At 37.3% G+C, this 57671-nt stretch carries 37 protein-coding genes and 1 pseudogene; 36 read left to right on the top strand and 2 right to left on the bottom strand.

What is annotated here, in order from left to right:
• Positions 1 to 479 precede the first annotated feature (479 nt).
• On the bottom strand, positions 480 to 1829 hold the full coding sequence (locus HMPREF1477_RS06215) for a hemolysin family protein (protein ID WP_016476243.1): 1350 nt from the start codon (positions 1827 to 1829) through the stop codon (positions 480 to 482).
• Between the two features lie 685 nt (positions 1830 to 2514).
• On the opposite strand from HMPREF1477_RS06215, the gene HMPREF1477_RS06210 reads away from it, so the two are divergent.
• The 33 genes from HMPREF1477_RS06210 to HMPREF1477_RS06050 all read left to right on the top strand — a co-directional run bounded on the left by HMPREF1477_RS06210 (position 2515) and on the right by HMPREF1477_RS06050 (position 47222).
• Positions 2515 to 3114, top strand: a complete 600-nt coding sequence (locus HMPREF1477_RS06210) for a class I SAM-dependent methyltransferase (RefSeq protein ID WP_038148217.1) — start codon at positions 2515 to 2517, stop codon at positions 3112 to 3114.
• Between the two features lie 286 nt (positions 3115 to 3400).
• Positions 3401 to 4366 carry a hypothetical protein gene (locus tag HMPREF1477_RS06205; protein WP_016476241.1) on the top strand — a complete coding sequence of 322 codons (966 nt, stop codon included), beginning with the start codon at positions 3401 to 3403 and terminating at the stop codon, positions 4364 to 4366.
• 115 nt (positions 4367 to 4481) lie between these two features.
• A complete protein-coding gene (locus tag HMPREF1477_RS06200) occupies positions 4482 to 6416 on the top strand; it encodes an LTA synthase family protein (protein ID WP_016476240.1) in 1935 nt (644 codons plus the stop codon).
• Positions 6417 to 6504: 88 nt separating this feature from the next.
• Positions 6505 to 8502: an LTA synthase family protein gene (locus HMPREF1477_RS06195; protein ID WP_016476239.1), complete on the top strand. Its 1998-nt coding sequence runs from the start codon at positions 6505 to 6507 to the stop codon at positions 8500 to 8502.
• Positions 8503 to 8513: 11 nt separating this feature from the next.
• Complete coding sequence (locus HMPREF1477_RS06190) at positions 8514 to 9272, top strand: glycosyltransferase family 2 protein (protein WP_016476238.1); 759 nt, start codon at positions 8514 to 8516, stop codon at positions 9270 to 9272.
• A gap of 46 nt (positions 9273 to 9318) precedes the next feature.
• Positions 9319 to 10446 carry a glycosyltransferase family 1 protein gene (locus HMPREF1477_RS06185; RefSeq protein ID WP_016476237.1) on the top strand — a complete coding sequence of 376 codons (1128 nt, stop codon included), beginning with the start codon at positions 9319 to 9321 and terminating at the stop codon, positions 10444 to 10446.
• A gap of 18 nt (positions 10447 to 10464) precedes the next feature.
• On the top strand, positions 10465 to 11394 hold the full coding sequence (locus tag HMPREF1477_RS06180) for a DUF535 family protein (protein WP_016476236.1): 930 nt from the start codon (positions 10465 to 10467) through the stop codon (positions 11392 to 11394).
• A 12-nt stretch (positions 11395 to 11406) separates the two neighbouring features.
• Entirely contained in the window at positions 11407 to 12582 is a 1176-nt protein-coding gene (locus tag HMPREF1477_RS06175; RefSeq protein ID WP_148529040.1) for a glycosyltransferase family 4 protein, read from the top strand.
• A 25-nt stretch (positions 12583 to 12607) separates the two neighbouring features.
• Positions 12608 to 13708 (top strand): hypothetical protein, encoded by a 1101-nt coding sequence (locus HMPREF1477_RS06170; RefSeq protein ID WP_016476234.1) that lies wholly within the window; start codon positions 12608 to 12610, stop codon positions 13706 to 13708.
• Positions 13695 to 14732: an N-acetylneuraminate synthase family protein gene (locus tag HMPREF1477_RS06165; protein ID WP_016476233.1), complete on the top strand. Its 1038-nt coding sequence runs from the start codon at positions 13695 to 13697 to the stop codon at positions 14730 to 14732. Before HMPREF1477_RS06170 ends, HMPREF1477_RS06165 begins: the two co-directional genes overlap by 14 nt.
• A 10-nt stretch (positions 14733 to 14742) precedes the next feature.
• Positions 14743 to 15888: a UDP-N-acetylglucosamine 2-epimerase gene (neuC, locus tag HMPREF1477_RS06160; RefSeq protein ID WP_148529039.1), complete on the top strand. Its 1146-nt coding sequence runs from the start codon at positions 14743 to 14745 to the stop codon at positions 15886 to 15888.
• Positions 15889 to 15901: 13 nt separating this feature from the next.
• On the top strand, positions 15902 to 16591 hold the full coding sequence (locus HMPREF1477_RS06155) for a cytidylyltransferase domain-containing protein (RefSeq protein WP_016476231.1): 690 nt from the start codon (positions 15902 to 15904) through the stop codon (positions 16589 to 16591).
• A 30-nt stretch (positions 16592 to 16621) separates the two neighbouring features.
• Entirely contained in the window at positions 16622 to 17869 is a 1248-nt protein-coding gene (locus tag HMPREF1477_RS06150; RefSeq protein WP_016476230.1) for a PIG-L family deacetylase, read from the top strand.
• Between the two features lie 18 nt (positions 17870 to 17887).
• Positions 17888 to 19069, top strand: coding sequence for a glycosyltransferase family 4 protein (locus tag HMPREF1477_RS06145; RefSeq protein ID WP_016476229.1), 1182 nt, complete (start codon positions 17888 to 17890; stop codon positions 19067 to 19069).
• 517 nt (positions 19070 to 19586) lie between these two features.
• The gene (locus HMPREF1477_RS06140) at positions 19587 to 19811 is read left to right on the top strand and encodes a DUF2188 domain-containing protein (protein ID WP_005379731.1); all 225 of its coding nucleotides are present in this window, start codon (positions 19587 to 19589) and stop codon (positions 19809 to 19811) included.
• Positions 19812 to 19986: 175 nt separating this feature from the next.
• Positions 19987 to 21411 (top strand): ATP-binding protein, encoded by a 1425-nt coding sequence (locus HMPREF1477_RS09860; protein ID WP_016476228.1) that lies wholly within the window; start codon positions 19987 to 19989, stop codon positions 21409 to 21411.
• Positions 21412 to 21645: 234 nt separating this feature from the next.
• Entirely contained in the window at positions 21646 to 22821 is a 1176-nt protein-coding gene (locus HMPREF1477_RS06130; protein WP_038148100.1) for a glycosyltransferase, read from the top strand.
• A 314-nt stretch (positions 22822 to 23135) separates the two neighbouring features.
• Positions 23136 to 25313: a P-loop NTPase fold protein gene (locus tag HMPREF1477_RS06125; RefSeq protein WP_016476226.1), complete on the top strand. Its 2178-nt coding sequence runs from the start codon at positions 23136 to 23138 to the stop codon at positions 25311 to 25313.
• 42 nt (positions 25314 to 25355) lie between these two features.
• Complete coding sequence (locus HMPREF1477_RS06120) at positions 25356 to 26468, top strand: HNH endonuclease (RefSeq protein WP_016476225.1); 1113 nt, start codon at positions 25356 to 25358, stop codon at positions 26466 to 26468.
• Positions 26469 to 26643: 175 nt separating this feature from the next.
• A complete protein-coding gene (locus HMPREF1477_RS06115) occupies positions 26644 to 27840 on the top strand; it encodes an ATP/GTP-binding protein (protein WP_016476224.1) in 1197 nt (398 codons plus the stop codon).
• Between the two features lie 353 nt (positions 27841 to 28193).
• Entirely contained in the window at positions 28194 to 29513 is a 1320-nt protein-coding gene (locus HMPREF1477_RS06110) for a putative porin (protein ID WP_016476223.1), read from the top strand.
• Positions 29514 to 29792: 279 nt separating this feature from the next.
• Complete coding sequence (locus HMPREF1477_RS06105) at positions 29793 to 31118, top strand: S-layer homology domain-containing protein (protein ID WP_016476222.1); 1326 nt, start codon at positions 29793 to 29795, stop codon at positions 31116 to 31118.
• A 420-nt stretch (positions 31119 to 31538) separates the two neighbouring features.
• On the top strand, positions 31539 to 32747 hold the full coding sequence (locus tag HMPREF1477_RS06100; protein ID WP_016476221.1) for a helix-hairpin-helix domain-containing protein: 1209 nt from the start codon (positions 31539 to 31541) through the stop codon (positions 32745 to 32747).
• 383 nt (positions 32748 to 33130) lie between these two features.
• Positions 33131 to 35395: an autotransporter outer membrane beta-barrel domain-containing protein gene (locus tag HMPREF1477_RS06095; RefSeq protein WP_016476220.1), complete on the top strand. Its 2265-nt coding sequence runs from the start codon at positions 33131 to 33133 to the stop codon at positions 35393 to 35395.
• A 433-nt stretch (positions 35396 to 35828) separates the two neighbouring features.
• Positions 35829 to 36485, top strand: coding sequence for a hypothetical protein (locus tag HMPREF1477_RS06090; RefSeq protein ID WP_016476219.1), 657 nt, complete (start codon positions 35829 to 35831; stop codon positions 36483 to 36485).
• A 318-nt stretch (positions 36486 to 36803) separates the two neighbouring features.
• A complete protein-coding gene (locus HMPREF1477_RS06085) occupies positions 36804 to 37949 on the top strand; it encodes a glycoside hydrolase family 3 N-terminal domain-containing protein (protein ID WP_016476218.1) in 1146 nt (381 codons plus the stop codon).
• A 254-nt stretch (positions 37950 to 38203) separates the two neighbouring features.
• Positions 38204 to 39229 (top strand): AAA family ATPase, encoded by a 1026-nt coding sequence (locus HMPREF1477_RS06080; protein WP_016476217.1) that lies wholly within the window; start codon positions 38204 to 38206, stop codon positions 39227 to 39229.
• A 273-nt stretch (positions 39230 to 39502) separates the two neighbouring features.
• Positions 39503 to 40234, top strand: coding sequence for a sigma-70 family RNA polymerase sigma factor (locus tag HMPREF1477_RS06075; protein ID WP_016476216.1), 732 nt, complete (start codon positions 39503 to 39505; stop codon positions 40232 to 40234).
• Positions 40235 to 40415: 181 nt separating this feature from the next.
• On the top strand, positions 40416 to 41018 hold the full coding sequence (locus HMPREF1477_RS06070; protein WP_009661375.1) for a hypothetical protein: 603 nt from the start codon (positions 40416 to 40418) through the stop codon (positions 41016 to 41018).
• Positions 41019 to 41051: 33 nt separating this feature from the next.
• Positions 41052 to 42425, top strand: coding sequence for a YadA-like family protein (locus HMPREF1477_RS06065; protein ID WP_016476215.1), 1374 nt, complete (start codon positions 41052 to 41054; stop codon positions 42423 to 42425).
• Between the two features lie 266 nt (positions 42426 to 42691).
• A complete protein-coding gene (locus tag HMPREF1477_RS06060) occupies positions 42692 to 44923 on the top strand; it encodes an S-layer homology domain-containing protein (RefSeq protein ID WP_016476214.1) in 2232 nt (743 codons plus the stop codon).
• Between the two features lie 182 nt (positions 44924 to 45105).
• On the top strand, positions 45106 to 46557 hold the full coding sequence (locus tag HMPREF1477_RS06055; RefSeq protein ID WP_016476213.1) for an AAA family ATPase: 1452 nt from the start codon (positions 45106 to 45108) through the stop codon (positions 46555 to 46557).
• Complete coding sequence (locus HMPREF1477_RS06050; RefSeq protein WP_038148098.1) at positions 46539 to 47222, top strand: hypothetical protein; 684 nt, start codon at positions 46539 to 46541, stop codon at positions 47220 to 47222. Before HMPREF1477_RS06055 ends, HMPREF1477_RS06050 begins: the two co-directional genes overlap by 19 nt.
• Positions 47223 to 47285: 63 nt before the next feature.
• On the opposite strand, the gene HMPREF1477_RS06045 is transcribed toward HMPREF1477_RS06050, so the two are convergent.
• On the bottom strand, positions 47286 to 48950 hold the full coding sequence (locus HMPREF1477_RS06045; RefSeq protein ID WP_016476211.1) for a class I SAM-dependent methyltransferase: 1665 nt from the start codon (positions 48948 to 48950) through the stop codon (positions 47286 to 47288).
• Positions 48951 to 49716: 766 nt separating this feature from the next.
• On the opposite strand from HMPREF1477_RS06045, the gene HMPREF1477_RS09695 reads away from it, so the two are divergent.
• The 3 genes and pseudogenes from HMPREF1477_RS09695 to HMPREF1477_RS09775 form a co-directional block, all read left to right on the top strand.
• Positions 49717 to 49890, top strand: a complete 174-nt coding sequence (locus tag HMPREF1477_RS09695; RefSeq protein WP_016476210.1) for a hypothetical protein — start codon at positions 49717 to 49719, stop codon at positions 49888 to 49890.
• Positions 49891 to 50510: 620 nt separating this feature from the next.
• The gene (locus tag HMPREF1477_RS06040; protein WP_016476209.1) at positions 50511 to 55574 is read left to right on the top strand and encodes an ESPR-type extended signal peptide-containing protein; all 5064 of its coding nucleotides are present in this window, start codon (positions 50511 to 50513) and stop codon (positions 55572 to 55574) included.
• Positions 55555 to 57671, top strand: a pseudogene (locus HMPREF1477_RS09775) (hypothetical protein); the annotation flags it as partial. The gene HMPREF1477_RS06040 and the pseudogene HMPREF1477_RS09775, both read left to right, overlap by 20 nt.

Below are 57671 nucleotides of genomic sequence, written 5' to 3'. Positions count from 1 at the left end.
CGTTTTGGGACAAGGTACACCTTTTTTACTGTAGATATGAATTAGCTAATTCATTAACATATATATTTTCTAATATTAGGAGGAGGGGACCTTCGGGGAGAAATTTAGGTTATGTGAATACAGTAGAAATGAAAATTTGAGCACGTAGGATCATAGGATATTAGTAATAAAAAATAGACTTCCAAAAACGACTTTCCCAGATGCTGTGGATTTTCCGATGGAAAATCTTACGCCTCTGGATTAGCGATGTGTGGCTCCCATGCGTCGCTACGCTCCTCTGTTAGCTCACACCCTGCGTCGGCTCTACGGAGGCCGTAGGCCGGAGTCAGACCCGGCCTGTCTATCCGTAAAAGATTATGTTAACTAAGTTGTGCAACAAACGTAGAATAGAAGAAGAGAGAACCCCTCCTGAAAACGACTTCGGGCTCCGCGTAGCGCAGTAGCGTGTCGGCTTTCAGGAGGGGTTCTCTCTTCAATCCTTATTCTTCTGTTTGTTCCACAACTGGTTCAACATAACTAACCAAAATTTTGTCTATCCGTGTATTATCCATGTCCACGATTTCGAATGTGTATCCGTCCCAGGTGGTTTTGTCGCCTTCGCGTGGGATTCTACCGAATAGAAGGTTCATAAGGCCGCCCAGTGTTTTGTAGAGATCGTCTTCTTCGCGTGGTAGTTCTTTGACAATGTGGAAGAATTCTTTGAATTCGTCTACGTCGAGTAGACCGTCTACGAGCCATGTGCCGTCTTCGCGTTCGACGATGCGGTTTTCTTCTTCTTGGCGCTCTTCTTCGCCGGATGGCATGAGACCTACGATTTCTTCCATGATGTCGTGCAAGGTAACGAGGCCGCTAAAGCCACCATATTCGTCGAGGACGATGGTTTCGTGAACGCCTTCGTTACGCAATGTGTTGAGTAATTTCATAAGAGAAATGGACTCAGGTACGAGCAATGGTTCTTTCAAGCAAGAATGGATGACATGATGCAATGATTTTTCGCCTTGTAAGCATTGGACCATCACATCGGTTACATTGACTACGCCGCGCAATTCGTCGAGCGAGTCTTCACCTACTGGAATGCGGTATTGGTTCGCCGTTTTTAGGACCTCCATGATTTCTTCTTCGGACGAGTTTAAATCAATCCATTTGAGTTGCGTCCGCGGTGTCATGACGTCGCCTGCGTTCATATCTGCTAGGTGGAAAATATTTTCTACGAGGATTGGTTCCTCTTCTTCAAAGGCCCCCATGGCTACGCCTTCGGTGAGCATTTTGTTAATTTCCGACTCTGTTACAGGCGCTTCTTCTTTCACAGTGACGCCCAATATTTTCAATAGAAAATCGGTGGACACGCCGAGGAACAGTACGATTGGTTTTAATGCTTGTGAAAGCCAGTAAATTGGCTTGGAAACAACAACGGCAATGGCCTCAGGGCTGTTGATGGCTAGGCGTTTTGGCACTAATTCACCGATAACAAGGGATAAATAGGTGATGATAGAAACAATTAAGAAGGAACTGATAGAAGCCGCATAAGGAGCGATACTAGGGAAGGCTTTCACCAATACGTCAGCTAATGGTGCGGAAAAGGTGGCACCGGAATACAAACCGGTCAAAATGCCGACGAGAGTGATACCGATTTGGATGGTAGAGAACATCTCGTTAGGATTCTCCGCCAACTCAAAGGCCTTCTTGGCGCGCTCATTGCCAGACTCGGCCATCTCCTCGAGGCGACGCTTCTTGGCATTGACGATGGCGAGCTCGGTCATAGAAAAAATGCCGTTCGCGATGATTAAAATGACGATAATTATAAAATCTAAGGTCAGATCACTGTCCATGTAAGTAAATACTCCTTTTTAAATAATTCTACACATGAGAAAAATTGAAATATTACTCTTTAGTATATCATATTCGAATCATATATGGTAAATAGCACAATAGCACAAAAAAAGGAGGGTGGACACCCTCCTCTTTTGTTTTGCGTGCATTAAAATGTTTGCAAAATACTTATTTCCTTTAACTATTATTATATATTATCTACTATTTGTAAATAGTGTTGTATACTATAGGTGTTACTGCCCCATACTGGTAACAGAAAGGGGGTGAAAACGTGTTTGACGTATTGGTTTCTTTAATTGTATCCATCGTAGCAGGTGTAACTTGTCACTACATCTGCAAGTGGCTAGATGGATATTTCCGTCAGTAACTAGCACAAAAAAAGGAGGGTGGCACCCCTCCTTTTTTGTTTGCGTGAAAACGTGTCACACATTGGTTTCCTTTGTCACTTATTATATTACACAATTTACTATTATTTGTAAATGGTCAGTGATTGTTATAAAAAAGCAGGGCGGCAACCCTGCTTTTTCATTTTGCGTGCAACATATTGAACGCATTAACTTCCTTGCCATATACTACATGATTATCTAATGTTTGTAAATGATGCCATCTATGTATACAATGATTCATAAGAACATTAATAAAACTATAATATACATGTATATAAGCGATAGGGGATATTTTATGATGACAAGCGAACAGGAATGGGAACAAGTGTTACAGATTAAAACCACAGGCCGTGATGATAGCCGTTCGGATTCAGAGCATCATCCATATGAGCCAACGGATTATTGTGTTCTTGAACGCCTTGCTAATAGTGGTTATATTACGAAACAAAATACCCTTATTGATTATGGTAGTGGCAAGGGCCGGGTCAGCATATTTATGGCGAATCAGACGCGGTGCCATTCTATCGGTATCGAATACGATGAACGTTTGTATGAACGTGCAGTTATAAATGGTGAAAGTCCAGCTGCCAAAAATCGCGTATCCTTTGTCCTCGGCGATGCAGCCACCTTTACATTACCAGATAATGCAGATCGATGCTTTTTCTTTAACCCCTTTGCACTGCATACCATTAAACGTGTACTAGGTAATATATTTGATTCTCTATATCATCACCCAAGAGAAATTTTACTATTCTTCTACTATGTTAACGAAGAAGTAGAAAACTTCCTAAATAACCACGTGCGCCTCGAAGAAGAAGAAATAATACAATGCGGTGATTTATTTCAAGAAACTGATAAAAAAGAACGCATATTGGTATATAGGGTGAATATGTTTTAGTAAATTGATTCATCTAAAAAAATAGCAGGGCTGCCACCCTGCTATTTTTTCGTATGAAAACATTGCCTCATACTAATTTCCTTTGTTAATCAGAATAGCATGATATAAAAGGATAGTCAAATTTTGCGTACTTTCACCAAAACACGCAGAAAATCCGCATATTTTCTGATATAATAATAGATTAGAGAGTATAAAAATTTATTTTTCTATTCACCATGGTATGTATTGATTCGTAATGATTAATCGTAGTGATTAGGGCTGAGTATATACCATAAAGGAGGAACGTATGGAACGCGTGTCAGCAAGTCTTATTGAAGAAATTCGCAGTGCCTTAGTAGAGCGTTATAATCGCGATCAAGAGATTCAGCAAATGATTGAAGAAATCGGCGCAGAAGAAGGTCTTAATGAAAAAGAACTGTTTGTTATTCACCAAGCCTATTTAGAGGTTAAAGAACGCATGCAGTATACGGCGAATTTGATGGAATTGTGGAATCAAATTGAGGCCGTTCAGGATCGCATGAGCATGCTTAATTCTTATGAAAGCTTGGAACGCGATTTATTTGGCGATGTTCTTTCCTTTGATAAACCGATGGGCTATGGTGCGTCTAATCAAGATAATTTAGATTATGCAATGGAGCAAGTTAAGTTACACGATGTAGATCATGACCTCGAAGATATCGACCTTTCTAAGGAATATCCTATCGATGATCAAGATGCTGTTTATTTTAATGAGCATTTAGCCAATAAGAAAACAACATCGAGTCGTAATGACGTTAATGATGATGACTTTGATGACGAAGAGGACGATTCTGATGATGAAAGCTTATTAGACAGAGATATTCGTACGTCCTTAGATCCTTATGATATGGTAAATTCCTTGTTGTACTCCAAACAATCCACGGGCGATAAGGATAAAACTAAACAACAAAAGGAAATCGACAAGCTTATCAAAAAACAACTGAAACGCGTAGAAGAAGAATGGGCGAAGCTTTCAGGTAAAAAGAATAAAATAGATAAGAAAAAGAAAGACAAAGATAAAAAAAAGGATAAGAAAGACAAGCAGTCTAAGAAAGAATTCGAATTTGTAAAGGAATCTAAGAAGTCCAAGAAGGACAAAGAGTCCAAAAAGAGCAAGAAGGATAAGGATTCTAAAAAAGCTAAAAAAGACAAGGATGCTAAGAAGGATAAAAAGGCTAAGAAATTAGAAAAAGCCTTGAAGAAGGAGTTCAAAAAGTCCACAAAAAAGGACTAACCGTAGATTTCATAGATGACCACGGACAGAAAACTACGGATAAGGGCTGTGGAAAATGCAAGCGGTGCAAAGGACCGCGGTGTAGGAAGTATAGTATATAAAGTTGGGGAATGGTATGAATCGTTGGTTGAACTGGATAAAAGGCATTCAACAGGAATTAAAAGCATTTTTGTTCTTTTCTATCTTGTTTACGCTTTTTAGAATCGTATTTTTAATTATATTTCAATCTCAATTAGATACGACTACAATGGACAGTATTTTAATGTCTTTATGGCTCGGTTTTCGGTTGAGTTTGAAGACCGTTGGATCGATTGTCCTTGTAAGTTTGCTATTTGCTACATTGCCATCTATAGTGTGGCCGAAATGGAAGGCCCAAGGTGTACGCAAGGTTTGGTACGGATTTGTTACCATCATCTTTACAGTGCTCTTTATGGGGCGTATCCCGTTTTATACGATATTCAATTCTTCGTATAATGCGATGCTTATCAATGGTAAACATGACGATATTCATGCCATTATCAATACGGGTATCAATGAATACCATGCTATCCCATTTTTAATTGGTGGTATTGCGCTCAGCATAGGTTTGACTTGGCTGTTGGTGAAAGTCCTCAATACGAAAACCATTCAATGGTTACCTAGCACCAAGCGCAGTAAATGGATTACGGGGATTCTCAGCTTTGTCGGATTTGGTGTGCTATTCTTATTTTTCCGCTTTGGTGGCGCCTTTGGTTACACGAATTCTATTAACTGGGAAAGCGCAGCACGCCTTAATTCCAATTTATTAAATGAAACCATCTTGGACGATGCACAAGCATTATACCGTGTGAAATCCATTGCTAAACGGACTTCAGAATTAGAGGATATTCATTTAACGCCTGCTGAGTTACATGAAAAAATACAATCCATTGGCGGTAATCCTAATAGTACACGATTTGATGAAGCTTTCACAAAAACGATAACAACAGAGCGATTACAACAACAACCGCAATCTATTAATATCATTCTCGGTGAATCCTATGGTTTATGGCCATTCCTTGCTGAATTCAACGAACCTGGTGCTTATCTTGTAGAGCAAGGTCGTAAGTACGCAGCCAGCCCTCAGGCGATGAGTACGCAAATGGCCTTGGCCCAAGGAACGGGTACGATGCCTGCCATTATTGGTTTATTAACGGGCATGCCGGATACGGGGATGTATCCAAACTATAGCGTAGGAATGTTACAAGAACCGTATGGCCTCGGTATTGGACCGGTTATGAAAAAATTAGGTTATAAGACCGTATTTTGGTATGGCGGTTTTAGTACTTGGCAAAATGTTAAGAACTTTGCATTAGAACAAGGTTTTGATGAATTTCACGATGCATCTGAAATGCCGAGCAACGAAACAAATGCTTGGGGCGTAGCCGATGGAGATATGTTCAAGGCTATCAATGCATACATGGACAAACATCGTGGCGAAAAGATCATCAATGTTATCATGACTACGTCGAATCATCCTCCATATAGTGTGAATGTGGCGAAGGAAGGCTATGATGCGGATAAAGTTCGTAAGAACTTGCCAGATTCCATTGTCAATACGGATAAGCAAATTAACGAAATGGGCCACATATGGTATGCAGACCATGTGATGGGTGAATTTATTAGCAAAGAGGAACAATCTGATCCAACTTCATTATTTGTTATCACCGGTGACCATAGCGAACGCTTTACCTTTGCTCATGAGGAAGGTCCTAAGGTAGCATCCACGATTCCGATTATTTTCTACGGTCAAGGCATCAAAAAAGAATGGCTTTCACAAGATGCATTTGGCATGAGTATTCAAATCATTCCAACATTAGCTGAACTTGTAGGACGTACAGGGCAAACCTATGAGGCTATGGTACCGAGTTTATTTAATCAAGGGCCGTTCGTATTCAATCACCGTTTGTGGATGGATAAGACTGGCATATATGTAGAAGATGAGAAAATGCCGCAAGCATATGCTAACTCTATGAAAACCATGCGAGAATTAACGGCTTGGCGGTTAAAAAATGGGGACCTTATCCAATAGGGGAATATTTTAATTTATATCATTAATGGAATGAACTCGATATTGTCAGGGAGTATATAGGGTTTGTTTACTTACAAAAGGAACAATCATGGGTGAACAATTTTTCTTATCCCTCCAACAAAATATTAAACTATTCCTCTGGATGCCTATACTCTGTGCTATCTTTAGGGCCATCTTTATCGCTGTGTACCATCCGTACGAAACGCTAAAGGGCAAGGGAAAGATTATTCGTACCTGCTTTACCTTTGGATTTTGGTGGGGCATGGATATCAACGCGTATCAACTATTGATTTTGCTTGTGCTCGGTACATTGCCGTTCTTGGCCTTTCCAGATTACTACATGACGGCAGCCATCGTCCTCAATACGGTGTTGAGTTGCATTATCTATGTTGCCTTTGCTGGCAAGATGCAGTTCTATAAGCACTTTAATGACACCTACAACTACATGTTGCACTATGGTAAGCATGCGGATAAGAAAAACCTCATCGATATTTTCTTCAATCAAGACAAGGGTTGGTGGGTGCTCGCCGGATTCATTCCTGTGGCGGCCATTAGCTATGGGGCTAGCACGTTGTTATCTGCGATTCCGTCCATTCCGTATCCTCATTTTGAAAGTAATATCGCAGCCGGCGCGAGTGCCTTTGGATTTTTGGCGCTCTATGTGGTGATTTACTACTGGCTTCATTATGGTGGTACATTGAATCACCGCAATAAACCAGAATGGGACGTGATGCCAACTATCGTTAAGGAAGATGTCTTCTTTGCGAAGGCCACCATCGACGATTTAGAGGCTCTCAAATTGGTTCGTAAAACGCCGTTGACGGCGGCCCAAATGAAATCAGATGAGGAACTCGTAGCGGATGTGAACCATCTCATGCCACGCAGCGATTGGCAAACGTTGGACAACCCATTGCATGCCTTTAAACGCGTGGCGAAGGGTGCTCGCATTGCTAAACCTAAGCATATCTTTTTGATTGTTGGTGAAAGCATTCCTCAGTGGTCCATGGATCCGTTGTATATGGACTTTAATATTTGTCCAGGTTTGCGTCATTTTGCAGCTGATAAACATACGGCGTGTGTACCTAATTTCTTGCCAGCTGGTAATGTGTCGCGCCCTTCTATTTCAAGTCTTATGAGCGGTATCTACGATAGCGGCATGGAATTGAATGAAAAGGAAATGTTCTGGAACAATACATTGCCTACTGCTCTAGCAGCACAGATAAAACGATTAGGGTACCAAACCATTTACTGGTACGGTGGTAACTCATCGAGTGGTAACTTTACGAAATACGGCAAGGCCCAAGGCTTTGACCGCATAGAAAATGCTACCGAATTCTGTGGTCCTAATGCGCCACAAACATGGCTTGGCGTATACGATCACGTATTCCTCGAAGAGGCGGCAAAGCGCATTGTAAATATGGATGAACCAACATTCCATTTTGTGTATACTACGACTAATCATGGTCCGTATAAATTGGAAGATAAGTACCTTGATTTCGATGCCCATCGTGATTTGCCTGGCGTTGGCGATGATATTTTGAATCGCAAGGATGGCAATAAGGGCTTAGCAACCTACAAATATTGCGATAAGGCTATCTTTGATTTCGTAGATGCTATGAAAGCGAAGTTCCCAGATAGCTTGTTCATCGTAACGGGTGACCATTCTAATCTATTTGGTGAATTTAATAATACATCCTTCTTACACCGGGATTACACGATGAGTGAAATTCGCAATACCGTGTTTTACATGCAACATCCTGAGCTTTCACAAACATCACTATCCGCATCTATCGGTACGCATCTAAGCATTATGCCAACCATCATAGAGGCCATAGCGCCAAAAGGATTTGAATATTATGCAGCGGTGCCATCCGCATTCGATGAACAACCGGATGTGCACGTAACGCCATACCAATGGATCACAAGCGACATGGTAGGGGATGTGCACGGCGACTACGGACAATACCAAACATACACGGCGGAACCATCCGAATACATCCGCCCAATCGACAATCACGCACAGGACGCAGAATATTGGCGTTCCTTATCGGCGTGGATGATGAAATTTTATGCTAATGTACAATAGGGGAGACATACATGGCAACACTAACGGTCATTATTTTGGCTAAAAATGAAGAACAACATATGAAAGACTGCATCGCATCCGCACAATTTGCAGATGAGGTACTTCTGATCGACGATGGCAGTACGGATAAAACGGTAGAGATTGCTGAATCCATGGGGACTCGCGTCGTACATCACGCTATGAACGGCGACTGGTCCCAACAACGACGCTTTGCCGTTAAAGAGGCGCAATCCGAATGGATTTTTTTCCTCGATGCGGATGAACGCATTTCGCCAGAATTACAACGAGAAGTACAAGAGGTACTAGCTAAGGATGAGAAAAAAGCATACTGGATTGAACGGTCCAATGTGTTCCATCACAACAAGGCTACCCATGGCGTGTTGCGTCCCGATTACGTGTTGCGATTTATGCCAAAAGAAGGCACGAATATAGAAGGTTTTGTACATGAAACTATATCCAGTACCTATCCTGAGGCTAAACTACATGGCAAAATGTACCACTACACCTACGATAATTGGCACCAGTACTTCAATAAATTCAACAATTATACGACATTAGCGGCTAAGAAATATAAGGAAAATGGGAAATCCTGTTCCTTTGTAAAGGATATTCTTATCCGTCCAAGCTGGGCTTTTTTCAAGGTGTACATTTTAGATAGAGGCTTTTTAGATGGAAAAATGGGATTTATCCTATCTGTGAATCACTATTTCTACACCATGATTAAGTATGTAAAACTATACTATTTATTGAAATCTAATGGGAAACTATAATTTCTGAATAACAGACGAGTGTGAGTATGAGAAAGGAAGAACCACAATGCGCGTAGCCATTTTGGAAAGTATCATTATGCCTGCCGGTCATGAGGTGGAATTTGACCGCATGATTATCAATGAATTAAAACGCCAAGGTCATGAACCGGTATTGATGGTGCCGGAGAACTTTACTTTTAAGGTTGATTATGGCGTTGAGGTTATCTATCTTGAGGGCGGAGAGGTAGTGACCTATGCAGGTGCATCGAAATGGAAAAAACCATTCCTGTCTCTATTACGTGAACGACGTCGTCGTGCATGGTTTACTTCGGCTGCTAAGAAATTAGAGGAACATAATTGTGATGCGTTGATTATTCCAACCTCTACATATCGCTATATAAAGGCGCTATTGGATACGCCTCTCAAACATGCAAAGGTTCCTGTCCATTTTATTTTCCATGGCATTGGCAAGGGTGAAAACGTACGGTTCTTAAAACAAGCAGAACGTGCCAATCGATATCCAAATATTTACTTAGATGTTGTCACCTTGCGCGACGATATGCTGCGCAGTGATTTACCGCGCGTACGTCCTATCTTGCCTCCTGTATTTACGCCATCCACAGGCGAAACGCCAACCTTCTCTACACATACGCCGCTGCGTCTTGGCTTTTTCGGACAATTCCGCAAGGAAAAGAATATTATCCCCTTGTTGGATGCTTTCAAAACGGCTACCTTTACAGGTCCCGTAGAACTCTTGGTACAAGGGGCGACGGCAAAACCTGAGGACGGCGAACTATTTGATGCCATCGCTGACGAATACAAGGACGTGCCAGGGCTTTCATTTCTCCATGCGAACCTCATCGGTTCCGATTGGGATAAGACTTTACTAGACGTAGATGCCATCTTGATGCCATACGGTGCCGAGCGGTATCGCTATCACTGGAGCGCTATGCTCTACACGGCTATCGGGTTCTATAAACCGGCCTTGGTATCACCTGAAATCAATCCTGAGGTGCTGCGCGATTATCATGTTGGTGAAAGCTTAGATATATCTTCGGTGGATACAATTCGCGCTGGATTAGAACAATTCGTAAACAAAATGATTGAAAATCCAGACATATATGAGGCGGGTTTGGTACAAGCCAATGAAGACTTTGGACATAAACGGATGATGGATTCGATTATTAATGTATAGAACAACTAAGGAGAGTGTATGTTTCAATATATAAAGGACCAATGGGCTAATGGTCGAGCTATTTATGGGAAAAAATCATGGCGTGAAACACGTCGCGTAATCTTACATTTCTTGCGAACTGTAGGCCACAAGCAAGAGATGATGGAATACAAGGCTTTTTTTGAAAGCTATGCACCAGATCAACATATTTTAGATAAACAAGAAGGCCTGTATGAGTTGATGAGCCGTATTTTCTTGTTTAAAGAATCTACCTTGCGTGAACGCATTGATGCGGTAAAGAATCACTTTACAGCCTTAGAAGATGTATTTACGCCAGAGACTATCGAAATGCTATACAATCCGGATGAACTAAAACCAGAAGGATTAAAACAAGGCATTCTGCTATGGGAAGATACCGACTTAAACATGACGGCACACCTTAACTTTATGACCGGTCAACGTAAGGAAGGTTTATTTACCATTCTGTTACAACTAGGGGACCAAGGCGTATACCATGCGAATATCCGCCTCGGCAAAGGTCTAGAAGGGGAACCCGCATTGTGGATTGGTACCATCCAAGGGTATAAAGATGGCCTCGATAATGCGAAACATATTACAAAGAAAATGTTTGGCTATCGCCCAAAAAACTTTATCGTATTTTTGATTCGGGAACTCGCTAAATACTGTAAAGTGCAATCCATGTACGCCGTATCTGACGAAGGTTTCTACGCCAATACACATATGGTGCGTGGCCATAAGGCAAAAGTAGCTGAACTCGATCCATTGTGGGAAGACATTGGCGGTACAGTTACACAAGATCCACGGTTCTTTAAAATTCCATTGGAAGAATATAGAAAACCGATTGAAGAAATTAAATCACAAAAACGTAGTCAATATCGGAAGAGATATGAACTATTGGATCAGTACGAAGAACAAATTAAAGAGAATATAAAACAATATTTAAAATAAATGGGGTTAAAGATGGGGGCAGACGGTAAAAAGAAAATATGTCATATTCGATTTAATGCATCAGATACGCCTGCACGGGCATTTCAAGATTGTGGTATGTTTTTATATACTTTGGCTAAAGATTTTAATTGGGAATCAACCTATGTTTTTTATAAAACTAGACCTCAAGAAACTGAGTGGAATCAAACTTTTTTAAAATATGTAACACCAGTCTGTCTTGGGGAAACTGATGATTTAGATTATAAAAAACAGGTATCATTAGCAAAGCAATTTATTCGGGAACATATTCAAGAATATGATGCAATCATGCTATTTCATTATGGTAGTACAGCTTGGAAACTAGCAAAACTTTGTAAGAAGTATAATCCAAACGTAGTTGTGTATATTAAATTAGATATGGGGATTGGTGGTTTTAATCATTTTTGTAATAATGGTCCATTCCAAACTATTAAAAATTGGTTTGAGAAAATAAAAAGCTCGTATGTAGATGTTTTTACCGTAGAAACTAAGTCGTATTATGAAGCATTAAAAAAGACATCTGTATTTAAAAATCGTATAGAATATTTACCTAATGGAGTTTCTTTATTAGATATAGATTTAACTGAGCTTGATACTTTACCAAAAGAAAATATTGTTGTTACTGTAGGAAGATTAGGTACTTATGAAAAAAATAATTCTTTATTGTTAAATGCTATAAGAAATTTACCGATAGAATTAGTAAAAAACTGGAAGTTTTTATTAATAGGTCCCTCAACTCAAGAGTTTTCTAAGGAAGTGGCTTTATTTAAAGAAAAAAATCCAGCCATAGCTAATTGTATTAATATGACTGGTGAAATAAACAATAGGAATACATTATATTCTTATTTAAGATGTGCTAAGATTATTTGTATGACTAGTTTAAGTGAAAGCACTTGTATATCTACTTTAGAAGGAATGTATTTTGGTACATATCCTGTAATTACAAATTATAGTGATTTTACTCTAGATACTACTAATAATAATAAAGTTGGTTGTATTGTAGAGAATAAAAATATAAACGCACTAGTTAGTTCTTTAAAACATATAATGAGTGATGATAATTTATATTGTAAAGGGTTAGAAAGTCAATTTTATGTAAGATCAGTATTTGATTATGGAGTATTAACTAAATCTCTTGATAGTATTTTACGACGATATATAAAAGGATAATAAATAGTTTTAGTTGGGGGATAGAATGGAGAAAGCTAAATCTATTCTGTATGTGGTTAGTAGAGAGATACAGTTAATGACTGTATTAAATTTATGCCAAAAAACGAATGAAAATAAGGACTTACTCTTTGTAAATTATAATTCAAATAAATGGAATAAGTTGGTTAAGAGACTTATTGATAAAGATATTTTTAATAATATATATATATATAATAAAAATGAACTGATAGAAAATAATACTAATAATCAATGGTTACAAAAAGATGTGATACATTCTTTTGATTGTAATAATAGTTTTTCTATTGATAGGTATATGTCTATTTTTACTAGTGATATAACAATTTTAGATAAATATTCACAGAAAATTAGAGAATTAGCTATTAATATAAAACTCTTTGATGAAGGTGTTTTATCTTATTTTGACTCATATATTGAACAATGTAATAATTTTATAGAATGTAAAGATATTTATTTATATGATCCAAGATTAGCGAATTATTCTAAAAAATATAATTTATATAAGATAGAGAAAATATCGAGTAGGAATAAAGAATTAATTGAATTATATAATTATATATTTAATTATAAAGAATTATTAATAGGAAACGGTTTATTAGAAATATTTTTCTCTCAGCCTTTTAAATTTGAGTTATCATTAAAAGCTAAAATTAGGCAATTATTTCATTTGTTTCAGAATCGATCAATTGGTGAATATGTTGATTATGAAACAGCGCGTTGTCAGGATAATTTTATTAATCAGATACGGATAAAAAAACCAAATTTATTAAGAAAAAAACATCCTATAGAATCTGATATTGAGAATACAGTAGATATAGATTACCCATGGGAATTATATTTATTAAATAATGGAAGGGTAAAAGTTAAACAATATTCTTTATATTCTAGTGTGTTATGTTGTCATATGATTTTAAGTGAATCATATAATATAAAGAGTTATTATTTATATCCATATGTAGTTAAGTTGATTAGTGAAAAATATAAAATTGATAATAGTACATTAATAAATGAATTAACTCAATTCTTTAATAAAGCAGAAAAATTGGGGTATGTTACTTCGGTTAAAAATTTACATGATTTAGGGGAAGCAATAAATGAAGAAATTTAATATTGGACACATTGAGGTAGGGAATGGATGTTTACCACTCATTATTCCTGAAATTGGTATTAATCATAATGGTTCATTATCTGTAGCCAAAGAAATGGTATATGCTGCATATAAGGCCGGTGCATCTCTTGTTAAACATCAAACACATGTTGTGGAAGATGAAATGAGCCATGCTGCACAGTCTGTTATTCCTGGTAATGCTGATATTTCTATTTATGAAATAATGGATAAAGCTGCTTTAGATGAATCTGAAGAATATGAATTGATGAAGTATACAGAATCTTTGGGTATGGAGTTTATAAGTACACCTTTTTCAAGAGCGGCTGCAGATAGGTTAGAATCATTTGGTGTTAAAGGATATAAAATTGGGTCAGGGGAAATGAATAATTTTCCTTTGTTAAAACATATAGCTAGCTTTGGAAAACCTATGATTGTTTCTACCGGTATGAATGATTTGAATAGTGTCAATAAAGCTGTTGAAATATTAAGAGATAGTAATGTTGATTTTGCATTATTACATACTACAAATTTATATCCTACTAAGCCTGAGTGGGTTAGGCTCGGTGCAATGCAAGAGATGATGCAGGCGTTTCCTGATATTCCTATTGGCTTGTCAGACCACACAATAAATAATAACTCTAGCATTGCTGCAATGGCTTTAGGGGCTAAAATTATTGAACGCCATTTTACAGATACAAGAAATCGAAAAGGACCTGATATTATTTGCTCTATGGATAAAAGTGATTTAGCAAATCTGATAAATGCTGCAAAAGAAATCCCATTAATGTTAGGTGGTATAAAAGCACCTATACAAGAGGAACAAGTAACTATTGATTTTGCCTTTGCAACTGTAGTTAGTATACAAGATATAAAACCTGGCGAAAAATTAACTAAACAAAATATTTGGGTAAAAAGACCTGGGACTGGAAAAATCTTAGCTAAAGATTATGAATCATTATTAGGGAAAACTGCTACATGCTATATTAAATCTGATACACATTTAGATTATGGGATGTTTGAATAGGGGTCATATTTTGAGAGGGGAAGTTTTTTTGAGGCGGATTCTTTTTATAACAGGAACTAGAGCTGATTATGGGAAAATAAAACCATTGCTAAATATAATATCAAAAAGTAAAGACTTTGAGGCTTATATCTATGTAACAGGGATGCATTTATTAGAAAGTCGTGGTAATACTTATCATGAAATTTTAAAAGATGGTTTTGATAAAGTCTATATTGCTAAAGAGAATATACCAACTTCAAATACTAGTTTTGATATGGGTAGGACTATAACTAATTTAACTAAATATGTTTTAGAAAATAAACCAGATAGCATTGTTGTTCATGGTGATAGGCCTGATGCATTGGCGGGAGCTATTGTTGGTGCATTTAATAATATTCGTGTTATTCATATTGAGGGTGGTGAAGTTTCAGGGACAATTGATGAATCCATACGGCATGCAATAACAAAATTGTCACATATTCATTTTGTTGCAAATGAAGATGCAAAAAAAAGATTGATATTATTAGGTGAAAATAAAGATTATATCAAAGTTATAGGTTCTCCTGATATAGATATCATAAAGAGTGTTAAATTACCATCTATTGAATCAGTTAAAAAGCATTATGATATACCTTTTGAAAATTATGGTATTTTATTATTTCACCCTGTTACAACTGAAGTAGAGTTAATTAAAAATCAAATTAAGAATATTGTAGAAGCATGTAAACAGTCGAACAAGAATTTTATAGTGATATATCCGAATAATGATTTAGGTAGTCATTATATTATTGATGAATATCACAGTTTAGATGATAAAAGAAATTTTAGAGTATTCCCTTCTGTTAGATTTGAATCCTTTGTTGTTTTACTTAAATATGCAGATTTTATAATCGGTAATTCAAGTGCGGGCGTCAGAGAAGCACCTTATTTTGGTATTGAAACAATTGATATAGGATCAAGACAAGAAGGGCGATATGATAAAAGAAAAGAGACTACAATACATCACGTAGAGTGTGTTTCGAGTGATCTTTTAGAATCGATTAAAGCTGTAAGGAAGCATAAAGAAGCAAATTTAAATTGGGGTGAAGGAAATAGTGCTGAATTATTTCTAAATGAAATTAAGAATGAAGAATTCTGGAATATTCCGCTACAAAAAAAATTAACTTATGATTTGTAAATGGGGAAGTTAGATGTTTAATGATAAGAGAATTTTAGCCATTATTCCGGCTAGAGAAGGTAGTAAGGGTATTGTTAATAAAAATATAATTGATTTAAATAATAAGCCATTAATTGCATACTCTATTGAAGCTGCTAAAGAATCAAACTATATAGATGATGTTATTGTTAGTACAGATGGTGAAGAGATTAAGTCTGTTAGTTTAAAATATGGTGCAGAAGTTCCTTTTTTTAGGCCTAAATCCTTAGCTACTGATAATTCAAAAACTATTGATAGTATCATATATACAATTAATAGATTACGCGATATGGGACGAGAGTATGATGTATTGATTTTATTACAACCAACTTCTCCAATGCGTACAGTAAAACATATTGATGAGTCTTTGTTGTTATTTTTTGAAAATAATCAAGAATCACTAGTTAGTGTAAATCAAATTGATATTTCACCAATATTAGTTAGAACTATTAAAAATGGTCAATTACTCTCTATATTAAATCAAAACAGTACTGTTAGACGTCAAGATATGGATTTTTATTATAAGATAAATGGTGCAATATATATAAATTGTATTGATGAAGTTGATGAAAATTTAAGCTTTAATGATAATGTGATACCATATATTATGGATAATACGTATAGTATTGATATAGATACGATTGAAGATTTGCAGCTAGCACGTCAAAAACTAAAAAGCTTATAAATTTATATTATTATTATTTTGGGGGAGTAAATGGGGAATTTTGATAAAGATGGTGATAGTAGTTTTTCCTATACATCTTTTTTTGGGGGATGTAAATTATTAGTAATCGTGCCTCATCAAGATGATGAGATTAATGTTGCAGGTAGTACAATTATAGGATCTATTGCAGAAGGTTTAGATGTTTCATTAGCATTTATGACAAATGGTGACTGGGAGTATGACGTACCACTCCGTAATAATGAAGCAATTGATGCAGCTAAAATATTAGGCTTATCTTCACAAAATATTTATTTTCTTGATTATCCAGACTGTGGATATGATACCTATTCTGTATATGAGCATAAGGATAGTATTTTTAATTATAGAAATCGAAATATTTCTTGGGAAACTTTATTGCAGGATATAGAGCATTTGATAGTAAATGTGCAACCTCATTCTATTATATGTACCGGGTTTGACTCGCATCGTGATCATAGGCAATGTGAAGAAGCTGTTTTAACAGTAATGAAAAAACTATGGAAAAGTGGTAGTACTATAAGATTATATACGACATTTGCTTATGGAAATGCTTATGAATCTATTGATGATTGGAGATCTATTCATTGGTGCTCTTCTGTAATGAATCCTAAAAGTCATCCAGAACAGTGGTCTACTCCTAGTAAGGAGTTATCATGGGAAAGTCGTTTACGTATTCCAATACCAAAATCGTGTAGAGGCAATATATTAATTAAAAATCCAATATATTTAGCATTAACAGCCCATGCGTCACAAGCTGCTTATAGGCATAGTATGCAATTAATTAATAGTGATCAGGTATATTGGTATAGAGGTCCTAAAATAAATGATAACATTAATGAACCTTATTATTTACAAATTTTAATAAATCAACAGTTTGCTTATGAATGGATAACATATAAGGATGAGAAAAAAGCAGATATATCTATATATTTAGGCAGTTTAAAGGATGGCAAAGAAATATCATCTGAAAATCCTAATTTAATATGGTATTGTAATGGAGTATTTATCAATTCATGTACTTACGAGAATATACTTGATTTTATGGCTAATAATAATCTAGATAAAGTACATTTAAGATGTGAATTAAAAAATATTCCTGATATATACTGTGAGTGTATATTAAAAAAAGGAACATATTGGGATAGATTTACTTTAGGCATTCATTGGATAAAAGATTGGGGTTTATACAAATGGGATCATCATAAGCGTAAGAAAAAATATAAGAAAATAAGAAAAATTAGGAGAGTTTTTTCTATATAGAATATTGGGGAATAATAGATGAATATTGTTTTATTAATTAAGGATTTTGCAGTAGGAAAGAAATTCGATAAATCAGGGATGCCGAATCAAAGTGGTGGTGAAAAACATGGTTTAAATCATGCAAAAGAATTGATTCGATTAGGCCATCATGTAACAATTATGGCTAAGAAAAAGTATTGGTTTACTAAAGTTCGTGAATTATATGATGGTTGTATTGATCTAGTCCGATTACATGGATTAATTAGATGGCTTGAAATATTTTTACGATTATTAACAACGCACCGTAAAACTGATGCTTTTTATATTATAGGAAGACCTAAATTTTCAGTATGGGCTATATTATATGCTAAATTGACAGATAAGCCTGTTACATTAGCTTTAACGGGTAAGGCTGAAGTATTTAATAACAAGCAATCATTTAGAGAAAAATTGTTTGCATCTTGTGATAATTATATTGCTACAACACATGAAATTAAAGAAAGTTTTATTAAAGATGCTCATATTAATCCAGATAAAATATCGGTTATTCCACATGGTATCGATATAAAGAAATATCCTTTTGTTTCCTATGAAGATAGATGTATAGCAAAACAACAAGCAGGTTTAGATAGCATTATTCCTAATTTATTATTCTGTGCTCGTGTAGCACCTAATAAAGGAATTCTTATAGCTTTGGCAGTTTGGAAACAAATATATGAACACTATCCATATAGTAAATTCTATATAGTTGGTGGTGGTGATAATACATTATTAGATGAGGCTCGAAGAGTAAGTGGGCAATGTAATAATTCGATTATTGTGGTGGGTGAAGTTGATGATGTTACACCATATCATAGACTGTCTGATGTATATATTTTTCCATCTGAGCATGAAGGATTACCTACATCTTTATTAGAAGCTATGAGTAGTGGTTTAGCTACCGTATGTTCTGATATTGGTGGGAATAATGATCTTATCTTTGATGATGTGACTGGATATAGAGTGCCTGTCAAAGATGTGAATGCTTATGTGGAAAAAGTCTCTAAATTATTTGATAATATTGATTTACGAGAAAAAATGGGTAAATGTTCCTCAAAATATGTAGAAGAACATTGTTCATATGATGTAGTATCAAAAGAAATGGAAATAACGGTTACCAATCAACGAAAAGAACCAATAGATATGCTTTCAGAAAAGCCGGTCATTAGTAATATTAAATAATTACAAGGGGAATAGGTCCTGAATATATGCGTAACGGGTGGTGCAGGGGCTAATCATCCTTATTTAAGACAAATGACTGTGAAGTAGCCGTAAAACGACATAATGAAGGCGATTATGAAGGCCATCACTACCATAAAATTGCTACAGAATATACAGTTATCATAAATGGTCGTATAAAAATGAACGGCATAGAATATGGCGCTGTTAATGTGGTTGTGAAAATACCTAGGGCTAATAATTATAAATATGTGGTAGAGTAGTTATCAATTGAAAATATATATTGTAGTATTTAACTTGATGTATAAAAAGAAATATTATACAATTGAATTAATAAGTTATACTTATTATAGTACCAAAAAATTATTATCGAACTTATAGTTATAATAAATTATTGGGTTAGAATAAATAAGTAGTTATAACTATATTATAAATCTATATAGGGTAATAGGAGATAAGTATAATAGTAATAATATTGTAGAATCTATTATTATTTCTGTCTTCAAAAGGGGAGATTTATATGGGAAAAAATCAGCATGTTGTTCCCGATAAGAATGGCGGTTGGAATGTTAAAGGTGCAGGGAACTCAAAGGCAACTAAGCATTTTGACACTAAACAACCAGCTACGGATTATGCACGAAAAATTAGTCAAAATCAAGGTAGTGAATTAATTATTCATAATAAAGATGGTAGAATAGCACAAAAAGATAGCCATGGGAAAGATCCACATCCACCAAAAGGATAATTAGTTATCTAACCTTATAATTTATTTTAAGAAATCTCTTATCACTTGAATTAGTAAAGTGATAAGAGATTTTTTTAGAATATTATGTAACGCTAAAAGTTCTATATTTTGATATACTATAAGAAACAAATGTTCTTTTATTATTAGAAATATCAAAGTGAATGGAGGGTTGAATTTGAACTATTCTCTTGAATATCTTTGTTTTACACCAGAAAGTCAATATTTAGAAAGAAAGAGTGCAAGAAAAAAGCCACGAGAGTTATTAAAGACTTTAATTGGTTTTGCTAATGCTGATGGCGGTATTTTAGTTATTGGTGTTGAGGATGATGGTCGAATTACAGGATTTAACCACTCTAAAGCTCATAGTATAGAGTCTTTTCAACAAATAGATCGTGAATTAGTTAGTACTCCTATTATGAAAAGGTTTGATATTATTCCTGTAACAAATGAAGCTGGTGAATCGGATAATATTTTAATTATTTGCGTTGACCCATCGGTTAATCGAGTAATTGTTGCACCAAATGATGTAGTATATTTACGTCAAGGTGATGAAACTATTGAATTATCATATGAACGTAGAAGAATGTTGGAGTATGATAGAGGTCAACGATATGTAGAAGATGAGTTAGTATTAGATGCGACACTTGAAGATATAGATGAAGACTTAATTACTGAGTTTCAGCAGCATTTGGGGACAGAAGTATCATTATCCACAGTAGAGGTATTAAAAGCTCGAAATCTGTATCGTGATGGATATATAACAAAAGCAGGGATTTTATTATTTGGTAAAGATCCTAGTCGATTTTTACCACAAGCACGTTTGAAATTTGTTCGTTTTGGTGGAACCGAAATGGGCCTAGGTCAAGATTTTAATGTTATAAAAAGTATTGAGTTTAATAAGGCTTTACCTCATGTTATTACCGAGTCAAGAGAATTTATAAAAACACAGTTGAGAGATTTTCAAACATTACAAGATGATGGAATTTTTACTACGGTTCCAGAATATCCAGAATTTGCTTGGTTTGAAGGTATTGTTAATGCAGTAACTCATAGAGATTATTCTGTACATGGAGATCATATTCGTGTTTTGATGTATGATGATCATCTTTCTATTGAAAGCCCAGGAAAATTGCCTAATATAGTTACTATAGAAAATATTAGAGAAGAGAGATTTTCTAGAAATCCTAGAATTGCACGTATACTAAGTGAATTTGGTTGGGTACGTGAGATGAACGAAGGTGTAAAACGTATTTATTCTGAAATGGCTAAATATTATTTACATGACCCTGTGTATACTGAACCTGGCAATAAGGTTGTATTGACCTTAGAAAATAGTATATTAACACGGCAAACTCGTCAGGAAAATTTATTAGGTACGATATTTCCTAATTATGATGAGTTAAGCCCTGTAGAGAAACGATTAGTGCAATATATGTATAATACAGGAGAACATTTAACGACTTCGAAAGCAATTAATATTGTTAATAGAAGTAGATCTAATGTATCTAAAATTTTAGGAAATCTTAGAGCATTAGGTATTGTAGAATGGTTTGGATCAAGTCCAAGAGATAAACGACAGTATTATAAATTAAATTTATGATAGAAATATGCTAGAATACTAAAAAGTAGACAGAAGGAAGACAGAAGAAGACAGAAAAAGACAGAAGAAGACAGAAGGAAGACAGAAAAAGACAGAACATTTCATTCTATATTATTTGGATACTATATTTAGTATTTAGATATCATATTTAATCTATATATAGTGTTTATTATGAAGACAGAAGAAGACAGTAGGAAGACAGAAAAAGACAGAATCAATAAAAAGGTGAGTGTAATGCGTATTTTATTAGCAAATTTAACAAAGATGGTAGGCGATACAGGTGGCCTTGCTAAGGTGACGGCTGCGTTCGCCAATGAGATGCAGCGCCGTGGGCACGAGGTGAGTCTTGTGTATAGCGATGTGCAGACAGGAGATTTTTATTATCCTCTTGATGCGGGCATCGAGGCATATGATTTATGTCATTATGAGGGTGAAAGTCATTCTATTCCTCTTTGGTATAAGGCAAAACGGGAGATTTTGCGTGCCTTTGATAAGCGTAAAGCTCGTGGTGTGAATAATGAGTTTACGAAGAAGTATTTATTAGGTCATCTTCAGTCTGTATTAGATCGAACTAAGCCGGACGTAATCGTGTCATATCAACCGGCAGCATCAAAGGCGTTATTGCTGGATTTGAAAACAAATATTCCTGTTATCACCATGAGCCATGGCGACCCTGAGGATTATTTTAATACCTACCCTATAGAGGAGGTTGAAGCGGTTGCTAAGAGTACGGTAAATCAAGTATTATTACCATCTTTTGAGGCACATATCAAAAATCATTTACCAGAGGCTAAGACTGTTGTTATCGGTAATGCCATCCCACAATATACGGAGCAGGCGGAGCTTTCACAGGCAAAAGATCGTTATAAAATCGTATTTATAGCACGACTCGATAAGAACCATAAGCGACCACATTTATTGATTGAGGCATTTGCACCATTGGCCGATAAGTATCCGAACTGGGATATCGAGTTATGGGGCCAAGAGGACCGTAAGATTTACAAGAAAGAATTGGATATGATTGTATCTAAGGCAGGACTTGGAAATCGTGTTCATTTTATGGGAACGACCACCGATGTACCAAGTGTACTCGTTAAGTCAGATATATTTGCATTCCCAAGTGCTTATGAAGGATTTGGGCTTTCACTTGGGGAAGCAATGAGCATGGGAGTACCCGCAATTGGCTATAAATCTTGTTCTGCTGTCAATGAACTTATCATCGATGGGGTAACAGGCATCTTATGTGATGATGGTGTGGCACCATTGACGGTAGCATTGGAACGCTTGATAAAAAATCAAAATCTCCGCGTTACTATGGGTCAAGCCGGTCGTGACAGGATGAAACAATTCAGCCCAGAATCTATTTGGGGACAATGGGAAAACTTATTGAAACAGGTGAGTAATCGATAAATTATCTAACTACTACCGTGTTGATCTTAACTACCAATTCTAATCGTATAGATTGGTATAGTTTAGCAAAACATAGTAAGGGGCTGCAACTAGAATGCGGTAAAACCGCATTCTGTTACAGCCCCTTTTAATTTATATTCTTGCACGAATAGTTAGAATTACTTTTAATTTGATAATGGTTACCATATGGTGAATAATATCTATTTGTCAGTGATATAATAATAGTAATCAATTTAAAACCGGCTTGAGTGATAGTATTGTTTAAGCCGGTATATTTGTATGGTGTAGGATTGTAGTTTTACTATGGGGAAATTATGAATTACAACTCAGATAAACCAATTGAATCTTCAGAACAGGATTTACTAGGGAGAACAACATTCTCTAAACAGTTAGGGGAAGCAATATACAAATATGATGGAAAAGATGGATTAGTTATAGGAGTATTTGGTAAATGGGGCACTGGTAAGACATCTATTTTGAATATGGTCGTAAAAGAAATCAATCAATTATCTGAGAATGATGATGACAGCCCTATTATTGTAAATTTTGCTCCTTGGAATTATTCTGATAAAGACAATCTTATTAGTATATTCTTTGATGACCTGAGAAAAAAGATAAAATTTAGTAGTAATGATGAAAATATGAAACAGGTAGTGAAGGCTATAGATCAGTATTCTGGAGTCTTAAATTTATTATCATATACATCAGTCGTGTTTAGTCAGAATTGGATTATATTGTTAAAGTACCCTTTAAAATGTTTATATCAATATATTAGAGGAAAGATATTAGAAGATACTAATTTAGATAAGGCAAAGACAAATTTAGAAAGAGCACTTATTAAAAGTAAACAAAAAATTATTGTGATTATAGATGATATTGATCGTTTAACCAATACACAGATTAGAGATATTTTTCAACTAGTTAAGCAAGTTGGTAATTTTCCTAATATAATATATGTTTTATCTATGGATAGAGATGTTGTATGTAGAGCTTTAGAAAGTGTACATGATATTGATGGGGCAGACTATTTAGAAAAAATTGTACAGATTCCATTTGAAATACCTGCACTTATGAAGCCAAAGTTACGAGAGATATTTTTAACAAAGCTTGAGGATAGAGTTGAAGCTATTTCTGATAAACCCCAAATTGATCAATCTTATTGGAGTGAAGTGTTTACATATTGTATAGAACCTTATATCAAGACACTAAGAGACGTAAATCGAGTTATAAATACTTTTCAATTTAGATATAAAATACTCTATGAAGAAACTTCTTTAGAAGATATGGTAGCACTTACTACTATTGAAGTTTTAGAACCTCAACTATATCAGTGGATAGCTGGAAATAAAGACTTGCTTTGTAGTACATATTCTCACAGTTTATCTACTATATCGAGGAATAAAGAAAATTATCGTATATCTATGTGTGAAGAATTTAAAAAATTAGGTATAAATACGGATATAGGAATCAAATTTCTCACGACATTATTTCCTGTATTTGCAGATGATATTGATGAAAATAGAGTTGGATATACATCATCAAATATTAGGGAGACGATGAGAGTAGCACAAGAAGAACGATTTGACTCATATTTTATGTTTGACTTGAAAGGAATTCCAGTTCCAAGATATGTAATTAATGATTGTATAAATGAAATGGCGTTAAATAATTTAATTACTACAATCACTCAAATTAATAATGATGGGAATATTGAATATTTTATAGATGAATTAAGGTCATTAGTTGATACTATTCCTTATAATCGGTTAGGATTATTATCATCTGTAATATTAAATAATCTATACACATTCTCTAATAATAGCGGATTTCTTAGTTTATCAGCATATACTAAAGCAGAATTCCTTACTTTTGATATTATGAGTAGGATTGATGATGAAAATGAACGATATAGTTTAATTAAAAATGCATTAGAAAACATAAATAAAGAGCAACTAGGAACATTAGCATCTTTTATTAATAGAATAGAATTATCTCATGGAAGGCTCGCAGGAAAAGAGGAATCTATAGAGAAACAACTTATTACACTACAGCATTTAATTGATATAGAGCCAGTTTATGTTTCAAAAATCTATGAGATTACTCAATCTGAATTAATTATTGATATAAGAGACTTCCATATGGCTTTCTATTTATGGGAGTGTTTAGATAAAGATAGAGCAAGAACTTATTTAAACAATATATTGAAAGAGGATCACAATATACTAAAATTTATATGTGCTATTGCAAGCAGGTGGACGAGTAGTAATGGTGACAGTGGATGGGATTTTCCATTAGATAAGTATTTAACATATGTCTCTAAAGATACAATATATGATAAAATTCAAGCGTTTGATAAAGGACTATTGGATATATTTACATTAGAAGATCAGATTAAATTGGCTTCTTTTGTTTTGTCATATGGTAAATCAGAAAGTTATCGTGTTGATGAGAAAGAAGCTATGGAGCATATAAGTAATTGGGAAGATAATTAAATTAAGTCATTATTTTTAAATTACGATTAGGAGAGTTGTTATATGTCGAGATGCTATTTGTGTGGAACGTTATTAAATGAATCTAATAGAAGTGTAGAACATATTATTCCTAATGCTATAGGTGGGCATTTAAAATCTAAAAATTTATTATGTAAGGACTGTAATTCGAATACTGGTCAAAAAATAGATGCGGAGATATCAAAACAACTAAACTTTTTTGCGAATATGTTAAATATTGAACGTGATAGAGGTAAACCACAAGAGTTTAAAGTAAAAGATGAGAGTACGGGAGAAATATATAGATGTTTACCAGGTGGGATACCAAGCCGTATAAAGCCAGAGATTATTCAAGATAATAATCAAATAAAAATGAAGGCGCCTAATGAAAAAATTGCTAAACAGCTTTTAAATCAAATTAAAAGTCAGAATCCTGATCTAGAGATTGACCAAGTGATTAGTAAATCTGAAAGAAGTAGAGAATATATTAACAATTGGTGTAAATTTAATGTACCTATTGGTGGCGCAGATGCTTTTAAGTCAATTTATAAAACAGCACTAAGTTTTTATATATATTCAGGAGGAAGCTCTTATTATATAACTAACATTAAGCAAATTATATCTGATGAAATAATGATATTTAATTATGTAAAGCCCTGTTATTTAGGTTATGAAATTGTAGAAAAAGATAGCAAGGAAGTATTGCATAGTATTCTTATTAAGGGGAATAAGGAAACAGGAAAATTATATTGTTATATAGAGTATTTTAACGCCTTTAAATATGCTGTTCTATTAAATAATGATTATAATGGAGAGGATATTAATCAGTCGTATATTTTTAATATTTTGAATCGACAAGAAATTTTAGAGCGAGATATTTCACAAACCTGGTTTTATGATATAAATAACATATTTAATAGTTTGGAGTGGAATCAAATTCTATTTAAAGACTCTCTAGAAAATTTAATGAAGATTATTAGTGATAAACAACATAATAATCATTTAAATATATTGATATGTGAAGCATGGGAAAATACTATGAATATGATGGGGCTTTCAGAAGGTGATAAAATTACAGAAGAAGTATATGATGTTTTAATTAAGAATACTATTGATTCTGTGATGCCGTATTTAGTTCGTTTTATACAAAAAAAATAATTAGATATATAATTATTAGAAAATTATATGTATGTAAAGGGGCTGTAACAGAATGCGGTTTTACCGCATTCTAGTTGCAGCCCCATCTTTTTTTGCACACTTATTCGATTTTAAACAAATTAAATGTTTTAAATAGAATAACTATGATATAATAATTAAAAAAGGAGGTGTTAAAGTGCGGTTGTTAGGATTTGAAATACACAACACTAATCTATTTGGTAAAAATTTACATATTGATTTAGTGGCAACTGATAAAGTAAGTCAGTTAATTACTGATAATGACAACATAGAAAGGGCTTATAGAATTGATAGTGGAGCGTCTATTTATTCTCAAAATTTAATAGCTTTCACAGGTCTTAATGCGACCGGTAAGACAACGATTTTAGAAGTTATTCAGATATTATTACAGATTGTGGCTAATGATGCTAGATTGAATGATCCTCATATTAAACCAATTATTCAGAAAATTATAGGAAGTGTTGATGGTACAAATGAGAAACCAATAGTTTTTGTTATGTGGTTTGAAATTGATAAACAAATCTTAGAATTAACATCTTCAATTATAAAACGATATACATTGGACGAAGAATATGATTTTGTTTATAAGAATGAGATATTGAAAGTACGATCGTTTTCTAAATTGACTAAAAAGAATCTATTTAATTTTGTACATTCTAAGGTTATTAATCAACGTACTGATTTTGAAGATGCTAAGTTTTTACTTGATGATATGAGTATTGCAAGCATGTTTAAGGATAAGGCAACAAAGGTACTTTGTTCATTTGAAAAATATAATACGGTTCGAAATATCAGACCTATGATTCCTGATGTGTCGATTATACAGTGTTTTGATAGTGCAATCAGTTGTATTGAACAGTCAGATAGTAAAGATAAATATAAGTTGAAATTTAAAAAAGATGGTGATTCTGAGTATGATGTATCCTATGATGATTTAGAATCCATCTTATCTTCTGGTACTGTAAAAGCATTGCACTTTTTTCCAGCTCTACAATCTGTATTGAAAGCAGGAGGGTATATTTTATTCGATGAGATAGAAAATCATATTAATAAACGTCTTGTAGAATGGATCCTATCTTTATTTGAAAATAGGGATTATAACCCTTATGGGGCCTGCTTGATTTTTACAACCCATTACCCAGAACTATTGGATACTTTTGTAAGGAAAGATAATATTTATATTACTCGTAAACGTAGTGATGGAATATTAGAGGCTGTTAAATACAGTGATGAAATTGAACGTAATGAATTACTCAAATCAAATGTTATTTTAGGTAATTTAATTAAAGGGACAGTGCCTAAATATGCATCTATGAAAGCAGCAGAGCAGGCGTTAGCGGGTACTGTTAAATAGGTGTAATATGTCTACATTAACAGATATATGTACAGATCATTATATTATTTTCTTCTGTGAAGGCCGGAATGAAGAGGATGATTTAAAGTAGTTAAAATTTTATAGTAATAAGGCTGTCCTAAAATGTGATTTAATCATATTTAGGGACAGCCTTTTTCGATTCATATTTGCGTAAAAATGAAAATAATATGAATATTTTATGCTCTGCTTATCGATTATTTATCTCTCATTGTTATACTAGAAAGGAATATTATAGTTGTGTGTTTTTCATATAGAGGGAACGAGGGTACTTATATATTGATTCATGCGACTATTGCGTGTAACATATAGTTTCTGTATAAGAGAGGTATTTTATGAAACATCAATTGGCTGCTGTGTTGGCAGCGACGGCTGTGTTAGGTGTAACGACTGCGTTCGCAGCGAATCCATTTTCCGATGTAACGCCGGATTCTTGGGCGTATCAATCTGTGTCTCAATTGGCGAATGCTGGTATTATTAATGGCTATCCAGATGGGACTTTCAAAGGCCAAAAGGACATTACCCGTTTTGAAATGGCACAAATGATTGCAAAGGCCATGGCTAATCAGGACCGCGCGAATGCAGAGCAACAAGCGATGATTAATCGTTTAGCTGATGAATTTTCCAATGAGTTGAATAATTTGGGCGTTCGCGTCAATCGCTTAGAGGACAGCGTAGGCAATGTGAAAGTAACTGGTGATGTGCGTTTGCGGTATCTTGGCACTAAAGCTACGAGCGATGGGTTCATAAGAACCCAAGGGGAGTATAGCCAAAAGTCCCAATTTGATATGCGTGCACGCGTTCAATTCAATGCGAAGATTAACGACAAGACGGATGCGGTAGTGCGTATGACAACCGATTCTATTGAATTTGGTGATACTTACGATGATAATACAGGTGAAATGACTGGGGCAGCTTACATCGACCGTGCTTATGTGGATCATCGATTTGGCAAATATGTATCGGCAAAGGTAGGTCGCTTTAACCAAGTCATCGGCAATGGTTATTTCTATGACGATGCATTTGATGGTGCTCAAATTAACATCGGCAACGATAAAATTCAATTCCAAGGGGCCCATGGCTATTTCTTAAAAGGAATGTTTACCAATACCTCCGCAGATATGAATGATACCGTTACCTATGCTAGCCTCAAAGGTCAGCCCAATAAACATATCAGCATGGGAGGTTTCTATGCTCGTATGAACTCACCATATAATATGGGCTTCACATTTAGAAAGTTCTATGGTTTCCATACCGATATTAATTTTGATAAGGTTTGGATTGGAGGCGAATGGGTGAAAGCAGCCCATACGGACCATGGTACAGGCTGGACTGCCGGTGTAGGATATGGTCAGTATGACATAGCTAAAAAAGGTACTTGGGATGTAAAAGCCCAATACTTCAATATTGATGATAAAATGGGCGCTGTATCCTCCAAATGGAACCTTGCCTATGATTCAACACAAGTTAAAAGTGATGGACACTTGTGGTTCCATGGTTATAAAGGTTGGCTCGGTACTGTGGACTATGCATTACAAGATGATTTAGGCCTTAGCGTTTATGCTGGGTTCAAAGGTAAAACAAAATCTGAACTTGCTAGTTATAAGCGATCCTTGGCTAACTACTACCGCGTAGAGTTAAATTACCAATTCTAATCAAATAGATTGGCACAACTTAATAAAATGTAAAAAGATGGCGAAATAAGATGGCAAAATGTATATTTCGTCATCTTTTTTGCTATGCTCAAGGTTTTTCTAGAGGCCCATGAAAATCCAATGAACTTTACACTAAAATATAAAATGTTTGTTATATTATGTTATACTTATGTTATATTTTGCATATAATGGTTATCACTTATAAGGGGTTAGGGAGATACGTGTTAGTAGGGCCGAATTGCAGATGTGTATGTTTCTTTTTTGGAGAGAGGTATAGTTATGAAAAAACAATTTGCCGCTATCTTTGCAGCAACAGCTGTGTTGGGTGTAACAACTGCGTTTGCAGCGAACCCATTTTCCGATGTAACCCCTGATTCTTGGGCCTACCAAGCCGTGTCTCAATTGGCTAGCACTGGCATCATCACGGGCTATCCAGATGGGACTTTCAGAGGCGAAAATGGTATTACTCGTTTCCAAGTGGCACAAATGGTAGCGAAGGCGCTTGCTAACCAAGATCGTGCGAATGCGGAACAACAAGCCTTGATTAACCGTTTGGCTGATGAATTCTCTAACGAATTGAATAACTTGGGCGTTCGCGTGGCTCGTTTAGAGGACCGCGTTGGTAATGTGAAAGTAACCGGCGATATGCGCCTTCGTTATCTTGGTTCTCAAAAGAAAGATGGTAACTATGTAAACGCTATGGGCGATTACAGCAAAGGTTCCCAATTTGATGCGCGTGCTCGCATTCAGTTCAATGCGAAGGTGAATGACCGCACAGATGCTGTCGTTCGCGTAACTTCTGGGGACTTTGAATTTGGCGATGCGACTAATGGTGGCAATGCAACGGCTACTATCGATCGCGCTTATGTAAATCACAAATTTGGTGAACGCGTGTCTGTGAAAGCTGGTCGCTTCGACCAAATGCTCGGAAACGGTTTGATTTACGATGACACATTCGACGGCGTTCAATTCAATGCAGGCAACGATAAAGTTCAATTCCAAGCAGCCTACGGCTATGCTGTGGCAGGCGCTTTTGACGGTTTAACTAAGAAATCCAACAAAACTTTCACCTATGCAGGCGTTAAAGGTCAACTTAATAAACATGTGAACCTTGGTGGCTTCTATGCCCGTAGAAATGCGCACAAATCTAGTGGTGACGCACTTAGAAACATGTATGGCTTCAGCACAGACATGAACTTTGATAAAGTTTGGGTTGGTGGCGAATGGGTGAAAGCTGCTGGCGTTTCTCACGGTTCTGCATGGACTGCTGGCCTTGGCTATGGTGACTACGACCAAGCAAAACGCGGTTCTTGGGACGTAAAAGCACAATACTTCAACTTCGGCCAAAACTTAGGCGCTGCATCCTCCACATGGGACATTGCATACGATAAAACTAATACCGCATGGATGGCTACACCAGCTGGTACAATTAGTGCAATGAACTACCAAGGCTTCAAAGGCTGGTTATTAACTGCTGATTACGCATTACAAAAGAACGTGGGCTTAACAGCATACTACGGATTTAATAACAAAACAAACAAGGCTACTGGCGATAACGAAAAACTTTCCAACTACTACCGCGTAGACCTTAACTACCAATTCTAATATGATGATTGGTATCGTTCATAACTAACACAATCCCCTTGATGAGTATCTCGGTACTTATCAAGGGGATTTTACATTAGAACACGCCTGTAGTAATTAGTAAGATAGCCTGATATAGTGTCTTTAGAATTAGAACAGGCGTGTTCTAATTTGTAAGATAGCCTGATATAGTGTCTCCAGAATTAGAACAGGTGTGTTCTAATTAGTAAGATAGCCTGATATGGTCTCTCCAGAAATAGAACAGGCCTGTTCTATTTTTTAGGAGAGGTATTAAAGGGTCCAGGCAATACTACAGGCCTGTACTAATTTTCAGATGAGATATTAATAGAACAAGGCCTTACCTCTAGAATTAATATACCCTCTCGTGATATATTACAGATAAGTAGTGTTTTTACGTTTATATGTATAAGGAGATACTCTATGTTTCGCTTTCAAAGTGAGTTATTATTACGTTTACAGAAACAATTTGTATCTGAACATGAGGCTGAATTCAAATCTATTGAGGATTTGATAGAAGCATTTATGACTCAATATAATCGTGGTGATTTTAATGATACGATAGAAATGAAATTACGTGATTTATACGAGGCTGCAAAAGAGGCTGATACGACTGAGGAATCAAAGAAATTCTACAATAAGATTCTTGCGTTATGTCCTGATGAAGTAGATGCTAAACGGGAACTTATAGCTCTTGAGTTGCATCCAAGTTTTCAACTTCATCAGCTAAAACAGCTAGTAGAATCGTTGAAAAAACCTAAGAAAATGGATTGGCATATAATCGAGGCTCGTCCTTATATGCGATGCCTCATCGATATGGGGATGATATATTTAGAATACAATATGTATAATGATGCGATTGCATGCTTTACTCCTGTCTTTCACGGGGACAAGCAAGACCATTCAGGATTCCTTGTGTACATGATGGTTGCTTGTTGTGGCGCGGCCGACTGGAATCGTGGTCGCAAGGTATATCAACGCTATCTCGCATGTTGCGATGATATACAAAATGCATTTAATCAGGCACCGGATATCATGTTGCCGATGCATATGTTGTATATTTTATTGGCTTTGCAGTGTGGTGAAAGTAAGATTGCCTATGATGTATTAGCAGATCTTGTTGACGAATATGAAGATATTGATTGGTTATTACAAGATGCAACGCGGTGGAACGATTTTGTGGAAGACCATTTAGAGACCATTATGTATATGGTAGACCAAGTGATTGATATAGATTTTGATCCACGGGAATTAATAAGCTTATATACTGCTATCTCATTTTTACCGACTCAATTGGTGAGTTTTGAAAGCCCATTATGGCAGACTTTATATGATGCGTATGAATGTGTTACCGGTCTAATTGTTGTGAATCGGTACTCTAATGATAGTTATATAGGAAAATGCGAGACAGCTCATATGAGTCCCGTAGAGGTTGCTAAAGGCGGGGCTGTGCGTAGCAATCCGGTATATGATAATATACGGTTTGGTGCACAGATTACACTTTCACAAGCTGGCCTATACACAGTAGCTGATTTTAAAACAGTTACTAAACAAGAAGTATTGATGCTACCAGGCATTGGTAAAAAAACGGTGGAACAACTAGAGCATAATGGCGTTATATTTAAAGCGTAAAATGTGACTTGAGCTCACTAGCTATCCTATGATAACGAAGGGCTATTTGTCTTTTCCATAACTAAAACAATCCCCTTGATGAGTATCTCGGTACTTATCAAGGGGATTTTAAATTAGAACACGCCTGTAGTAATTAATAAGATAGCCTGATATAGTGTCTCTAGAATTAGAACAGGCCTGTTCTAATTTGTAAGATAGCCTGATATGGTCTCTCCAGAAATAGAACAGGCCTGTTCTAATTTTTAGGAGAGGTATTAAAGGGTCCAGGCAATACTACAGGTCTGTACTAATTTTATTTCTCTCATATTTACAAATAACAAATTGTAAATTATAATTTAAGATAATTTATAGTTTGTTTACATTGTGTGAGTGAGAGGACTTTTATGAGACATGTAAGTAAAGCAAAGCTATCGCTAGCTGTGGCACTGGCGATTGCTGGATTTGTAATGCCTAATATGGTGGTAGATGCGGCTTATACCGCTCCGTATACTGATAATACAGATTTTGTAGCTAACAGTGATGATATGATACGTGTATTCCCAGAATACGATAAAAATATATCTTCTATAGTAGCGAATGGTGGTATGGTTATTATTGAAGATGGGCGTTCTCATATTGGCTATGGTCATAGTGCATTTGCTACCAGTAAAAATGGTGGTACTATTACATTGAAAAAAGGTGTGTATTATTCTGGTAGTGTGAATACACCTGTTGCTCTTGCTCAAGGCGGCACAATTAATATAGGTGTTAATGACCAAGAGGGCCAGTTTTCGGGTGATGAAATATTCGTTCAAGGCGATGTTATAGTTAAAAATGATCCAATTCATAGCTCAACCATTAATATCGGTATAGATGGTGAGGAATCCAATTGGTCTGGGCTAGCTTTCAATTTATCTGATGAAAATAGGCGAAAATTTAATAATATCAATGTGTTCCTTGGTGAAAGAGGGGATTGGGAGTTATTGTATCAAGGTGGTCTTGATGGCACTAACCTTGATAGCAGTACTATGCCTAGCCGTGTACATCGACTCGTTGGTTCTACGAATCGAAATTTTCAAAATATGGTAGAGCAAAATGAGCATAATAAACTGTATATTGATAAGCTCGAAGGCCATGTTAATTTTATTTATGATCCTAATGACGAATATGCAGATACCGAAGATCCAGAATATACACCGCCAACCACAACATATAATGGTTTAACGGCCGATTCCTTCTGGGGTGGAGACATTCATATAACAAGTGCAGCCCCTAATGCTGGCGCTCATCTATACACTAGCCGCAAAGGGCTAGATTTGTCTACTGAGGATAATGTAAATAAGGTTTTAGATAATCTTGCACATAAGGTGTATTATCATAACTATGTGACTGGTGAAAGAAATCTTGAAGGCACAGTAGCTATTGCTTCTGAAGGTGCTGAATCTGGTCGTTTCAAGGTAGTAACATCTGGCTATGCTAAAGAAGGTGCTATTACATGGCAAGCGGATCAAAATGGTCAAGGTAAATATGTGTACGGTAATACAACAGTAACACCTGCACCGCAACCAGTGCCAACGCCAACACCGGCACCAGCGCCACAACCGGCGCCAACGCCAACACCAGCACCGCAACCGGCACCAACGCCAACACCAGCACCGCAACCGGCGCCAACGCCAACACCGGCGCCACAACCGGCACCAACTCCAACACCGGCACCGCAACCTGCACCACAACCGGCGCCAACACCAGCACCGCAACCGGCACCAGCCCAATCAACGGCATATGATACTCCGCATATGCGTGGTGCTCGTTCTGCGATTATGAGCAACATCAACGGCTGGCGCACATTAACAAATACTTACCGTCCTCGTGCATTGCAACAAGGCGCAACAACAGGTATTTGGGCCCATATTGGGGGTGGTCAATATAGCTATGATGCACAAGGCATTGATACCGACACAACATATACACGCATTCAAGGTGGTTACGACGCTAAAACTGGTAGCGGTTGGACCGTAGGCGGTCAAGTGTCTTACCTTCGTGGCCATGATGATTATGTATTCAATGGCTCTGGCAAAGAAAAGGCCTTTGCTGTTGGCGTCTATGGTTTAAAAGATTTCGGCCGAGATCAATATATTCAACTTGAATCCCAAGTTGGTCGTGTAACGAATACTTTCACAGCTCGTAATGAAATTGGTGAAAGCCTATCTGGCGAAACGAAGGCTAATGCATACACTATCGGCGCTCGCTATGGTAAAACTGTGAAATTACAAAATGGTGTATACATCGAACCGCAAGCACAATTGAGCTATACTCACTTTGGTGGAGATAGCTTTAATGCAGGCACCATGCATGTAGACCAAGCTGGTGTAAGCAGCACTGCTGGCGGTCTTGGACTTGAAATTGGTAAGACCTTTGGCGCTGGCAGTATCTATACTCGTGTAGGTGTTAACCATGCCTTCTCTGGATCGGTAAAAACTACATACATAAGTGGTTCTACTGTGAAATCCACAGAACAAGACCTTAAAGGGACATGGACTGACCTTGCATTCGGTGGCCACTATGGCATCAATGCTAACAACAGCCTTTACGCTGATATTAGCACCGGATTATCTGGCGACTATAAAGCAGGCTGGTCTGTGAACGCTGGATTTACACATAAATTCTAAGATATGTTTACCTAAAACAATCTGAGGATATAGTCGATATATAAATAGCCCCAGAGTACTAATAGCTGTATATATTAGCTGTTAGTACTCTGGGGCTTTTATAAATATGGTCTCTCTAGAATTAGAACAGGCGTGTTCTAATTTTAAAAGGGTATGTACGAAGGTTCGGAAATTACTACAGGCCTGTTCTAATTTTTAGGAGCAGTATCAAAGGGGCCCATCAATACTACAGGCCTGTTCTAATTCCAAGTAGGGATGTCAGAGGAACGCAATCTCAGAAAATGTGGTATAATAAATTGTTCAATCGTATACAATCATTTTTATACCTACACAATCTACCTACCATTAGTATATATTAATGTATATATTAAGATGTGATTCATATAATATATATAGTATTAATATAGGTAGTAATTCATAATGAGGAGGCCTCATGTTTCAACGTATATGCGCAGTGGCTATGTTTGTAGCAGCGCTGTTTATATCTGTTATACCCAATGCTGATGCTCGGCAAGATATTTATGCTTTCACCTATAATGGCAATAACTGGTACGTGGACCGCGATTCGATTGATCGCAGTAAACCGGATGGGTTGCTACATTTCACGGTGTATACCATGATTGGTTTGCGTTATGATGTGGCGAGCGGTAGTGAGTATTACAACGCTGATGTATATTATTACGATCAAAAATTGTCTACCGAAGGTGGTCAGTTATTATATCGCAACCCAGGTATCTTGGCGGCGGCTCGTGTGGCACGTCAACAACCGGATGCACCTAAACAAGCACCAAAACCAGTGGTAGCACAGCAAACAGCATCTCAATCGATAGCAGCTCAAACGGCGGCTCAATCTGTAGCGCCAACGGCACCGCAACCAAATATCGTCAAGGCTTTGTCGACACCAGTTCAAGCCCCTGTACCTGCTAATGGTCCTGTGAAAGTAAACACTCAAATACCTATTGTATTACCAACAGGCCCAGTGAAAAAGGTGGCGGCTAAAACGGTGATGACCTTCCATAATACATCGAAACAAACGACAGGTACGACATCTGAATCCGATGAAACAGAGGCTAATCGTACTCGTAAATAATCCTAAAAACTGCAATTTAGTCTTATGTATACTGAGAATGTATCAGTTACAGTATATATGACTAGGTTGCAGTTTTTATTTTGTATATATGAGGCTGTCTGAAGAAATTTCTAACTTGTAATCTGTATGCATTCCTTTCTATCAATATGCGGAATTAGCAAATCAGCAGGTTGAAAATTGTGGTCTTCTAATGAGGCATTAATGAAATAGATGGTATATAATAGAATGTATAAAGTGTTAACAATAGACTTATGACTGGGGGGCAGAGGTCTAATCGTAACTTGATTGTATTTGAGCTGTCATAGAGGGTAGAGAGATATGAAGCAGTTCGTAAAGAGGCTAGCTTGTGGTGTTTTGGCGATCATCACGATGGGCACCATTGTAGGGTGTAGTCGAGAGGAGCCGAGCACGACGGCAAGTTCTGACCGTGCGCCCGTAGGGTATAAGGCGATTGCCGCTATGAATGCGTCGGCTGCGGAAAAGGCGGACCGCAGTGTGCGCACGATGTCACAAGAGGATAAGATTGGTCAGTTAATGTGTATCGGTCTAGAAGGCACTACATTTGACGAGTCACAAAAAGAATTAGTACGTAAATATCGCGTAGGCGGTATTGTATTAGATAATGATAATATGGAATCTAAGGAACAAGTGCGGGCTTTCACAAAAGGCATACGAGACACTGCGAATACGTCGAGCCTCATGCCACCGTTCATCGCCATGAATCGAGAACGCATGCAGTATAGACCTAATTTGATGCTACCGTGGACGGACCCTAAGCTGTTATCGAAGCAGGGGCTTGATGCGGTGTCGAGTCTAGCGACGCGCACGGCCATTGAGATGCGCGACCTTGGGTTCAATCTCAATTTGGGTGTTATGGTGAATACCCACTCGTTTTACTCATACACGAGCGATGTGGACCGGGCGGCGCGCATCGGTGAGACCATTACTAAACGCTATGCGGCGAATCGCGTGTTTACGGGGTACCAATATTTTCCAGGCGGCGCTGATTACACGGTGCCGGGCATGAAACTAGATGCGTCGAAGGCGAGCCTCATGGACGATGATGGTCGCGTATTTGCTCAGCTCATCGATGCGACGCGTGACGAACATCCTATGATTATGGTGAATGCTGTGAAAGTACCCTCTATCGATGCGAATCATCCAGTGAGTCTATCTAAACCGATCATTACAGATTGGCTACGGAATGAACTGGGCTTTGACGGCGTCGTGATTACCGATGATATCGAGGTCGGTGCTGCTGTTGCTGGTATGTCCATAGAGGATTATGCGGTGCGCACCATCAATGCAGGCAGCGACATGGTTATCCTTTGTAAGCATGCCAAGCATATCAAGGCAGTTCACGATGCATTGACGCAGGCTGTAGAGAATGGAACCATTTCCGAAGCACGCCTTGATGAATCGGTGCGCCGCATCATGCTCATGAAATTTAGCAATGACCGATAGATATGGCTTACAACTGTAAGCTTTAATAATAAAAATGTAAAATTAGGCATAGAAACTCTTTTCTTGTAATAATGTACCCTCTTTACTGGACGAACAGTAAAAGGAGTACATATCATAATGGGAAAAGAGTTTTTTATGTGTAAAAAATGAATTTATTATCTATTTGTTAAAATTTACAAGATATATTTTATAGTTTATTTAAAATATGATATAATAAACTCCTGAGAACTATTTTAAGGGAGGTGAGATCTTATATGAAATGTAGTAACCATGAGGTGGTCATTGACGCCATAATGGAACTATACAATCAGGACCGCATGGAAATGAGTGTTGTACACGGTCCTTACAGCGTTGGTAAAACGTATATCGCTAGAGCGTTACAGGCTCGATTAGGCAAGGGTCATACCATATATCTGCTTGGTCGCTTGGCGAATGAGTCCATTCATATTCGATCAATTGAGAGAGAACTAAAGGTGCCATCAGGGTCTTTTAAGACTTTAGAGGATGCATTGCGTGGCGTTTTTCAAGCAAGTCTTGACAAGCGGATCATGCTCATCATAGATGATTATCCTTCATTTGTGGATACGGTTCCACAAGCGCCTATCATATTGCGTGACTTGATGGAAACCTATCGCGACCATGGCAAAGTATTCGTACTTCTCATGGGAACCCATGTGGACGAATTAAAAGGGCGAATCTTAGGCGAATCAAGCTTGATTGCAGCCTACATTCATAATTATTTCAAGGTCAATCCGTTCACACTTGATGATGTGAGAGCATTAGGTTGGGACTATACGGACGAAGATCTTGTTAAGCTATACCATGTAACAGGTGGTATGCCGGGGAACCTCGTGCATATAGATCCCGCCTTATCGGTAGATGAAAATATTGTGCGTCTATTCTTCAGGCCACAAGGCATATTATGTACGGAACCACAACGATTGCTTATGCGCTACATTCGTAATGTAGGCGCCGCTAATGCGATTCTCTATGCATTGGCACAATTGGATAAGCCATTCTATACAGAATTATGTCATGCCAGTGAGCTTAAGAGTGGCACCTTTGCAACGCGTATGGCCGACCTATTAGATATGGAAATTATTGGACGTATTCAAGGTGGTAGCCGTGGTCCATTGCGTTACGCAGATTACCATTTTGTGAATACTATGTTCCAATTTTGGTACCAGTTCGTGTTCCCAAATCTTGAGGAAATCAATTGCGGTCAAGGGCAATATATTTACGATACCATTGCAAAACCTGCGCTAGATACACTCGCTTAATACAATCGTTTTAGTGAAATGAATTCGAATTCGTGCGACTTGTAATTGATTCGAACTCGCTCATTGTACAACGATCGATTCGAATTCATGGAGCTATGTAAAATTGATCTAAATTGGCGTACTTTACTGAAATAGGTTTGTAATTATACACAAATACATATGTAACAACAAAAATTCCGCTGTAAATGTATGCATTTATGGCGGAATTTCTCATTTGTCTAAATACTCAATTGGGTGTATATTTCAAGTAAGCCTAGGCAGAAAGGAACGAATATGAACGCAAAGCATGTGGTTTGTCCCCAAAAGGTGTTACAAGTGGTGACAGACCTTAGTTTAGTGCGCGTCTGCCAAGAACGTCGTGTATCGGTGCTCAGTACGGAACGAGCCGTGTGGCCTATCGAGGAATTGACTATCGATGCGGCACAAATCGAGTTATGCCGGCGCTATCGACCGCTCATCATGCGGTATGCGAGCCGATGTAGTACGGCAATGATGACGGATGACGTCGAATCATTTCTGTGGATCATCTTTATCGAATCCATCTATAGCTTTCACACATCGGGAAAGGTACCATTTTCTGGCTATGTGAAAGCAGCCATTCATTATGGGTATCTTAATTTTTATAAGCAATCGGCTCATCAGTGGCGCCACGAGTTGACCTTGCCTCTATGCACTGGTGATGATGTATCAGAGCCAGCGATGGATCAGTTCCCTAGCGATGTGGATCTTGAACGAGATATTGTCGGTACGGTGACAGAAGACGAATTGCGCAATCGTCTGTGGTCTGCTTTCAGAAAACTGCCACGGCAGCAACAACAGTTATTGTATGCCCTATATCGAGATGGCAAGAGCTGCGTAGACATAGGCTGTGAAACACATCAGTCTAGACAGGCTGTGCAACAACGCCATAAAAAGGCCATCGACCAATTGCGGTACTATATGATGGTAGCGGATAACAAAGAATTCGATATGCAAGATATGCAAAATATGCATAGTTATAAGTAACTTTAAAAAATCTAAAATATTTTTTAATTTATATATTTACAGTTTGTAATTATAGGTATACAATTAACTCATAAGTGCTGCTAAAGCACCTACTATAACACGTGTTATTTATAAGCTTTTACAAGAGGAATTCCTTATTTTATTACTGACTATTTATTAATCTTACAGAAAGGTTAAGATAATGTTGAATACAACGTGTGCAAATGTAAGTAATAACGAATCAATTTCTTGTAATCCAAATGCAATATATGGCGATGTAGATCACCATATATGTTGCTTGATCCCAATCTATATTGACGGCGGTGATTGTACCGCGTGTTACTATGTAGATGGTCGGCGTGAAATCATCCATAAATCCATTAAGATGGTATTGAGAGAAGTAGCGCACCACGAGGGAGTTCTAGCAAACGGCATTCAATCGTCGAGGCGGTCAAAGCCGATGTATACGGACCCTAGAACGATGAGTCCGAACATGACTTTTGCGAGCCTGAAATCGCGCAAACCCATCGGGCGTGATGTGGTATATGGTTTATTCAACGTTATCATTCCATTTCAATACCGCATTGAGCCAGGACCAGAACCACATACAACGTATATCATCATAGGAGACTTTGATCCTATACTCGTATTTCATTCCCCTGACCACGTGCAACGTAAACTACGCGATGCTTTGTTAGAACATCTAGATTATACGAAACGGATACTCGCCAAATTGAGTACCTGCGGGAACCCTTATGTGGTGGCTGAAATTTATGGTGCCTCGAGAACGCTAGCGGGAGTATAGCAACACATTTTGAAAGTGTGGGAGGGTCGTAATATGAATTACGCAACAAAATTATGTATTGTTTCAATGATGAGTGTGTTTAGTGTATCGTCTATAGGCTTGGTGCAAGCCGCTGATACACCTATTGTTTCCGCTGGTGGTGCAGCCTATAATATCGGACTACAGGGTGCTTCTTTCACCAATTCGGATAATGTATCCTTAGGTGGTCAAGCTGGGGCAACCAACAGTAATCCATATTCTCATTCAGGAGATCCAAATGCAACGGGTAATAACATTGCCATTGGTCGTGTAGCATTGAATGGTTCTCAAGGTGGTGGGAACGTCGCATTAGGTGCTAAAACATTTATGGAAGGCAAAGGAGACTATAATTTCTTAGGTAACTTTGCGGCAGGCTTTAAATCAACTATTTCTGATACAATTGCTATCGGTGCTTTCGCCGGTTCTAATGCTAAGGGGAATAAAAACGTATGGCTTGGTGCTGGCCAAGCGGGTGGCAGCACAGGTAACAATACAGTGTTGATTGGCTCTAACTCTAATGTAAATGGTGATTTCAACTATGGCATGGGTCATGGCGTTATTTTTGAAGGTAACAAGAATTCTGCCATAGGTGCATACAACAAGATTGAAGGTGACCAATCTGGCGCCTTTGGTGTAGGTACGTATAATGTGGCCACTGTTAAGGGGGATAACTCCTATAGCGTAGGTAACAAGAACGAAATTGGTGCCAATAACACATTCGTAATGGGTAATAATGTAAAAACATCTCTAGATAATGCAGTTGTATTAGGTAATAATTCCACTGCTGAAAGTAGTGATGTGGTGAGCACCCCAAGCTACACTTATGCAGGTGGCACCGTAAACTTTGCCGGCACTGCACCAGTATCCACCGTATCCGTAGGCGCTACCAATCAAGAACGGACCATCACTCATGTAGCGGCAGGCCGCGTAAGCGCGGATTCTACGGATGCCATCAATGGTTCCCAATTATATGGTGCCAATCAACAAATCGATAATCTATATAACAAAATTAGCAACATTGGAAAAGAGGCCAATAAAGGCGATGCTCGTGCTGCGGCACTAGCTGCATTACATCCAATGCAATTTGATCCAGATAATCGAGTACAAGTGATGGGCGGTATTGGCCACTACAAAGATGCCAATGCGCTAGCCCTCGGTGTGGGGTATTATCCAAAGGAAAACTTACTCCTCACAGCCGGTGCTACCGTTAATGACCACATCATGGCTAACCTTGGTGTATCCTATAAATTCGGTGAAAACAAAACGCTACAAAAAATCTCTCCTGCGTCCTATAATGCTCTCGAACAACGGGTTGATACATTGGAGGCCCAAAATAAAAAGTTACAAGAAACAGTAGATATGCTCGTACAAAAATTGAATAACAGATAATATTGAGACACTCAGATAGCTGTATAATATAAACAGATCATTCATAAAAACCTCAGTATATAAGCGGATAGTTAGTCCATTGCGATTAGCTATCCGTTTTTTATTATATTAATTATCTTATAAATCTGTTAATAAATTTAAGATAATTATAAACAAACTATTTACAAATATTTAAAATATGATAATATAATTCATGTAAACATCATGAATAAATGATGAGTGAGAGATCGTATTATGTATTTGTTTGTAAATGGAGAGGGAAGATTATGAACAAACGGAAACGCTTATTGGCGATATTGATTAATGGTATGTTGTTATCCAGTTTATGTGTGGCTAGTGCAGCGGATGTTACGGCAGGTGCTGGTAATGGTGTTGCTTATGGGACAGGTAGCAATGCGCCAAAGATTGAAAACGTAGCAATTGGTAATGGTGCTAAGATTGGGTATTCTAATGGCGCCAGTGCTGCTACAGGAGATATCGTAGTCGGTAACGGTGCTAACATCAATAACTATGCTAGCCAAGGCGGTAGTGTTGCAATCGGTAAAAATGCAAAGATTGAAAATATGTCTGGTGGTGTTGAGGCTAGCTTTGCATTAGGTCAAACAACCTTTAGTGGTAGTTGGTTCTCTTCTGCAAGAATTCCGTCGGATCCAACAAAGGTAGTAGGTAGCGTAGCAATTGGTGACAATACATTTGCTCGTACTGGCAGTACTATGATTGGTTCCCATAACTATAAAGGTGAACTTGGTGATACTACAGTAGATACAGCGACTACTCGTAAAGATGCATTGAATGCGTATGCCACTACAGTAGGTGCCAATAGCTTTACTAATGGTGCATTTGCTACTAATACAGGTACTTATAACATTATTTCCAGTGGATATAATGGTGGACGTATGGCAAATCCTGTTAAGAACTTGGGATCCACTATTAATGGTTCTTTAAATAGCATCGAATCTAAAACAGCTAATAACTATTACTCTGGTATTGCTAATAGTATCGTTGGTACAGCAAACCGAACTTTCAATTCCAATGGTTCTATTATCATGGGTGCTGGTAACGAAATTACTAATTCCGTTACATCTATTTATGGTGCACCGGAGGATGGTGGCAATTCTGCGAAGGAATTAGCTGGTAAATTCCGTGAAGCCGTAAAAGAATCTAACGGTGGCGGCGCAACGATGGCCTTTGGTGGCGGTAACAAAGCAGACTACACATTGCGTACAGCTATGGTTGGTATTAACAATACTGTAACAGGTGCTAACCGTGCTGAAAGCGCAGACAACCTTGTTATGGGCGTAGGTAATACTGCATCTAATGTACAGCATTTGACTGCTATCGGTTCTAAGAACACCGTTTCTGATGCAAAGAATACGATTATCGTCGGCGATAACCGTACCGTAACAGGTGCTAATCATGCTGTTATTATCGGCTCTAGCGACAATGGAACGACAACAGCAGTTCACGATGCAGTGGCCCTTGGTCATAACACAGACGTATCCACCGAAGGTGGTGTAGCACTTGGTAGTGGTTCTAAAGCGACAGTAGCCACAGGTGCAGTTGGTTATGATATCCTTACTAATGCGCCATCTACCGATACATCTGCTACCTGGAAATCCACAGCATCTGCTGTATCCGTTGGTGATGTAGCGAATGGCGTAACGCGCCAAATCACATCCGTTGCAGCTGGTACAAATGATACTGATGCGGTGAATGTGGCACAACTTAAACGATTACATGACATGATATCCGTGAATGCATACAATACTGTCAACGTTCAAGGGGATGTAACGAATCTTAAAAAAGATGTATCCCGCTTAGATAAACGCGTTAACAAGGCCGTAGCTGGTTCGGCTGCCTTGGCGGCCCTTCATCCGCTCGACTTTGATCCAGATGCTAAATGGGACTTTGCTGCCGGCTATGGTCATTACCACAATGGCAATGCTGCTGCACTCGGTGCATTCTATCGTCCTAACGAGGATGTTCAATTGAGCGTAGGTTCTACATTGGGTAATGGGGAAACTGTTGTGAATGCCGGCCTTTCTGTGAAAGTCGGCGCTCATAGCAATGTATCTCGTTCTCGCGTAGCCATCGGTAAAGAAGTGTTAGAACTTAAGAAAACAGTAGCTCTTCAAAATGCACAAATCCAAAAATTGACAGCCCTCTTAAACGATGTGGCAGGTACGCATATGAAAGCAGACCGCACTACATTATTCCCAGATGTGGCTAGCAACCATTGGGCTTACGAAGCCGTAAGCGATTTATCTCGTCGCGGCTTGGTAGAAGGCTACCCAGATGGTACATTTGGTGGTGATCGCTTGTTAACTCGCTACGAATTTGCAGAAATCGTATACCGTGCCCTTCAAAACGGCGTACAAGTAGACGAACAACTCGTAACAGAATTCAATCCAGAAATGGCATTGTTCCGCGTTGACACAGTGGCAAAAAATAGCCAAGGTCAACCGACAATTGAACGAGTTAGATTGAATAAAAAATAATATATAGAGAGAAAACCGATACGAACTCTAGCGATTAGTAGTAGAGTTTGTATCGGTTTTTTATTTGTAGTATTACAAAACGTAAATTAAAATAGTAAATCGTAATATAAAATATCGTTTTTGCAATTTAATTGAATATAAATGGTTGGTGTGTTACACTTAGCATACTAGGAGGTAAGTATATGAACACTACCAAATATATTCGTTTAGCATCTATGACGATAGATAATATAAAGAATATTGAACACGGTCGTATCAATTTCATAAATACAAGAAAGGACTATAAATCGAGTCTATTAGGTATATATGGTCAAAATGGTTCCGGTAAAACGGCACTTATAGATGCGATTAGCATTTTAAAATTATTACTTACAGGCCAAAAATTGCCTTCTACAATTCGTGATTATATCAATATATCCTCTGCCTCTCATACGTGTGAATTAAATTTTGAATTGTTAATAGAGGATAATCATAAACATATTTTAGTAGATTATGAGGTGGAATTAGGCATTACTTCATCGATTACTGGTGAAAGTAATATATCGGATGATACCAGAGATGGAGAACATCGTATTTGTATTACAAAAGAGCGCTTACAATATAAGCTTGAAAGTATAGAAACCAATATTAGAAAAAGTGTTTTAATTGACACGAATGTACCGGCTAAGCAAATCTTTAAACCTAAATCAAAATTAGACTTACTAGTTGGTCGTGATATTGATGATATTACAGATCTAATCGTAAATAAAAAACAAGCGAATGCGGAATCACGATCCTTTATTTTCTCTCCTGAGTTTATGAAACGACTTCATAGTCGTAATGAAGTGATGGAATCAAATCAAGATTTTGCATTAGTATATTCGATTTTGACAGACTTAGTGAAGTATGGAAATCATGATTTATTTGTAGTAACAACGGAACATAGTGGCTTAATTAGTCTCGATGCATTACCATTAGAGATTAACTATCGGGCTGATACGAGACATATTGTAGGTACGATTGGATTATCCTTAAATCAACCTAATGTATTTCCTATAGCCGTTGTACAAGATATTAGAGATAGTATAACTATGATGAATTTGGTATTAACCCAAATTGTACCAGGATTAACTATAGGTGTAGAAACACTAGGTAAGGAAAAATTGCAGGATAATCAAGACGGAGAGCGATTTGAGTTAGTATCCTATAAATCAAATACATATATTCCATTAAAATATGAATCTGAAGGGATACGTAAAATTATTTCCGTTTTAGGTCTATTAATTTCTGTCTATAATAGAAAATCTATTACTGTTGCCATAGATGAGCTAGACTCGGGTATCTTTGAATATCTACTTGGTGAGATTTTACGAATTATTTCAGAGAAAGGCGAAGGCCAATTAATATTTACATCTCATAACCTAAGACCTTTAGAAACACTTGATAAAGGCTGTATTGCTTTTACCACAACTAATCCTAGCAATCGATATACGCGAATGGTTAATGTAAAGACAAGTAATAACTTACGCGACTTTTACTATAGAGATATCATGCTTGGGGAACAGAACGAAGAATTATATAAATCGACAAATAATGCTGAAATTTCTTATGCTTTTAGGAAAGCTGGTGCATATAAATGGCACGACGAAAAATAGTGCTTGTTATTGTTGAAGGACCTTCTGATGCGGATTCATTAGAATTATATTTCTCTAAATTTTTTGATAGTAATACTGTACATATGAAAATTATGTACGGTGATATTACCTCTAAAAGAGGAATAAACCAGTCGAATATTAAGGCTCGATTAGGTAATGAAATTAAGGTATATGCTGAAAATAATCATTTTAAAGCTGCGGATGTTCAGCAAATTATACATTTAGTTGATATGGATGGAGCTTTTGTTGATGACTCTGTCATTATTGAGGATGAGACAAAAGATAAATTTGTATATACATTACAGTCTGTTATAGTCCCAAATCGACAAGTTGCTATCGAGCGAAACGAGCATAAGCGTGAGAATTTGAATGCTTTAAGTTCAAGGACCTCTGTAATGTGGAATAATATTCCTTATAAAATATATTATATGTCTTGTAACCTGGATCATGTGTTACATGATAAGCCCAATGCTACTGATGAGGAGAAAAAGGCTAACTCATTGGCTTTTACCGAAATGTATTATGATGATATAAATGCGTTTATTAAATTTATAAGTGAGTCTACATTTTCTCAATGTAAAGGTTATAAAGAATCATGGGATTATATAAAACAAGATAATCACTCATTAGAACGTAATTCTAATTTAGGATTATGTTTTATATAGAGTGGATTGATAGATAGCAATAAAAAGGAGCTGTTTTGTTACAGCTCCTTTTTCGTATTCAAATTATTTCGTAAAGTACCCCAACATTTCAATGTGTGTCAACACTTCGTCCATGTATTCTTCGGTCGGTACAACGTAGTTATAGCCGTCCTTAGTGGTGCGGTTAACAGTTAGATTTTCGTCGAGGTTGGCGATTAAATCGGCCCGAGAGATTGGTTTAGCCAATTGTTTCATCACATATAATAGGCCGTTGTCGACGTCCCCGTCCACTTGGTTGTACATGTTACCCGGTGTGAGGTATTGGCTGCCACCTTTTTCCACAATGGTTTCGATGTATTTGATAAAGCGCTCTGGGATGTAGCTTTCATTTTCAACAAACGGCGTGCGAGGATAGGAAGAACCGTAAATGTTGAGGTTGTCCGTCACGATGAGTAGGAACAGACGTTGATATAATACATCGCCATCGATGACATAGCCCGGATAGTGGGAACTAATATAGTTGACAATATCCTGAACGGTGAATTCCTTGAACGTATCCATCAACACCTTGATAGCGATGTGAACGGTATTGGTCCAGTCCTCAGGAACGCCCTTCACATTTCTAGACGGCGCCATAAAGTACAGGTTGTTCAAGATGTCTTGGGTCACCGTTTCGTCGTGGTTGATCTTGTCCTCGTTGGATAGTTTCGTCAATAGGCTCATGCGGAATTGCGTGTCGTACACGTAATCGTAGAACTGTTCCTTGTCAATATAATTGCCGTTGGATAGGGTGGAAATGTTTTTTTCCACGTCTCCTGAAAGCCAGGTAATGAAGGATCGTTGTAATGATTCGTCGCCTACATAGGCACAGCCGTGTTGACGAGCGCGTTCGATGAAGTCAGATACGTACACAGGATCGTTAAAGGTTTCTAGGTATTCGTGTGCCACGTAGTAATCGTTGGATTGCAACACCCGATTGATGTTGTTAATTTTGTAATTGGATTGTGCCCGAGAACGATCGTCGCTGTTCATCGTTTCCGCTACAAGCTTTAACACACTCTTCGTATACAACGTGCGTTCTAATAAACCCTTATCTTCCGCCCGTTTATCCGCGTACAACATAATATCGCGCAATTGCTCTAAGCGTTTCCAGCCAGGGTACGTATTGTACGATACATAAGCGATGCCACGGCTCGATAAATTCTCGCTACAAATATCGAGAATTTTGTCTTTCACCATGTCCGGTACCCAAGACCAGATACCATGAACGATGATGTAATCGAAGGTGCCGAAATTCGTATCCACGTCCATAATGTTTTTTTCGAGCAGCGTCACGTTCTTAAGGCCGATGGATTCGATGATCTCCTTGCCATGCTCCACCTGTACGCCGGATAAATCGATGCCTGTGAAAGTCGCCGTAGGATAGTACATCGCTTGTGGGATGATATTACCGCCGCAGGATGCGCCAAGCTCTAACACGCGCGCCTTGCTCGGCGCCACCGGATCAAGTCCATAAATCTTAGCCTTTGCGTATAAATTGTTGATATTCGTGCTAGAAAATGGCTTTGAAATATATAGGAACGTATCGTAGGACGCTTTTAAATCATTAATACCCTTTTCCACATCCGTAGGCACGTCCATAGTATGCGTTGTCGTATCCGTTGCATCCGGTTTAGATACGATATTCTTGTTTGTTGCCGTTTCAGCAGAGGCTGATGCGGCCTTATTTTTTTTAGTTTCTTTTTTCATAATTAACCCCTTTGTTCTACACTCCCTCATGTATTACTGTAGATTAGTATATCATACTACATTGTTTTATGGTGAAAGTTTATGTCCCTATATATATATATACTATATATAGAAAATTGCATGAGTTATAGATACAACATATTTGAGGAAAGCTTGCTGAGGTTTCTAGATATACGTATACGTTTTATATAGGTCACGCGTAATAACCATATGGTTGTTGCGCGTGGCCTTTTTATTTTAGTGAATTCTATTTGATGAGACTTTGTAAGAGGATCAGTCATGAATATAGATTAAGTAAAAATATCAAATTAATGTGATTACTTTTGAGTTCAATGGTAATGAGTAAGATGAGACCTAATCGTAAGGCAGGAGTATATGGTCCTGAATCGGTTTAGATTTTTGGGGATTTTAAAGGTATTGTTATATTCCTTTGGTATCTGATGGGCTCATAACTCTATTAGTGTAGAGATTGTCATCAATATAGTCTGAGCTACACATTGTTTTCTATAAGAAAGGAGGTGTAGATTGATGCATCTCAAAAATATATTTAGTACTACGGAGTTAGTGGTTATTTTTGTCATAACTTTATAGGTTAATTTAATAGCACTATTGTGATTAGCAATTTATTTATTGAGTAATAGTAAAGTTGACTGTTAGTTATAATTGCATATCCATGGATTTAAATAAAAGTATATACATAATGCGAATGAAAACAATTTTTACAGTCTTTACTATATCTGATTTTATTAGAAAGGATGTGATGAATATGAAACAAAATAAAGTATTTATTAATACTGATGGTATTGTAATTCTTGCTCTAGTGGTATCTTTAACTATAGCTATCATATATGGTGAAAAAGATCTTGCACAAATGATAGCATCTAGTTTGCTTAGTTATATTGCTGGAATTGAATTTAATCAGACCGGTTATTGGAAATAGTAAATACCGGATTGTAAATGCCATTATAACAAGCATCTAGTTGTTATAATGGCGTTTATATTATAGCTATAAATAATATCTCAATTATCTAGCTATTTATTCATGAATACCTCATTCATGCTTTGCAAGGTATATTTGATAAGTTTTGCTAATTTAAATGATTGTTTTTCTTGATAGGTAATGGTTTTTATATCCTTATTTAACATGGTTTAATAGCATTTTACAATATATCGAAAAAACTTGTAGTGTATAAACATATTAATATCATGTTTATGAAGAAATCGTGATTATTAATATTTTGGTAAGTAAATAAATCGAAAATGATTAATATATGTTTACTGAAATTGAAAAAAATCGCACAAAAATGTGTAAAAAATACACCATTTCTTAACAAAAATTAAAAAATAAAACATTTTTCCAATTTTATGAGAAAAAAATGAGAGAAAATGTTTTACAAAAAGAAAATTTTTTGTTATAGTATGTACATGAAGTAAGATGAATGAAAAGTGAAACATGAGAAAATGTTCTTCACACAATGATTTTTATTTCTATTGAATAGGGATTAATTAAGGATTATAAGTGTCTTAAAGAAAGAGAAAAAGAAAGGGGTTCATAGAAATATGAATAAGATCTTTAAAGTTGTTTGGAGCAAAACAAAAGAATGCTACGTTGTAGTATCTGAAGTAGCGAAAAACAATGGTGGTAAGAAAAAAGTTTTAGCTAGCGTATTGGCTGGCTTAGCTATGGTTGGTGCAGGGGCTCAAGTACAAGCGTATAGTGGTTTGGGCGGCCATGATAATTCAGCTGTAGAAACACTAGCAGTAGGCCCTGATACATGGGCAAATCAAGAAGCTGCTGTTGCTGTTGGTATGCACAATAATGCAAACGGTCAACCAGCAGGTAAACATTCTGTAGCTATCGGTAGTTTCTCAAATGCTAACGGTGAAATATCCATTGCAATGGGTGGTGTAACCAATGCAAGCGGTAAGATGTCAGTTGCAGTTGGTTATCGAGCTAGTGCTACTGATGAAGCTGCCGTTGCATTAGGTAATATGGTTAGTGCTGATAAAAACTCCACAGGTGTTGGCCCAGGTGCAACTGCAAGCGGTACATATGCATTTGCAGGTGGTTACCAATCCGAAACTACTGGTATTAGTGGTGTTGCTATTGGCGATAATGCAAAAGCAAAAGCAGCTAGAGCAATGGCTATCGGTGGTCATGCCGAAGCTACGGCTGAGCAAGCTATTGCTATTGGTAGTGATACTGGTGCAGGTAATAAAACAACAGCATCTAAAAAGAATGCTATTGCAGTTGGGCATGGAGCAACGGCAAGTGGTTTAGATACGGCTGCCATTGGCACTTCTGCTACTGCTAGTGGTCAAAGCTCTGTTGCTCTTGGTAATGGAACACAGTCTACTCATCTTAATACAACTGCTATTGGTAGTAATGTTCAATCAACAAAGACAGGTTCAATTGGTATTGGTGGCAATGTTGAATCCATTGGTGATTATTCTGTTGCAATCGGTAGTGCTTCAGCAGGAAAGACCGTTAAAGCTGTTGATTATGCTACTGCAGTTGGTGGCTTATCGAATGCGGCTGAACGTGCGGCTGCATTGGGTGCTGGTGCTAATGCAGCTCAGGCAAGATCCGTTGCAGTAGGTTATAAAGCTACTGCAAATACTGCCGATGGTGTTGCAATTGGTTCTACGTCTGTAGCATCTACTGCGGCAGGTGTACAAGGTTTCGACTCAGCAGAAAATCGTACAAGAAAATATACTAATTTAACTGGTAATGTACAAACATCCACATTGGCAGCAGTTTCTGTAGGTGATGGAACCACAGTAACTCGTCAAATCACTGGCCTTGCAGCAGGTAAGGAAGATACTGATGCAGTAAACGTAGCACAATTAAAAAACGTTGGCGTTCGTGTAGGTGCTGATACTAATACAGCTACCATTGGTACCAATAAAGTTGCGGCTGATTTCCTTGCTTACAATGGTCAATTGAACATTAAAGGCGATAGCAACCGTGTTACAACTGTGTCCGAAAACGATGCAAACGGTAAAGATGCTAATGTAAATATTAAATTTGATTACGATGGCTTGGTGAAAGCTAAAACTGGTTCTGCAGTTACTGTAGATCAAAAAACAGATGCAGCTGGTAAAACATACTTTGAAATCGACGCTGCAGCAGGAAGCAAAACTGTAGTAGCCGATGGTAAAAACACAACTGTAACTGGCGCAGGTACAACGGCTAGTCCATATAAAGTAAACGTAGAAGGTGCTTTAACAGGTATTTCTTCCATTACAAATAACGGTGGCGGTAAAATCGAGTTCACTACCGGTGGTACAACTATTTCTGGTGGCCCGGTTAATGTATCTAATAATAAAATTACAGGTGTTGCTAATGGTGATGTAAATGCTACATCTACTGATGCAGTTAACGGATCTCAATTACATGCTGTAAAAGCTGCTGAACGTCACATTGCACCTACAACTACTGGCCATGAATATACTGTCGATAGTAATGGCGATGTAACTATGACATACCTTGATGGTAATAATAACGCTGTTGCTAATGAAAAAGCAGTTATTAAAGGCATTGCTAAAAATGATCTTTCTAACATCACAAATGAAGGTAAGAAAGAAATTACTAAACTTGGCACTATTGTAAAAGCTGGTGATAATGTCAATGTATCTGAAAGCTCTGATGCAACAACAGGTCGAACAACTTACACTGTAAACGCTGTAACACCTGCTGTTTATACTAAAGCTGATGGTACAAAAGTGTATAAACGTCTAGATGGCACTTTCACAACAAATAGTAATCTTGCTGCTGGTAATAATGTAGACAAAGGTGATGTAATCACATCCTTCATGGATGGCAATGGCAACACAACTGGCGGTAATATGGTTATCAACAACGTTGGCTCTGCTATCGATAAAACTGGTACGTCTACAGGCAATACATTCTTAACTAAGTTGGATACAGCCGCTACTAACACACCAAATGCAGCTGTAAACGTAAAAGACCTTAAGAACACATCTGATGCATTGATTAATAAAGGTTTGAATTTCACTGGTAACAATGATGCAACTGTAAATGCTCATAAACTCGGTTCCCTTGTAAAAGTTCAAGGTGAAGGCGTTGCTGCAACAGACGTTCCAAGCTTCGCATCTGCAGCTGGTAACATCGCTGTAGTAGCTAATGGCACAGATACATTGGAACTCAAGTTGAATAAAAATTTGAAGGGTATCAACTCTATATCTAACGGCAGCTCCTCCATCACTCTTAACAGTAACCCAGGTGGTACTAATAATACACCTGCAGTAAGCATTACTGGTGGCAATGTCGATGTTGGTGGTAATAACATTACTAACCTTAAATCTGGTGGTGACACTGATTCTAATGCTGCTAATATTGGCGATGTTAAGAAAATTGCAAGCGATACAGATACACATATCAAACCAGGTACATACACAGTAGCAGCTGATAAGACTGTTACTATGACATATGTAAATGGTAAAGGTGAAACTGTTAAAGATAACGGACAAGATGTAGTTGCTAAGATCGACTTGTCTGGTTTGCCTACAGGTGGTACTTCTTCTACTGAAAAAGTAAAAAAAGCAGCCAATGGAGCTAATGATACGAATATCGCAGAAGTAAATCCACAAACTGGCGATACATACGGTGCTGCTAATGCAACGTATGAAGTATCCGTATCCCGTAATGCTGTTAAAGACGCAGCTCGTGAAGCTGTAACAGTAAATAACGGTGGCACAACTACTGGTGGTACTTATACAGCAGATGCAAATAACCCTATTTCTGTAACAGCAACACCAGATAATACTAACCACAATACAACATATGCTGTTACATTCGATGGTGACAAAGCCGCAAAACAAATCCCGTTAACTTATAAAGCAACTAATGGTACTACTACAAGTGCTGCTCAAACAGTTAAACTTGATAAAGGCTTGAACTTCACAGGTGGTGATTATACAACTGCTAGCGTTGGTGCTGATGGTAAGGTTGTATTCGATGTTAACCTTGGTACAGCTCCAACAGTAACTGATGGTAAACCTGGTGTTCCAGGACAAGCTGGTGCTGCTGGTAAAGATGGTATTGCCACTGTTAAGACTGTAGTAGATACAATCAATAACTCTGGTTGGAAAGCAAATGCTAAAGCAAATGGTGGTACACTTGATGGTAGCTCTACAGCGACTGTTGTAAAACCTGGTGATCAAGTAAACTTTGCGGCTGGTAAAAACTTAACAGTTAAACAAGATTTGACTGGTGAACATACATACACTTATTCTTTGAATAAAGATCTTAAAGATTTAACTTCAGTAGAAATTGGTGGTAGTACAATTAAGACTGATGGTGATCATATTACAATTACATCTCCAGATACAAATCCTGGTGCTACACCTGGCGCTACTGTAACAAATAAAGTTGCAAATCTTGGCGATGAAAAACATATTAAGCCTGATACTTATGCTGTTGCTAATGATGGCTCTGTAACATTAAAATATGTTGATGGTAATGGCAAAGATTTAACCGAAACAACTAAAATTACTGGCATTGCCAAGAAGGCAAAAGTTATCAATGGTAAAAATACAACTGTTGAAGAAGGCACAGACGCAGTTGATAATAGTACAACATATAAAGTAAATGTTAAGGGCGATTTAACTGGTATTTCTTCCATTACAAATGGTGGTACAAACAACGGTAAAATTTCCTTTGGTCCAAATAAAACTGTTGCTGTAGATGGTGATCATAGTATTACACTTAATGCAAGCACAGGTACAATTGGTGGATTACAAAATAAAACATTTGATCCAACAAATATCACATCTGGCCAAGCAGCTACAGAAGACCAATTGAAATCTGTTCATGATGCGTTGAAAGCAAATGAACGTCATATTGCACCTACAACTGTGGCAACTGGCTCTACTGAAACTAAAGGTGGTACAGCTAATGCTGGGGGTACTGCAAATGTATACAAATATGATGCAGCTAGTAAAACTGTTACATTGACTTACAATGATGGTAATGGTCATGCAGTCACTGATACTAAAGCAGTTATCGATTTCTCCGCTTTGAATACTGGTGGTACAACAGCTTCTACTTGGACGGCTAAAACATCTGCAGAAAATACAACTGCAGGTTCTGAAGTAGGTAAACATGCTGGTGACACTAGCCAAGTAATTGGTAATCAAAATTCTGTTGATTTCCAAGCTGGTAAAAACATGACTGTGAAACAAACTAATGATGGTAATGGTAATACAACTATTAACTATGCATTGGATAAGAATCTTGATGTAGAATCCGTTCACGTTGGTAAAGACGGTAAAGATGGTAAGATTGGTATCGATGGTAAAGACGGTGTAGATGGCCTTGATGGTACTAACCGTGTAGACATTCATGTAGAAAAAGGTGCTAAAGGCGTTGACGGCACTGACGGTCATGATGGCGTAAATGGCCATAATGGTAAAGATGGCATGACTCGTATCGTTTACGAAGATAAGGGTGGTAAACAAGAGGTTGCTACACTTAACGATGGTTTGAAATTCACTGGTAACAATGAATCTACTGTAAATAACCATAAACTTAATACACTTGTAAAAGTTCAAGGTGAAGGTACAAAAGAAAGTACTGAACATGACTGTGAAACAAACTAATGATGGTAATGGTAATACAACTATTAACTATGCATTGGATAAGAATCTTGATGTAGAATCCGTTCACGATGGTAAAGACGGTGTAGATGGCCTTGATGGTACTAACCGTGTAGACATTCATGTAGAAAAAGGTGCTAAAGGCGTTGACGGCACTGACGGTCATGATGGCGTAAATGGCCATAACGGTAAAGATGGCATGACTCGTATCGTTTACGAAGATAAGGGTGGTAAACAAGAGGTTGCTACACTTAATGATGGTATGAAATATGCAGGTGATGATGCACAAGGTGCTGATAAAACTAAAGTTATTGCTAAGAAACTTAACGAAACATTAGATATTATCGGTGGTGCTAACAAAGCTGACTTGACTACTGACAACATCGGTGTAAATAACGATGGTAATGGTAAATTACTTGTTCAATTGTCTAAAAAACTTAAAGGTTTGGATTCTGTTCAAACTAAGACTGTTGAATTAGGCGACCATACGACACCTGGTGGCACAACTAATATTACTTATAATACTGGTGATAAACGTATTGAATACACAACACCTGGTGTAACCCCTGGTACTACAGATACTAAGAAAGTAGCAACTACTGATGATATATGGACAATCCAAGGTAATGGTACTGATGTTGCTCCTGTTAATGGTAAGGTTAATGTAAAAGCTGGCGAAAATATCCTTATCACAACTCCAACTACTGCCGATGGTTCTATGACTATCAATGCAGTAACACCTGCTGTTTATACAGATAAAAATGGTAACAAGCTAACTAAGGATAAAGATGGTAAATTCCATAAGCCTGATGGTACAGAAGTAGCACCGGCTGATGTTATTACATCCATTCAAGATGCAGCTGGTAATGTAACTGGCGGTAACTCCATCGTTAACAACGTTGGCTCCGCTATTAAAAACGCTGGTAATGCAGGTGATTCTTTCTTGACTAAGTTAGATGCTGCTAACACTGCAACTCCAAATGCAGCAGTAAACGTATCTGACTTGAAGAACACAGCTGACGGATTGACTGATAAAGGCTTAAAATTTGACGCTAATGAAGGCGGCGTTAAAACGAATAAACTTGGTTCTACAGTAACAGTTCAAGGCTCTGGTGCTTTAACTGCGGGTAAAGCATATGCTGATGAATACAACACAGCTAATATCAGAACGAATATTGAACAAGGCTCTGATGGCAATACAACAATCAACGTTGGTTTAGCTAAAGAGCTAAAAGATATTAACTCTATCTCTAATGGCGGTTCTTCTATCACTATTAGTAATGTTCCAACTGGTGCAACTACTCCTGCTGTAACTATCTCTGGTGGTAACTTGTCCATGGGTAATGGCACAACAAATAATAAGATTGTGAACTTGGCTCCTGGTACAGGTGATAATGATGCAGTTAACGTGAAACAGTTGAAAGATACTGAATTACACATTACTCCTGGCACATATACACCTGGTGCTGATAAAAAAGTTAAATTAACGTATACAGATGGTAATAATACTGTAGTTAATGGTAAAGAAGCTGTTATCGACTTGTCTGGTTTGGCAACAGGTGGTACTACTTCTACTGAAAAAGTACAAAAAGCAGCCGATGCTACTGATGACAAAAACATTGCAGAGGTAGGACCAAAATCTGGTGATACATTTGGTGCTGCTAATGCGACTTATGAAGTATCCGTATCCCGTAACGCTGTTAAAGACGCAGCTCGTGAAGCAGTAACGATTAATAATGGTGGTACAAAATCTGGTACTACATACACACCAAATGCTGATAACCCAATCACAGTAACACCTAAAGAAGATGCAGCTAATCATAATACAACTTATGAAGTGACTTTTGATGGCAATAAAGCTGCAAAACAAATTCCATTAACTTATAAAGCAACTAATGGTACTACTACAACTGCTGATCAAACAGTAAAACTTGATAAAGGCTTGAACTTCACAGGTGGTGATTATACAACTGCTAGCGTTGGTGCTGATGGTAAAGTAACATTTGATGTTAACCTTGGTACAGCTCCAACAGTAACTGATGGTAAACCTGGTGTTCCAGGACAAGCTGGTGCAGCTGGTAAAGATGGTATTGCTACTGT

Origin of the sequence: Veillonella sp. HPA0037 (genome assembly GCF_000411535.1) — a bacterium.
GTDB classification, from domain to species: Bacteria; Bacillota; Negativicutes; order Veillonellales; family Veillonellaceae; genus Veillonella; species Veillonella atypica.
The sequence above is the reverse complement of the archived record's forward strand: the minus strand, read 5'-3'. Positions and strand labels throughout refer to the sequence as shown.

Bases quoted from the DNA above. Each gene is read 5' to 3' on its own strand.
- HMPREF1477_RS06215 (WP_016476243.1), bottom strand. From the start codon at position 1,829: ATGGACAGTGATCTGACCTTAGATTTTATAATTATCGTCATTTTAATC.
- HMPREF1477_RS06210 (WP_038148217.1), top strand. From the start codon at position 2,515: ATGACAAGCGAACAGGAATGGGAACAAGTGTTACAGATTAAAACCACA.
- HMPREF1477_RS06205 (WP_016476241.1), top strand. From the start codon at position 3,401: ATGGAACGCGTGTCAGCAAGTCTTATTGAAGAAATTCGCAGTGCCTTA.
- HMPREF1477_RS06200 (WP_016476240.1), top strand. From the start codon at position 4,482: ATGAATCGTTGGTTGAACTGGATAAAAGGCATTCAACAGGAATTAAAA.
- HMPREF1477_RS06195 (WP_016476239.1), top strand. From the start codon at position 6,505: ATGGGTGAACAATTTTTCTTATCCCTCCAACAAAATATTAAACTATTC.
- HMPREF1477_RS06190 (WP_016476238.1), top strand. From the start codon at position 8,514: ATGGCAACACTAACGGTCATTATTTTGGCTAAAAATGAAGAACAACAT.
- HMPREF1477_RS06185 (WP_016476237.1), top strand. From the start codon at position 9,319: ATGCGCGTAGCCATTTTGGAAAGTATCATTATGCCTGCCGGTCATGAG.
- HMPREF1477_RS06180 (WP_016476236.1), top strand. From the start codon at position 10,465: ATGTTTCAATATATAAAGGACCAATGGGCTAATGGTCGAGCTATTTAT.
- HMPREF1477_RS06175 (WP_148529040.1), top strand. From the start codon at position 11,407: ATGGGGGCAGACGGTAAAAAGAAAATATGTCATATTCGATTTAATGCA.
- HMPREF1477_RS06170 (WP_016476234.1), top strand. From the start codon at position 12,608: ATGGAGAAAGCTAAATCTATTCTGTATGTGGTTAGTAGAGAGATACAG.
- HMPREF1477_RS06165 (WP_016476233.1), top strand. From the start codon at position 13,695: ATGAAGAAATTTAATATTGGACACATTGAGGTAGGGAATGGATGTTTA.
- HMPREF1477_RS06155 (WP_016476231.1), top strand. From the start codon at position 15,902: ATGTTTAATGATAAGAGAATTTTAGCCATTATTCCGGCTAGAGAAGGT.
- HMPREF1477_RS06150 (WP_016476230.1), top strand. From the start codon at position 16,622: ATGGGGAATTTTGATAAAGATGGTGATAGTAGTTTTTCCTATACATCT.
- HMPREF1477_RS06145 (WP_016476229.1), top strand. From the start codon at position 17,888: ATGAATATTGTTTTATTAATTAAGGATTTTGCAGTAGGAAAGAAATTC.
- HMPREF1477_RS06140 (WP_005379731.1), top strand. From the start codon at position 19,587: ATGGGAAAAAATCAGCATGTTGTTCCCGATAAGAATGGCGGTTGGAAT.
- HMPREF1477_RS06130 (WP_038148100.1), top strand. From the start codon at position 21,646: ATGCGTATTTTATTAGCAAATTTAACAAAGATGGTAGGCGATACAGGT.
- HMPREF1477_RS06125 (WP_016476226.1), top strand. From the start codon at position 23,136: ATGAATTACAACTCAGATAAACCAATTGAATCTTCAGAACAGGATTTA.
- HMPREF1477_RS06120 (WP_016476225.1), top strand. From the start codon at position 25,356: ATGTCGAGATGCTATTTGTGTGGAACGTTATTAAATGAATCTAATAGA.
- HMPREF1477_RS06110 (WP_016476223.1), top strand. From the start codon at position 28,194: ATGAAACATCAATTGGCTGCTGTGTTGGCAGCGACGGCTGTGTTAGGT.
- HMPREF1477_RS06105 (WP_016476222.1), top strand. From the start codon at position 29,793: ATGAAAAAACAATTTGCCGCTATCTTTGCAGCAACAGCTGTGTTGGGT.
- HMPREF1477_RS06100 (WP_016476221.1), top strand. From the start codon at position 31,539: ATGTTTCGCTTTCAAAGTGAGTTATTATTACGTTTACAGAAACAATTT.
- HMPREF1477_RS06095 (WP_016476220.1), top strand. From the start codon at position 33,131: ATGAGACATGTAAGTAAAGCAAAGCTATCGCTAGCTGTGGCACTGGCG.
- HMPREF1477_RS06090 (WP_016476219.1), top strand. From the start codon at position 35,829: ATGTTTCAACGTATATGCGCAGTGGCTATGTTTGTAGCAGCGCTGTTT.
- HMPREF1477_RS06085 (WP_016476218.1), top strand. From the start codon at position 36,804: ATGAAGCAGTTCGTAAAGAGGCTAGCTTGTGGTGTTTTGGCGATCATC.
- HMPREF1477_RS06080 (WP_016476217.1), top strand. From the start codon at position 38,204: ATGAAATGTAGTAACCATGAGGTGGTCATTGACGCCATAATGGAACTA.
- HMPREF1477_RS06075 (WP_016476216.1), top strand. From the start codon at position 39,503: ATGAACGCAAAGCATGTGGTTTGTCCCCAAAAGGTGTTACAAGTGGTG.
- HMPREF1477_RS06070 (WP_009661375.1), top strand. From the start codon at position 40,416: ATGTTGAATACAACGTGTGCAAATGTAAGTAATAACGAATCAATTTCT.
- HMPREF1477_RS06065 (WP_016476215.1), top strand. From the start codon at position 41,052: ATGAATTACGCAACAAAATTATGTATTGTTTCAATGATGAGTGTGTTT.
- HMPREF1477_RS06060 (WP_016476214.1), top strand. From the start codon at position 42,692: ATGAACAAACGGAAACGCTTATTGGCGATATTGATTAATGGTATGTTG.
- HMPREF1477_RS06055 (WP_016476213.1), top strand. From the start codon at position 45,106: ATGAACACTACCAAATATATTCGTTTAGCATCTATGACGATAGATAAT.
- HMPREF1477_RS06050 (WP_038148098.1), top strand. From the start codon at position 46,539: ATGGCACGACGAAAAATAGTGCTTGTTATTGTTGAAGGACCTTCTGAT.
- HMPREF1477_RS06045 (WP_016476211.1), bottom strand. From the start codon at position 48,950: ATGAAAAAAGAAACTAAAAAAAATAAGGCCGCATCAGCCTCTGCTGAA.
- HMPREF1477_RS09695 (WP_016476210.1), top strand. From the start codon at position 49,717: ATGAAACAAAATAAAGTATTTATTAATACTGATGGTATTGTAATTCTT.
- HMPREF1477_RS06040 (WP_016476209.1), top strand. From the start codon at position 50,511: ATGAATAAGATCTTTAAAGTTGTTTGGAGCAAAACAAAAGAATGCTAC.